Annotated in this window: 51 protein-coding genes (1 of these 51 running past the window's edge); 18 read left to right on the forward strand and 33 right to left on the reverse strand. The window is 52.4% G+C overall.

Annotated elements, in window-relative coordinates:
• The 4 genes from hemG to pepQ all read right to left on the reverse strand — a co-directional run.
• A partial coding sequence (gene hemG / locus WCT94_RS11625; protein WP_336869690.1) for a menaquinone-dependent protoporphyrinogen IX dehydrogenase occupies positions 1-502 on the reverse strand: 502 nt, incomplete at its 3' end.
• A 21-nt stretch (positions 503-523) separates the two neighbouring features.
• Positions 524-1,975, reverse strand: a complete 1,452-nt coding sequence (trkH, locus tag WCT94_RS11630; protein ID WP_225086149.1) for a Trk system potassium transporter TrkH — start codon at positions 1,973-1,975, stop codon at positions 524-526.
• A gap of 43 nt (positions 1,976-2,018) precedes the next feature.
• Entirely contained in the window at positions 2,019-2,630 is a 612-nt protein-coding gene (locus WCT94_RS11635; RefSeq protein ID WP_336869691.1) for an IMPACT family protein, read from the reverse strand.
• Complete coding sequence (pepQ, locus tag WCT94_RS11640; RefSeq protein ID WP_336869692.1) at positions 2,630-3,961, reverse strand: Xaa-Pro dipeptidase; 1,332 nt, start codon at positions 3,959-3,961, stop codon at positions 2,630-2,632. The genes WCT94_RS11635 and pepQ overlap by 1 nt, the downstream gene beginning before the upstream one ends.
• Before the next feature lie 185 nt (positions 3,962-4,146).
• Between pepQ and fadB the strand changes: the two genes are divergently transcribed.
• From fadB to WCT94_RS11675, 7 genes are all read left to right on the forward strand, one after another.
• Positions 4,147-6,336, forward strand: coding sequence for a fatty acid oxidation complex subunit alpha FadB (fadB, locus tag WCT94_RS11645; RefSeq protein ID WP_336869693.1), 2,190 nt, complete (start codon positions 4,147-4,149; stop codon positions 6,334-6,336).
• A gap of 11 nt (positions 6,337-6,347) precedes the next feature.
• Positions 6,348-7,511 carry an acetyl-CoA C-acyltransferase FadA gene (gene fadA / locus WCT94_RS11650; RefSeq protein WP_336869694.1) on the forward strand — a complete coding sequence of 388 codons (1,164 nt, stop codon included), beginning with the start codon at positions 6,348-6,350 and terminating at the stop codon, positions 7,509-7,511.
• A 300-nt stretch (positions 7,512-7,811) separates the two neighbouring features.
• Positions 7,812-8,774, forward strand: coding sequence for a glutathione S-transferase family protein (locus WCT94_RS11655; protein WP_336869695.1), 963 nt, complete (start codon positions 7,812-7,814; stop codon positions 8,772-8,774).
• Between the two features lie 151 nt (positions 8,775-8,925).
• Positions 8,926-9,756 (forward strand): transporter substrate-binding domain-containing protein, encoded by an 831-nt coding sequence (locus tag WCT94_RS11660; RefSeq protein ID WP_336869696.1) that lies wholly within the window; start codon positions 8,926-8,928, stop codon positions 9,754-9,756.
• Positions 9,757-9,773: 17 nt separating this feature from the next.
• The gene (locus WCT94_RS11665; protein ID WP_336869697.1) at positions 9,774-10,517 is read left to right on the forward strand and encodes an amino acid ABC transporter permease; all 744 of its coding nucleotides are present in this window, start codon (positions 9,774-9,776) and stop codon (positions 10,515-10,517) included.
• Entirely contained in the window at positions 10,504-11,262 is a 759-nt protein-coding gene (locus WCT94_RS11670) for an amino acid ABC transporter ATP-binding protein (RefSeq protein WP_336869698.1), read from the forward strand. The genes WCT94_RS11665 and WCT94_RS11670 overlap by 14 nt, the downstream gene beginning before the upstream one ends.
• A 14-nt stretch (positions 11,263-11,276) precedes the next feature.
• Positions 11,277-11,702 (forward strand): GNAT family N-acetyltransferase, encoded by a 426-nt coding sequence (locus tag WCT94_RS11675; protein ID WP_336869699.1) that lies wholly within the window; start codon positions 11,277-11,279, stop codon positions 11,700-11,702.
• A 52-nt stretch (positions 11,703-11,754) separates the two neighbouring features.
• On the opposite strand, the gene fre is transcribed toward WCT94_RS11675, so the two are convergent.
• Together fre and ubiD are read right to left on the reverse strand one after the other, a co-directional pair.
• Positions 11,755-12,456: an NAD(P)H-flavin reductase gene (gene fre, locus WCT94_RS11680; RefSeq protein ID WP_336869700.1), complete on the reverse strand. Its 702-nt coding sequence runs from the start codon at positions 12,454-12,456 to the stop codon at positions 11,755-11,757.
• Between the two features lie 49 nt (positions 12,457-12,505).
• Positions 12,506-14,002, reverse strand: coding sequence for a 4-hydroxy-3-polyprenylbenzoate decarboxylase (ubiD, locus tag WCT94_RS11685; protein WP_336869701.1), 1,497 nt, complete (start codon positions 14,000-14,002; stop codon positions 12,506-12,508).
• A gap of 200 nt (positions 14,003-14,202) precedes the next feature.
• Here ubiD and rfaH point away from each other — a divergent pair, with 200 nt between their 5' ends.
• Entirely contained in the window at positions 14,203-14,691 is a 489-nt protein-coding gene (gene rfaH / locus WCT94_RS11690; RefSeq protein WP_039364226.1) for a transcription/translation regulatory transformer protein RfaH, read from the forward strand.
• A 108-nt stretch (positions 14,692-14,799) separates the two neighbouring features.
• On the opposite strand, the gene hemB is transcribed toward rfaH, so the two are convergent.
• The 12 genes from hemB to argC all read right to left on the reverse strand — a co-directional run bounded on the left by hemB (position 14,800) and on the right by argC (position 26,615).
• Entirely contained in the window at positions 14,800-15,822 is a 1,023-nt protein-coding gene (gene hemB, locus WCT94_RS11695) for a porphobilinogen synthase (RefSeq protein ID WP_336869702.1), read from the reverse strand.
• Positions 15,823-15,839: 17 nt separating this feature from the next.
• On the reverse strand, positions 15,840-16,622 hold the full coding sequence (gene tatD / locus WCT94_RS11700; RefSeq protein WP_336869703.1) for a 3'-5' ssDNA/RNA exonuclease TatD: 783 nt from the start codon (positions 16,620-16,622) through the stop codon (positions 15,840-15,842).
• Positions 16,623-16,728: 106 nt separating this feature from the next.
• Positions 16,729-17,481, reverse strand: a complete 753-nt coding sequence (gene tatC, locus WCT94_RS11705) for a Sec-independent protein translocase subunit TatC (protein ID WP_319850182.1) — start codon at positions 17,479-17,481, stop codon at positions 16,729-16,731.
• Between the two features lie 3 nt (positions 17,482-17,484).
• A complete protein-coding gene (gene tatB / locus WCT94_RS11710; RefSeq protein WP_336869704.1) occupies positions 17,485-18,078 on the reverse strand; it encodes a Sec-independent protein translocase protein TatB in 594 nt (197 codons plus the stop codon).
• Positions 18,079-18,081: 3 nt separating this feature from the next.
• Positions 18,082-18,342 carry a Sec-independent protein translocase subunit TatA gene (gene tatA, locus WCT94_RS11715; RefSeq protein WP_319850180.1) on the reverse strand — a complete coding sequence of 87 codons (261 nt, stop codon included), beginning with the start codon at positions 18,340-18,342 and terminating at the stop codon, positions 18,082-18,084.
• An 81-nt stretch (positions 18,343-18,423) separates the two neighbouring features.
• The gene (ubiB, locus tag WCT94_RS11720; RefSeq protein WP_336869705.1) at positions 18,424-20,064 is read right to left on the reverse strand and encodes a ubiquinone biosynthesis regulatory protein kinase UbiB; all 1,641 of its coding nucleotides are present in this window, start codon (positions 20,062-20,064) and stop codon (positions 18,424-18,426) included.
• On the reverse strand, positions 20,061-20,684 hold the full coding sequence (ubiJ, locus tag WCT94_RS11725; protein WP_336869706.1) for a ubiquinone biosynthesis protein UbiJ: 624 nt from the start codon (positions 20,682-20,684) through the stop codon (positions 20,061-20,063). Before ubiJ ends, ubiB begins: the two co-directional genes overlap by 4 nt.
• A 12-nt stretch (positions 20,685-20,696) precedes the next feature.
• Positions 20,697-21,452 (reverse strand): bifunctional demethylmenaquinone methyltransferase/2-methoxy-6-polyprenyl-1,4-benzoquinol methylase UbiE, encoded by a 756-nt coding sequence (ubiE, locus tag WCT94_RS11730; RefSeq protein ID WP_102116977.1) that lies wholly within the window; start codon positions 21,450-21,452, stop codon positions 20,697-20,699.
• Positions 21,453-21,587: 135 nt separating this feature from the next.
• Positions 21,588-23,150 (reverse strand): DNA recombination protein RmuC, encoded by a 1,563-nt coding sequence (gene rmuC, locus WCT94_RS11735; RefSeq protein ID WP_336869707.1) that lies wholly within the window; start codon positions 23,148-23,150, stop codon positions 21,588-21,590.
• A gap of 214 nt (positions 23,151-23,364) precedes the next feature.
• Complete coding sequence (gene argH, locus WCT94_RS11740; RefSeq protein ID WP_039278778.1) at positions 23,365-24,738, reverse strand: argininosuccinate lyase; 1,374 nt, start codon at positions 24,736-24,738, stop codon at positions 23,365-23,367.
• A gap of 61 nt (positions 24,739-24,799) precedes the next feature.
• Complete coding sequence (gene argB, locus WCT94_RS11745; protein WP_015842151.1) at positions 24,800-25,573, reverse strand: acetylglutamate kinase; 774 nt, start codon at positions 25,571-25,573, stop codon at positions 24,800-24,802.
• A gap of 37 nt (positions 25,574-25,610) precedes the next feature.
• Positions 25,611-26,615, reverse strand: a complete 1,005-nt coding sequence (gene argC / locus WCT94_RS11750; RefSeq protein ID WP_015842152.1) for an N-acetyl-gamma-glutamyl-phosphate reductase — start codon at positions 26,613-26,615, stop codon at positions 25,611-25,613.
• 202 nt (positions 26,616-26,817) lie between these two features.
• Here argC and argE point away from each other — a divergent pair, with 202 nt between their 5' ends.
• Together argE and WCT94_RS11760 are read left to right on the forward strand one after the other, a co-directional pair.
• Positions 26,818-27,969 (forward strand): acetylornithine deacetylase, encoded by a 1,152-nt coding sequence (argE, locus tag WCT94_RS11755; RefSeq protein ID WP_336869708.1) that lies wholly within the window; start codon positions 26,818-26,820, stop codon positions 27,967-27,969.
• A gap of 54 nt (positions 27,970-28,023) precedes the next feature.
• Positions 28,024-28,737 carry a GntR family transcriptional regulator gene (locus tag WCT94_RS11760; RefSeq protein ID WP_015842154.1) on the forward strand — a complete coding sequence of 238 codons (714 nt, stop codon included), beginning with the start codon at positions 28,024-28,026 and terminating at the stop codon, positions 28,735-28,737.
• 7 nt (positions 28,738-28,744) lie between these two features.
• On the opposite strand, the gene WCT94_RS11765 is transcribed toward WCT94_RS11760, so the two are convergent.
• Positions 28,745-29,944, reverse strand: coding sequence for a starvation-sensing protein RspA (locus WCT94_RS11765; protein ID WP_336869709.1), 1,200 nt, complete (start codon positions 29,942-29,944; stop codon positions 28,745-28,747).
• A 322-nt stretch (positions 29,945-30,266) separates the two neighbouring features.
• Between WCT94_RS11765 and WCT94_RS11770 the strand changes: the two genes are divergently transcribed.
• Both WCT94_RS11770 and ppc read left to right on the forward strand, forming a co-directional pair.
• Positions 30,267-31,640 carry a PTS transporter subunit EIIC gene (locus WCT94_RS11770; protein WP_336869710.1) on the forward strand — a complete coding sequence of 458 codons (1,374 nt, stop codon included), beginning with the start codon at positions 30,267-30,269 and terminating at the stop codon, positions 31,638-31,640.
• A 585-nt stretch (positions 31,641-32,225) separates the two neighbouring features.
• Positions 32,226-34,865, forward strand: a complete 2,640-nt coding sequence (gene ppc / locus WCT94_RS11775; protein ID WP_336869711.1) for a phosphoenolpyruvate carboxylase — start codon at positions 32,226-32,228, stop codon at positions 34,863-34,865.
• Between the two features lie 83 nt (positions 34,866-34,948).
• Here ppc and WCT94_RS11780 read toward each other — a convergent pair whose 3' ends face one another.
• The 3 genes from WCT94_RS11780 to WCT94_RS11790 form a co-directional block, all read right to left on the reverse strand.
• Positions 34,949-35,731 carry a tyrosine-protein phosphatase gene (locus WCT94_RS11780; RefSeq protein ID WP_039285206.1) on the reverse strand — a complete coding sequence of 261 codons (783 nt, stop codon included), beginning with the start codon at positions 35,729-35,731 and terminating at the stop codon, positions 34,949-34,951.
• Positions 35,732-35,880: 149 nt separating this feature from the next.
• Entirely contained in the window at positions 35,881-36,651 is a 771-nt protein-coding gene (gene udp, locus WCT94_RS11785; RefSeq protein ID WP_015842159.1) for a uridine phosphorylase, read from the reverse strand.
• A 254-nt stretch (positions 36,652-36,905) separates the two neighbouring features.
• Positions 36,906-37,502, reverse strand: a complete 597-nt coding sequence (locus WCT94_RS11790; protein WP_336869712.1) for a hypothetical protein — start codon at positions 37,500-37,502, stop codon at positions 36,906-36,908.
• Positions 37,503-37,589: 87 nt separating this feature from the next.
• On the opposite strand from WCT94_RS11790, the gene WCT94_RS11795 reads away from it, so the two are divergent.
• Positions 37,590-38,267: a helix-turn-helix transcriptional regulator gene (locus tag WCT94_RS11795; RefSeq protein WP_336869713.1), complete on the forward strand. Its 678-nt coding sequence runs from the start codon at positions 37,590-37,592 to the stop codon at positions 38,265-38,267.
• A 46-nt stretch (positions 38,268-38,313) separates the two neighbouring features.
• Positions 38,314-39,141 carry a dienelactone hydrolase family protein gene (locus WCT94_RS11800; protein WP_336869714.1) on the forward strand — a complete coding sequence of 276 codons (828 nt, stop codon included), beginning with the start codon at positions 38,314-38,316 and terminating at the stop codon, positions 39,139-39,141.
• A gap of 94 nt (positions 39,142-39,235) precedes the next feature.
• Here WCT94_RS11800 and WCT94_RS11805 read toward each other — a convergent pair whose 3' ends face one another.
• The 3 genes from WCT94_RS11805 to metE all read right to left on the reverse strand — a co-directional run bounded on the left by WCT94_RS11805 (position 39,236) and on the right by metE (position 45,997).
• On the reverse strand, positions 39,236-40,897 hold the full coding sequence (locus WCT94_RS11805) for a methyl-accepting chemotaxis protein (protein WP_336869715.1): 1,662 nt from the start codon (positions 40,895-40,897) through the stop codon (positions 39,236-39,238).
• A gap of 673 nt (positions 40,898-41,570) precedes the next feature.
• A complete protein-coding gene (locus tag WCT94_RS11810) occupies positions 41,571-43,193 on the reverse strand; it encodes a methyl-accepting chemotaxis protein (RefSeq protein ID WP_336869716.1) in 1,623 nt (540 codons plus the stop codon).
• A gap of 539 nt (positions 43,194-43,732) precedes the next feature.
• Positions 43,733-45,997, reverse strand: coding sequence for a 5-methyltetrahydropteroyltriglutamate--homocysteine S-methyltransferase (metE, locus tag WCT94_RS11815; protein WP_336869717.1), 2,265 nt, complete (start codon positions 45,995-45,997; stop codon positions 43,733-43,735).
• Positions 45,998-46,101: 104 nt separating this feature from the next.
• Here metE and metR point away from each other — a divergent pair, with 104 nt between their 5' ends.
• Positions 46,102-47,037: an HTH-type transcriptional regulator MetR gene (gene metR, locus WCT94_RS11820; RefSeq protein ID WP_180740777.1), complete on the forward strand. Its 936-nt coding sequence runs from the start codon at positions 46,102-46,104 to the stop codon at positions 47,035-47,037.
• Here metR and WCT94_RS11825 read toward each other — a convergent pair.
• From WCT94_RS11825 to WCT94_RS11850, 6 genes are all read right to left on the reverse strand, one after another.
• Positions 46,943-47,842 (reverse strand): carboxylate/amino acid/amine transporter, encoded by a 900-nt coding sequence (locus WCT94_RS11825; RefSeq protein WP_336869718.1) that lies wholly within the window; start codon positions 47,840-47,842, stop codon positions 46,943-46,945. The two genes, metR and WCT94_RS11825, sit on opposite strands and share 95 nt — an antisense overlap.
• A 249-nt stretch (positions 47,843-48,091) precedes the next feature.
• Entirely contained in the window at positions 48,092-48,745 is a 654-nt protein-coding gene (pagP, locus tag WCT94_RS11830) for a lipid IV(A) palmitoyltransferase PagP (RefSeq protein ID WP_431888155.1), read from the reverse strand.
• Between the two features lie 309 nt (positions 48,746-49,054).
• Positions 49,055-49,876 carry a serine O-acetyltransferase gene (gene cysE / locus WCT94_RS11835; protein WP_271875080.1) on the reverse strand — a complete coding sequence of 274 codons (822 nt, stop codon included), beginning with the start codon at positions 49,874-49,876 and terminating at the stop codon, positions 49,055-49,057.
• A 147-nt stretch (positions 49,877-50,023) separates the two neighbouring features.
• Complete coding sequence (gpsA, locus tag WCT94_RS11840) at positions 50,024-51,043, reverse strand: NAD(P)H-dependent glycerol-3-phosphate dehydrogenase (protein WP_336869719.1); 1,020 nt, start codon at positions 51,041-51,043, stop codon at positions 50,024-50,026.
• On the reverse strand, positions 51,043-51,513 hold the full coding sequence (gene secB, locus WCT94_RS11845; protein WP_014913761.1) for a protein-export chaperone SecB: 471 nt from the start codon (positions 51,511-51,513) through the stop codon (positions 51,043-51,045). The genes gpsA and secB overlap by 1 nt, the downstream gene beginning before the upstream one ends.
• A gap of 201 nt (positions 51,514-51,714) precedes the next feature.
• Complete coding sequence (locus WCT94_RS11850) at positions 51,715-52,146, reverse strand: rhodanese-like domain-containing protein (protein ID WP_336869720.1); 432 nt, start codon at positions 52,144-52,146, stop codon at positions 51,715-51,717.
• 371 nt (positions 52,147-52,517) lie between these two features.
• On the opposite strand from WCT94_RS11850, the gene envC reads away from it, so the two are divergent.
• Positions 52,518-53,819 (forward strand): murein hydrolase activator EnvC, encoded by a 1,302-nt coding sequence (gene envC / locus WCT94_RS11855; protein ID WP_336869721.1) that lies wholly within the window; start codon positions 52,518-52,520, stop codon positions 53,817-53,819.
• A gap of 2 nt (positions 53,820-53,821) precedes the next feature.
• Positions 53,822-54,769, forward strand: a complete 948-nt coding sequence (locus tag WCT94_RS11860; RefSeq protein ID WP_336869722.1) for a divergent polysaccharide deacetylase family protein — start codon at positions 53,822-53,824, stop codon at positions 54,767-54,769.
• Positions 54,770-54,795: 26 nt separating this feature from the next.
• On the opposite strand, the gene tdh is transcribed toward WCT94_RS11860, so the two are convergent.
• Together tdh and WCT94_RS11870 are read right to left on the reverse strand one after the other, a co-directional pair.
• Positions 54,796-55,827, reverse strand: coding sequence for an L-threonine 3-dehydrogenase (tdh, locus tag WCT94_RS11865; RefSeq protein WP_336869723.1), 1,032 nt, complete (start codon positions 55,825-55,827; stop codon positions 54,796-54,798).
• A gap of 10 nt (positions 55,828-55,837) precedes the next feature.
• The gene (locus WCT94_RS11870) at positions 55,838-57,034 is read right to left on the reverse strand and encodes a glycine C-acetyltransferase (RefSeq protein WP_336869724.1); all 1,197 of its coding nucleotides are present in this window, start codon (positions 57,032-57,034) and stop codon (positions 55,838-55,840) included.
• Positions 57,035-57,276: 242 nt separating this feature from the next.
• On the opposite strand from WCT94_RS11870, the gene rfaD reads away from it, so the two are divergent.
• Positions 57,277-57,671: the start of an ADP-glyceromanno-heptose 6-epimerase gene (gene rfaD / locus WCT94_RS11875; RefSeq protein WP_225086193.1), read on the forward strand. Its footprint extends 538 nt past the window's final position; only the first 395 of its 933 coding nucleotides appear in the window; the start codon lies at positions 57,277-57,279; its stop codon lies off the right edge, out of view.

A 57,671-nucleotide genomic window follows, 5' to 3' on the forward strand; every position in this document is an offset into this window, starting at 1 on the left:
GAGCGAAACGGGCAACCTGCTGCCAGTCCGTATATTCAACCTCTTTTGTGCTATCCGTTTCCCCCCCCGTGATACGCATAATCAGTTGAATCATTACCCGATCGAACCAGCGGTAACGTGGATAACGCAAGGCTCCGGCAAACACACAGCACAAATCCGGCTGCCAGGGAGAGCTCAGCAGGAATTTACGCGTATAAGCATTGGTTTGTATTGTGCACTTTTCTGGCTTACGCGCAGTGAGGTTCACGGAGAAGAATGCGCTGGGTAGCTGCTGTAGAGAAGTCAGATGCTTATGGATAAATTGATTTACCGCAGGATGAAAGCGCCCGTATCGAATCGATGCCCCAATCACAACCCGATCGTATTGGCTCAGATCGATATCATTCGCATTGAGTACATTAACAACATCACACTCCAGAGTTCCTTTCAGCGTATTCGCAATAGAGGAGGCAATGGCTCTTGTTTGCCCATCCCGACTCGAAAACACGATCAAAGCTTTCATTGTTCTTTATCCTTATGGGGACTATTCCCGCCAGAAGGTTGGCGTAAATAGTACTAAAAGCGTGAACACTTCCAAACGACCAAACAGCATTGTCATTATCAGAATCCATTTCGCCGTATCATTCATCGACGTAAAATTCTCGGCGACGACGCCTAGCCCCGGTCCCAAGTTATTCAATGTGGCAGCAACCGCGGCAAATGCGGAGAAATCATCAACGCCTGTCGCAATAACGGCCAGCATGCTGACAATAAAAACCAGCGCATACGCGGAAAAGAATCCCCACACCGCTTCAAGGATACGTTCTGGCAATGCCCGGTGACCCAGCTTAATGGTGTAAACCGCATTCGGATGCACTAAACGCTTAAGCTCACGCGATCCTTGTAAGAAAAGCAGCAGGATACGAATCACTTTCAGGCCGCCCCCGGTTGAGCCCGCACACCCGCCAATGAATGCAGAGCACAGAAGCAAAACCGGCAGGAAAAGCGGCCACGATGCAATGCTATCCGTGGTAAACCCTGCCGTTGTCGCCATAGAGACAACCTGGAAGAACGCTTGATTGATCGTCTGCATCCCGCTGTCATAAACGTGGTGGAACCACAGGACAATCGTACACACCGCCACCAGCGACAGTTGAACAAAAATGAACATGCGAAATTCTGGATCGCGCCAGTATACCTTCAGGCTGCGGCCACTCAGCAGAGCAAAGTGCAAACCAAAGTTACAGCCGGAAATCAGTAGGAATATCGCGATGATGGTATTGATCGTTGGACTGTTGAAGTAACCGATACTGGCATCGTGAGTGGAGAACCCGCCGACAGACACCGTAGAGAAGCTGTGCCCAATCGCATCAAATACCGGCATCCCAGCCAGCCAAAGCGCGACAGCGCAGGCGATGGTGAGTAAGAGATAAATCAGCCACAGCGTTTTTGCCGTATCGGCAATACGCGGGCGCATTTTGTTTTCCTTCAACGGCCCCGGCATCTCCGCACGATAAAGCTGCATCCCACCAACACCAAGAATTGGCAGGATGGCAACGGCGAGTACGATGATCCCCATCCCACCAAACCATTGCAGCATCTGTCGATAAAACAGGATAGCTTTAGGCAGTGAATCCAGTCCGACCAACGTGGTTGCCCCCGTTGTCGTTAACCCAGAGAACGATTCGAAAAAAGCATCCGTCACACCCAAATTAGGATGTTCAGCAAACAGGAAAGGCAGCGCACCGACGCTTCCCAGCACCGTCCAGAAGAGAACAACGATGAGGAACCCTTCACGAGATTTCAGTTCATGCTTCTGTTTGCGGTTTGGTAACCACAGCATGATGCCAATCGCCAGCGCGACAATAAAGGTCTGCGTAAACGCTCGGCCTGCGCCATCGCGGTAAATTAACGCCACCAGTCCGGGAATAACCATCGTCCCGGAAAACAGGATAACCAACTGGCCAACAATACGGGTTATGGCGCGCAAGTGCATCGCAGGGAATTCCTTAATGATTCATAAAAAAGCGCTGGGATTATTATGGAATCGGCAATAAATGCAACGCACCGCGGCTTAAATCACGCAATTTCATTGCCGCTTCCTCGGTTCCCCTAACGGGGATAGAGAACCGCAATACGACGTCCACGCCATACTCACTGTGCAGAACCTTTCCACCAAGCTGGAAAATCAGGGATTCTACCTGGGGCAACAGTGCATAGTCACATTGTAAGCCATACTCTTGTTGCAATACTTTCTCTTGCAGCGATAGCAGCTTCAGCGCTTGCTGAACGCCACCGCCATAGGCCTTCACCAACCCACCGGTGCCCAGCGGGATTCCACCATAGTAGCGCACCACCACGGCCGTAATTTCACCGATGCCACTTCCCATCAGTTGCGATAACATCGGCTTACCTGCCGTGCCGGAAGGCTCACCATCGTCAGAAAAACCCAGTTGCTGCGAGTCATCAGGCGCGCCCGCAACAAATGCCCAGCAGTGGTGACCCGCCGAGGCGTGTTCTTCCCTGACCTGCTGAATAAACGCTTTCGCCGCGTCGATTCCCGGCGTTGCCGCCAGGATCGTCGTAAAGCGGCTTTTCTTGATTTCCTCACTGAAACTCACTGACTCAGCAGGGATTGGATACGCTTGCATCAGGCCAGATTCAGGTCGCGCGTCATGTTCTCCACGCGCCCGTCATGAATAACAATATTATCCTCAATACGGATACCGCCAAACGGTTTCAGCGCATCGATTTTTTGCCAGTCAAAGTGCTGACGCAATTCGCCCTCGCGCCACGGAGCAAGCAAGGATTCGATGAAGTAAATGCCCGGTTCGATCGTCATGACCATTCCAGGTTCAAGTACGCGGGTACAACGCAGGTAAGGATGCTGCGACGGTGCCGCCAGATGCGTGCCGCGATCGTCTTGCATAAACCCAGCGACATCATGCACCTGCAACCCCAGCGGATGGCCAAGACCGTGCGGCAGGAAAGGTGACGTAAGTCCCTGCTCCACCATCGCCTCTTCACTGATGTCTCGCACCAGTTGGTGTGATTTCAGCAGCTTCGCAATCCGCTGATGCATCTGAATATGGTAATCGGTATAGCGCACGCCCGCCTGAACGGTATCAATCAATGCGAGCATTTCCTGATTGAGATCTTTAATCAGCAGGGCAAATGCGCTGTCGCTCTGCGCAGAATAGGTACGCGTCAGATCGGCGGCATATCCGTTATACTCGGCACCTGCATCGATCAGGAAGCTGCGGACATCGGAAGGCACCTGATGATCGAGCTGGGTATAGTGCAACACCGCGGCGTGCTCATTTAACGCAATGATATTGCCGTAAGGGACATCGATATCCCGATGTCCGGTGGCCGTTAGATACGCCAGATTAATATCAAATTCGCTCATACCAGACAGGAACGCTTCATGCGCCGCCCGATGACCGATAACGGCCGTCTTCTGCGCTTCACGCATGCAGGCCAGCTCGTAATCGGTTTTATAAGCGCGATGGTAGTGCAGATAATCCAGCACGCCCTGAGGATTAATATTGTCTGCACGAATCCCTAAATCCTGCGCCCGTTGCGGTGCGTAGCCGATATAGGCAACACGCTCACGCTGCGACGGAAGCAACTGCCCAATATCATCGGCATTCCGCAGCACGGTAATATCAATTTCTTCAGTCCAGAAACTCTCCGGCACCGGCGCGACGTTATGCCAGTAATCCACCGGTGAGTAGAACCACAGCTTCGGTGGATTAACGCCATCAACCCATAGCCAGCAATTCGGCACCTGCGTGACGGGCACCCAGGCTTTAAACTGTGGGTTAACCTTGAAAGGATAGTAGTGATCGTCCAGAAAAACGGTCAACAGCTCACCAGAATGAATCAGTAATGCGTCAAACTGATGGCGCGCTAAAACCGTCTGAGCACGCGCTTGCAGCGTCGTCAGATGGTGATGATATAAAGAAGCCAGCTTTTCCATGAGTATCCTTGTACGTCACGACATGATCTCTCCATTTTAACACAGGCATCCCCCAAGGGCAGCGTCCGGTGCTTTGTGATCGATTCGGCAAAAAATTAATCTCTCGTTTGCAAAAAATTAACATTAAAACCACAATTCGATTATCTGGTCATACCAGATCACTCACACAAACAGCGGAGATAAACATGCTTTATCAAGGTGAATCCCTCTACCTTAACTGGCTTGAGGACGGCATTGCCGAGCTGGTATTTTCTGCCCCTGGCTCCGTAAACAAGCTAGATACCCGCACGGTTGCCAGCCTGGGTAAGGCGCTGGACGTTCTGGCGGAACAGCCGAATCTGAAGGGCTTACTGCTACGTTCTGACAAACCGGCATTTATTGTCGGTGCCGATATCACGGAATTTCTTTCTCTTTTTGCCGCACCGGCCGAAAAGCTGCATGAATGGCTTGTCTTCGCCAACCGCATTTTTAGCCGCCTTGAGGATTTACCCGTTCCCACGCTGTCCGCGATTAATAGCTATGCGCTGGGAGGCGGTTGTGAATGTGTACTGGCAACCGACTTTCGTTTAGCGACGCCGGATGCGCGTATCGGCCTACCAGAAACGAAGCTAGGGATCATGCCGGGTTTTGGCGGCACGGTCAGGCTGCCGCGCCTGCTGGGGACAGATAGCGCCTTGGAAATTATCGCCGCCGGTAAAGACGTCAGCGCAGCCGATGCCTTAAAAGTGGGACTGGTTCAGGCCGTGGTGACCAATGACAAACTGGTTCCCGCTGCCATCAAGATGTTGAAACAGGCGATTAACGGCTCACTGGACTGGCAGGCTTATCGGCGCCCGAAACTTGAAGCGCTGAAACTCAATAAGATTGAAGCCATGATGAGCTTTACCACCGCCAAAGCGATGGTGCTACAAACCGCCGGGAAACACTATCCGGCACCGATGTTAGCGGTCAAAACTATCGAAGCCGCCGCGACCATGACGCGCGATGACGCATTGCAACTCGAAACGCAGCACTTCGTTCAGTTGGCGCGTTCCAATGAAGCTCGGGCACTCGTCGGCATTTTCCTCAACGATCAATATGTTAAAGGTAAAGCGAAGAAGTTGATTGGCGAGACACCGGTGCCGCAGCAAGCGGCCGTTCTGGGTGCAGGCATTATGGGCGGCGGGATTGCCTATCAATCCGCGTTCAAAGGTGTGCCGATTCGGATGAAAGATATCAATGAGAAGCCGCTTACGCTGGGGATGAATGAAGTCGCCAAACTCCTGAATAAACAAATGGAACGAGGCAAGCTGGATGGAATGAAAATGGCGACGATTCTGGCCAGCATTCAGCCAACGCTGGATTATGCCGGCTTTGAGCGCACCAACATCGTAGTTGAGGCCGTGGTTGAGAACCCGAAAATCAAAGCCAGTGTACTCGCCGAAACTGAATCGCACGTTAGCGAGAATACGATTCTGGCTTCGAATACCTCCACCATCCCGATTGCTTCGCTGGCCGCATCGCTAAAACGGCCGCAAAATTTCTGCGGGATGCACTTCTTCAACCCAGTACACCGCATGCCGCTGGTTGAAATTATTCGTGGCCCTAAAACCAGCGACAGCACCATTGCCAGCGTAGTGGCTTACGCCAGCAAGATGGGCAAAACGCCGATTGTCGTGAACGACTGCCCTGGGTTCTTCGTGAATCGCGTACTGTTCCCCTACTTTGCTGCGTTCAGCCTGCTGCTCAGAGACGGTGCCGATTTCCGCGATATTGATAACGTCATGGAGAAAAAATTCGGTTGGCCGATGGGCCCGGCCTATCTGCTGGATGTTGTCGGCATCGACACTGCTCACCATGCTCAGGCCGTCATGGCCGCAGGATTTCCACAGCGCATGGCGAAAGATTACCGTGACGCAATTGACGTGCTATTTGAACATCAGCGTTTCGGGCAGAAAAACGGTCTGGGCTTCTACCGCTATCAAACCGATAGCAAAGGCAAGCCGCGTAAAGAGCAGGATGAAGCCGTAGGTACGCTCCTTAAAGACATCAGCCAACCGACAAAAGCGTTCAGTGCAGAAGAGATTATCGCTCGCATGATGATCCCAATGATTAACGAAGTCGCACGTTGTCTGGAAGAAGGCATCGTCGCCAGCCCGGCCGAAGCGGACATGGCGCTGGTATACGGGCTAGGTTTCCCTCCCTTCCACGGCGGCGCCTGCCGCTATCTGGATACCTTGGGTAGCGAACGTTATGTCGAGACGGCGCAGCAGTTGGCGCACCTCGGCGCAATCTATCAGGTGCCAGACGGCTTGCAGCAAAAAGCCAGAAACAATGAAGGCTATTACCCATCGGTCGCGCCACACGCGGACGTTTCTTACGGTCAACCGGCATGAGGGCAGGAAATATGGAAAAGGTAGTGATTGTTGATGCCGTACGCACGCCGATGGGACGCTCCAAAGGTGGAGCCTTCCGTCAGGTGAGAGCCGAAGATCTGTCCGCGCATCTGATGCGCAGCCTATTAAGCCGTAACGCGGCGCTGGACGCCCGTGAGATCGACGATATCTATTGGGGATGTGTGCAGCAGACGCTGGAACAAGGCTTCAACGTCGCCCGCAATGCTGCTTTGCTGGCAGAAATTCCGATGAATGTCCCCGCGACCACGGTTAACCGGCTGTGCGGTTCCTCCATGCAAGCACTCCACGATGCCGCCCGTATGATTATGGTTGGCGATGCGGACGTTTGCTTAATCGGTGGCGTTGAGCATATGGGACATGTGCCGATGAATCATGGCGTCGATTTTCATCCGGGACTAAGCCGCACCATAGCTAAGGCGGCAGGTATGATGGGGCTCACGGCCGAGATGCTGGGGCGTATGCACAATATTAGCCGTGAGATGCAGGATCAGTTCGCCGCACGTTCGCACCAACGGGCCCATCACGCCACCCAGTCAGGGGCCTTTCGCCATGAAATCATCCCCACGGCAGGGCATGATGCAGACGGCGCGCTGCAACGCTTCGATTATGATGAAGTCATTCGCCCAGACACCACCGTCGAGAGCCTTGCGGCGCTCAAACCGGCGTTCGATCCGGTTAACGGTACGGTGACGGCCGCCTCATCCTCGGCGTTGTCCGATGGTGCGGCAGCCATGTTGATCATGAGCGAATCCCGCGCAGCGTCATTAGGTTTACCCGTACGGGCTCGCATCCGGGCGATGGCTGTAGTTGGCTGCGACCCTTCGATCATGGGTTACGGCCCGGTTCCGGCCACCAAGCTGGCACTGAAGCGGGCAGGATTGAGCCTGTCCGATATCGGTCTCTTTGAGCTCAATGAGGCCTTCGCTGCTCAGACGCTACCCTGCATTAAAGATTTGGGGTTGCTGGAACAGCTCGATGAAAAGGTCAATCTCAATGGTGGCGCGATTGCGCTGGGTCACCCGCTCGGTTGCTCGGGCGCGCGCATCTCTACCACATTGATTAATCTGATGGAAAGCCGCGATGTTCAGTTTGGCGTGGCGACAATGTGCATTGGGCTGGGACAGGGTATTGCAACGGTATTTGAACGAGCCTGAGTTTATTCATGTCCCTCGTGATGGCAGCGAGGGACATTCTCAATGCACAAGTCGTATAAGCCGTATGAAGACGGTACAACTTCTCAAATATTATCTATCTTATTATCACAACAATCTATTAATAACCCCTTTCCATTATCAAAAAAATAACACGCTATAATTTCCTAATAAGAATATCTATTTTATGAATTTAACTTCATTTTTTATAACGCGCATAATTCAAAACACTAAAAATCAACTTTTAAATTCACGCTGAATAATAGTGAATGCTTTCTCTCATTTTTTATTAAGGAAAATATTATGAGTACCACTGTGGCGGAAGTCAGGCGCATCGCTACCTCTGAAGAGGCCCACGAGATTGCCCAGAATGGCGCATTTGTCCGGCAAAAAAACCGCTTTACGACGCCATTCGGCGAGCAGTCAGGCGATTTGCCCGTCGAAAAGGATCGCTATCGTCTATTGTGGTCCCCCATCTGCCCGTGGGCACATCGTGCGGTGATCGTCCGTACTTTGCTAGGTCTCGAAGACGTCATCAGCCTTGGTACCGCCAATCCCGTAAGGACCGAAAAGGGGTGGGAGTTTTCTCTGGATGAAGGCGGCGTAGATCCTGTACTAGGAATCCGCTATTTACCAGAAATCTATGCCAAAAGTGACGCGAATTACACTGGCCGAGCGACCGTTCCGACCGTCGTCGACGTTAAGCAAGGCATTGTGGTCAATAACGATTATTTTAAGTTAACTAACTATCTTGAAACCGCCTTTAAACCTTTTCACCACCCAGACGCGCCCGATTTATACCCTGAAGCGCTGCGTGCCGAAATTGATGCGCTGAATGATGTGATTTTTAATGACATTAATAACGGCGTTTACAAAGCAGGTTTCGCCCATTCACAAGCTGCTTATGAAAACGCGTGGGATAGGCTTTTCCTGCGTTTGGATGAACTGGAAACACGTTTGGGTTCGCAGCGTTACCTGTTCGGTAACCAAATTACAGATTCCGACATTCGACTATACGTTACGCTCGCTCGTTTTGACGTTGCCTATTACAGCGTTTTCCGCGCAAACCGCAATCGTCTGATCGACTTCCCTAACCTGTGGGCTTACGCCCGCGACCTTTACCAAACACCAGGATTCGGCGATACCACCGACTTTGAGGCGATTAAACGCGGCTACCATCTGGGCGATACCAGCTTTAACCCATATCAGATTCTGGCAAAAGGACCTGACGTGTCGATTTGGCATACGCCCCATCACCGCGCTTGATTCCTTTTCTCTTGCTACACCTCGCTCCACATTGGTCGCCGATGTGAAATTCCACCGGTGTGTCCATAACTGCCTGCGGATATACACAACCGCGGCAGGTGGAATCTGGGGTTAGTCATTTTTCTTATCATTCCACACAGGATTATCAATAATGAAAAAACGCCTCACCATAAGTACCTTGCCTGCATTATTTTTAGGCTTAAGCGCGATAATCACCGGATATTTAAATCCCCATGATGCCCAGGCGGCTACAGCAAAATCTATTACCATCGCAACCAGTGCCGACCCACGACCCTTTACCTATGTTGATAAAGATAACCAACTCACCGGATACGATATTGACGTTGCAAAAGCCATTTTTAACAATTTACCCCAATATAAGGTGTCTTTCGTCACAACCGAATTTACCTCAATTTTGGCAGGTCTGGATGCTGACCGTTTTCAACTCGGTGCCAATAATTTCGCCGACAATCCCGAACGAAAAGAAAAATATTTCTTCTCTCACCCCATATTTGAAAATCAATTTGTGATTGCAACGCCAGAAAAAAATAACACGATCCATACTTTCAACGATTTATTGGGCAAATCGACGGAAGTCAATCCCGGAATCAACTTCACGACCGCATTGGAAAAATTCAATCAGCAACATAAAGATAATCCCGTCAAGTTGCGCTACACAGACGCTGACTTACTCGTCTCATTGCAAAATCTGGAAAATGGAAAAACAGATTTCGCTCTGATTGATAAATCGATGCTGGAGCAATATATCCAGGAGCACAAGTTAAAGCTTAACGTCATTCCTCTTAGTCAGGAAGACAGCCAACGAATCGGTTCCCCCTACAGCTACTTTCTGATTGCGAAAGGCAAAGCAGGAGAACAGCTGTTGAATGATATTAATACACAAATAAAACAGTTAAGCGCTGACGGTACGTTATCGAAAATCAGCGAAAAGTATTTCAACGGGGATTATGCACCTAAATGACACAGGATTCGTTTTGAATGCCCAATATTTTCGATATAAAACTGGTTTTTACTCAGATTCCAGCACTGCTTGAGTATTTGCCGGTTACCTTAGCGATCACGGCAATATCCATGATTATTGGTGTAATACTGGGATTTATTATTGCATCCATCCGTATCAGAAAGATCGTGTTCCTCAACCAGGCGGTTGGCGTATTTGTCTCATTCATGCGCGGAACACCGCTCATTGTACAACTGTATCTTTCTTATTACGGTATTCCCGTTTTATTGAAATATTATAATTACTACAACCAAACGGATTACAACGTTAATGACATTCCATCCATACTCTTTGTGTTACTGGCATTTTCCCTGAATGAAGCCGCGTACAATTCCGAGAGTATTCGCGCGGCCATGCTGTCGGTGGATAAAAAACAGATCGAAGCCGCACAATCGCTCGGCATGACACCAATTCAGGTATTGCATCGTATCACGCTACCCAATGCGTTTATTGTCGCGTTACCCACGCTTGGCAACACGCTGATTAGTTTGCTCAAAGGAACCTCACTGGCATTTGTTTGCTCGGTGATCGATCTGACCGCCAAGGGGAAAATCCTCGCCAGCAGCAGCTACCGCTATTTTGAAGTCTATATCTCTCTGGCACTCATCTATTGGGTGTTAACGATTATTATTGAGCAAATAATCAAACGGGTTGAAACCACGATCTCTATCCCAGATACCCCACCGATTACGTCAGGAAAAAAACGTTATGCTCGACATTAAGCATTTATCGAAAACGTTTCACAACAACGTCATTCTGGACGACATTTCCCTAACCATACAAAAAGGCGATGTCGTGGCGATTATCGGTTCATCAGGTTCGGGAAAATCGACGCTACTTCGCTGTATTAACGTACTAGAGCAGCCGGAGTCAGGGGAAATGACACTCAACGGCCACCTTTTTAATCTGGCCAAAATGAATCGACGAGAACGTATCACGCTCCGCCAAAACACGGCGATGGTTTTTCAGCAATTTAGCCTGTTCCAACAAAAAACAGCGCTGGAAAATGTCATGGAGGGATTACTGATCGTCAAAAAGTATCCTAAAGAAAAAGCACAGCAAATCGCGCGACAGCAACTCAAGAATGTCGGCCTTCCTGACCGGGAAGCCTATTATCCAAAGCAGTTGTCGGGCGGACAGCAGCAACGTGTCGGGATCGCCAGAGCGCTGGCGATGGAACCACAGCTTTTATTGCTGGATGAACCTACTTCCGCGCTGGATCCAGAATGGGTTGATGAGGTGTTGGATGTCATTAAACAAGCCGCATTAGAAGGCAACACCATGATCATCGTGTCTCATGAAATGGAGTTTGTTCGTCAGGTCGCCAGCCGCGTACTGTTTTTAGAAAAAGGAAAAATCATTGAGGATGGTACTGCACAGCAGGTTTTTGAGCGCCCGCAAATGGAGCGAACCAAGGCGTTTCTTTCTCGCTACTACAAACGCTACGAACCGGAATATATCATCTGACATGAGAAGACTAGATGTCTATTAGAATAGAGACAAGCACCAATAATATTCCCTGGCAGCAGGTTGCCGACTTGCTGGCTTTCTACGAGTTAAGTGATGATAACGCAGCGACACAGGAGACGATTTTTAAGAACAGCTTTTCCGTTATCTTTCTGTTCGATGGGGGCCAATTGATCGGCGTGGGGCGTACTCTCTCGGACGGCGTCTGCCAGGCGGCCATTTATAATATCGCGCTTGATGAGCGCTATCACGGCCAGGGGTTGGGGAAACAGATTATTCAGGCGTTGGTTGAAACAGTCGCGCAGTGCAATATCATTCTCTATACCCATCCCCAGACGGTTAGCCTGTATGAACACGTAGGTTTCAGGCGGATGAAAACCGGCATGGCGAAATACCGTGAAGATAGCCTGGAAGAATTAACGAAGCTGGATTTTATTTAGTCTCAACGTTAACCCCGTTCGAATACGGGGTTAACGATACCTTATAGGCAGGTCAAATAAACGAAAATGCATCGCTGAACATATGGGCCGTCAGCGCACCGCGCTCATTACAAAAACGCTCACGCGCAATTTTCGCCATTTCAAAGCGACCGGCAATGTAGATATCCTGTTCTGCCAGCGAACCGTAATCCTGCAATACTGCACTCAGAACGGTTCCCGTTCTGCCATTCCATCCAGCTTCCGGCTGTTCGACTACCGGCACCACCCGCAGGTTGGGGTGTTTGGCCGCAAAGCCTTCAAGCTCTGCTAAATCATACAGGTGCTGGGATTCACGTCCGCCCCAGTAAACGGAGATATCGCGATCGGGCTGCTGCGCCAGTGCAGTCAGCAGGATAGAACGCACGTATGAAAATCCGGTTCCGCCCGCAATCAGCACCAGCGGACGCGTACTTTCTTCGCGCAGCCAGGCTTCGCCATGGGGAATATCGACCGTCAGGGATTTTTCCTTGTGAATACGTTCCATCACTGCCATCGCGTAAAGATTCAGTTCGGACGCCCCAATGTGCAATTCGATGAAATTTTTATCCATCGGGGTCGATGCCAGTGAGAAAGGACGTTTATCCCGATCGCCCATCACCACCATCAAATACTGGCCAGCCCGAAAGGAAAACGGCGCTTCAGGTAATAAACGAACGCGATAGACCGTATCGGTTATGGCTTCGACCGAGGTCACTTTACAGCTCAATGTTGTCATGCATTCCCTCTATAGGGTCATAAAAGCAAAACTGAGAACAGGGCAGCCGTTAACGCTGGGGCTCTCTGTCACTAAAAATGGCCAACTCGTCCCATATTTCATCAATGCGGGCACAAACCTGTGGGTCCTTCTTGATGGGGTGTCCCCACTCGCGCTGTGTCTCGCCCGGCCATTTATTGGTGGCATCCAGACCCATTTTGGAACCCAGACCAGAAACCGGCGAGGCGAAATCAAGATAGTCGATCGGCGTATTTTCCACTAATACCGTATCACGTGCCGGATCCATACGCGTCGTGATCGCCCATATCACGTCGTTCCAGTCACGGGCGTTAACGTCATCATCGCAAACAATGACAAATTTCGTATACATGAACTGGCGTAGAAAAGACCAGACGCCCATCATGACGCGTTTGGCATGGCCTGCGTACTGTTTCTTCATGGTAACGACCGCCAGACGGTAAGAGCAACCCTCCGGTGGCAAATAAAAATCAACAATCTCAGGAAACTGCTTTTGCAGGATCGGCACGAAAACTTCGTTCAACGCCACGCCCAGTACCGCAGGTTCATCCGGCGGCCGTCCCGTGTAAGTCGAGTGATAAATGGCATTCTGACGCTGAGTGATATGCGTGACGGTAAAGACCGGAAAGTGGTCAACCTCATTGTAATAGCCGGTGTGGTCGCCATAAGGCCCTTCCGCCGCCATTTCTCCAGGTTCAATATAGCCTTCCAGTACAATTTCCGCACTGGCAGGCACTTCCAGATCGTTTGACAGGCACTTCACCACTTCGGTCTTATGCCCACGCAGCAAACCGGCAAACGCATATTCAGATAGCGTATCAGGGACGGGCGTCACCGCACCGAGGATCGTCGCAGGGTCAGCGCCCAATGCGACGGACACAGGAAAACGCTGCCCCGGATTTTCCTGACACCACTCCTGAAAATCCAGCGCGCCACCGCGATGAGATAGCCAGCGCATGATCAGTTTGTTTTTACCCAGCACCTGCTGGCGATAGATCCCCAGATTCTGCCGTTCTTTATGCGGCCCGCGCGTCACAGTAAGCCCCCAGGTAATGAGCGGCGCGGCATCTTCCGGCCAGCACTGCATCACCGGAATCCGGCGCAGATCAACGTCATCACCTTGCCAAACCTGTTCCTGACACGGTGCCGAAGACAGCCGTTTCGTCGGCATATTCAGTACCTGACGGAACTTCGGTATTTTATCCACCAGATCGCGGAACCCTTTGGGCGGCTCCGGCTCTTTCAGAAACGCCAGCAGTTTACCCACCTCGCGCAGTGCGCTGACCTCTTCTTGCCCCATTCCCAATGCAACACGTTTCGGCGTGCCGAATAAATTGCACAGCACCGGCATGTCATAGCCTTTTGGGTTTTCAAACAGGAGAGCCGGGCCTTCCGCACGCAGCGTCCGGTCAGCAATTTCCGTCATTTCAAGGTAGGGATCGATGGGCTGGGTAATGCGTTTCAACTCCCCTCTCTCTTCCAGCAGCGAGAGGAATTCGCGTAAGTCACGGTATTTCATGCTATTCATCGGGGGCAGTCTATCGTTGTGGCTATTATAAAGTCTCTTCACCCACCTGTCGCTTCCCGCAGCGCCTATTTATGGTAAGAATCCAATCACCATCAAGAATCCGATTACCATAATGTGGTAACAAAAATATCTGCCGAAAATTTTTTATCCGTGCTCGCTTTTGTTATGCTTGCTCGTCGGAATCATAAGTCTGCGAAATTATGGAAGCCTGGTACTTACTGTATTGTAAACGTGGTCAACTGCTGCGCGCGAAAGAGCATCTGGAACGTCAGGATGTGACCTGCGTGAGCCCGATGATCACGCTGGATAAAATCGTTCGTGGTAAACGAACGGAAGTGTGTGAGCCGCTATTCCCGAACTACCTGTTTGTGGAATTCGACCCCGAACGCATCCACACCACCACCATCAGCGCGACGCGTGGGGTGAGCAACTTTGTGCGATTCGGCGCACTGCCCGCGACCATTCCTCAGCAGGTTATCGATGAGTTATCGCTTCGCCCTATTCAGGGAATCATTGACCCACTGACGCCGCAGCCCGGTGATAGCGTGGTCATTACCGACGGGATTTTCTCTGGCCTTCAGGCGATTTACACTGAGCCTGACGGCGAAGCCCGTTCGATGCTGTTGCTGAATATGTTGAACAAGCAGGTCAGGCAGAGCATCGATAACCGCGAATTTCGCAAAGCTTAGCCCTTTGAAAAATAGTCTTTTGAAAAAATAGCGCGTCGAAAAACGTAGCCCGACGTCTTTGCGTTTTGCCTTACCCGGCGCGTTTATACCGCGCCGGATGAAACAAACTTAGCGCTGCATGTGCTGATCGTGCAGCCACTGTGCGACACGTTTGGCAAAATAGGTTAGCACCCCATCCGCACCCGCGCGTTTAAAGCACAGCAGAGACTCCATCACCACCGGTTGCTCCTGCAACCAACCGTTCTGAATCGCCGCCATGTGCATCGCATATTCACCAGAGACCTGATAGGCGAACGTCGGCACACCGAACGTATCCTTGACGCGGCGCACCACGTCCAGATAAGGCATCCCCGGTTTCACCATCACCATATCCGCGCCTTCCTGCAAATCCTGCGCGATTTCCTGTAAGGCTTCATCGCTATTGGCCGGATCCATCTGGTAGGTTTTCTTGTTGCCTCCTTTCAGATTGCTGGCTGAACCCACGGCATCGCGGAAAGGTCCGTAATAGCACGATGCATACTTAGCCGAGTACGCCATAATCTGGGTATTAATCAGGTTCTGCGCTTCCAGCATGTCGCGGATAGCACCGATACGGCCATCCATCATATCGCTGGGCGCAATAATTTCGGCTCCAGCTTCAGCGTGGGACAGCGCCTGACGCACCAAAATCTCCTTGGTGACGTCGTTAATCACATAACCGTCTTCATCAATAATCCCGTCCTGCCCGTGCGTCGTGTAGGGATCGAGCGCCACATCCGTCAGCAAACCCAACTCAGGAACGGCATCTTTCAGCGCGCGGATCGTGCGGGGAACCAAGCCATCCGGGTTATAGGCTTCTTCGGCATAGAGTGATTTCTTATCCGCTTCAACAACGGGGAACAACGACAGCACCGGCACGCCGAGCTTAGCAATCTCTTCGGCTTCTTTCAGAAGCACATCGATAGTCATCCGGTATACCCCCGGCATTGAGGGAACTTCCTGACGATAATTTGTCCCTTCCATCACGAAAACGGGATAAATCAAATCGTTCACCGTCAGTTGATTCTCAGCAACAAGGCGACGGCTGAAATCATGGCGACGAATGCGACGCATACGTCGGCCGGGAAAAGTGCCGGGAAAAGCAGTGCTCATGTCATTATTCTCCTGAATCAGGCCAGCCGGAAAACCCGACGGGCATTTTCATCTGTTGTCTGTCCCAACCATGTGGCATCTTCTCCACGCCACTCCGCAATCTGGCGAATAATATGAGGCAGATAACAGGGTTCGTTACGGCGGGATGCCGGTTTAGGGCGTAAATCCCGGGGTAACAGATAAGGTGCATCGGTTTCCACCAACAGCCGATCGGCAGGAATATGCGGCAGTAAGGCTCGTAGCTCCAGTCCGCGACGCTCATCGCAAACCCAGCCGGTAATGCCAACCATCAACCCCGCAGCCAGACATTCATCCAATTCATGACGATTGCCGGTAAAGCAGTGGACCACAGCGGCAGGCAACTGATTCAGCCAGGGTGTTAGCAACGAGATAAAACGGGAATGCGCGTCACGGCAGTGAAGGAAAACTGGCATAGATCGTTCAGCCGCAATCGCCAGCTGCGCGCTGAATGCCCGCTCTTGTTCTTCTGGCGTCGAAAAGTTACGGTTGAAATCCAATCCACATTCGCCGATGGCAACCACACCGTCGTCGCTTGCCATGTGATGAACCTGTTCGGCGATAGCGTCATTCCATTGGCTAGCATCATGTGGATGAACACCCGCCGTTGACCAGCAGTAATCGGGGTAGGCTTGCGCCAGTAACATGGCCTGCAGGCTTTCCTGAGCATTTGTTCCCGTGATCAAGATGCCACTGACACCCGCTTGCTTCGCCCGAATGACGACCTGCTCTCTGTCTTTCTCAAACTGAGAACTGGTTAGGTTAACGCCAATATCAAACATGACTCTCACCTGCTCGTGACCGTTCGCCAATGTCACTCTGGCGAATAAAAAAATAAGACCTCTCAAAGAGAGGTCATTTTACCGTCCTACCGCAGGAAACCGTTTGTTACTGCGATGGCTCTTCGGTTTCAGTCCGTCGGCCTTTGCCAACGTAAAACCGCGAGAAGAAGACGCCGATTTCAAACAGCAGATACATGGGGATTGCCAGCAGCGTCTGTGAGAAAACATCCGGCGGCGTTAGCAACATGCCGACAACGAACGCGCCGACCAGAATATAAGGGCGCTTTCTTTTCAGATCTTCCGGCGTCACCACACCACTCCAGCAGAGCAGCACAATGGCAACCGGCACTTCAAACGATACCCCGAACGCCATGAACAGTGCCATAACAAAATCGAGGTAGTTATTAATATCGGTCGCAATCAGCACGCCAACGGGCGCCGTTTTGGCAAAAAAGCCAAACGCCAGCGGGAACACCACAAAGTACGCAAACGCCATTCCCGCATAAAACAGCAGGCTGCTGGAGACCAACAGCGGCATCATTAAACGACGCTCGTGTTTATACAGGGCTGGGGCCACAAACGCCCACACTTGATACAGCACCAGCGGTGCAGCAACAAACACTGAGACAATCATCGTCAGCTTTATCGGCGTAAAGAAAGGCGAGGCAACATCGGTCGCGATCATACTGGCACCCGCCGGTAATTGCTCGATGAGCGGAGCAGAAACCAGCTGGTAGATGTCGTTGGCAAAGTACACCAGTGCAATAAATACCGCCAGCACACAGATAATGCTGTTCAGTAGCCGCTTGCGTAGCTCAATCAGGTGGCTAATTAGCGGTTGAGTATCTTCATCGGCCATAAACTAACGACTATCACTCGGTTGGCGGGCAGAAACAGCAGAAGGCTGGGACTGCTCAGGTTTGACATTATCGCTGCCGACAGCTTCAGCACCGGTGGCGCTGCCGCTCTCATGGTGATGTTCAGCAGCAGCCCCCTTTTCAGGCTTAGGCTGGCTGTCTGCCGGACGTACTGCGGTTTCCGTTTCAATGACCCCGTCATAGGCCGCTTCAGGATCGTTTAGCGGGGTGCTGCGAGGCGGTTCCACCGTCGCGTTCGGATCATCTGACTTTTGATGCCCCTCAGACTTTTGCGGCGACGATGTTTCGGTATAGCCACGTTTCATCGCTTCTGCCGCTTCTTTAAGTTCATCCATTGAGGCTTTCAACTCAGGCGACAGATTCTGCAAACTGGCTTTTTCGACTTTTTTCAGGCTTTCCTGAAACTCCTGAAGTTTCAGTTCCTGCGACAGCTCATTCTGAACGGTAGACGCCAGCGCACGCAGCGTCCTGATCCAGCTTGCAACCGTCTTGACTGCCACAGGCAAACGTTCCGGCCCGAGGACAATCAGGCCAAGAACCATCACCAATAGCAATTCACCAAAACCGATATCGAACACAGATTACACCTGCTCTTTATGCTGGCTCTTCGTGTCACCCTGCTTGACGTCTGTCTGGTTGTCAGCAATAGACTTGGTAGAGAAATCAGCATCTGGCTGCGTTTTGTCTGCGCTAGTGGACGGCTGATCGTCACCCATTGCTTTCTTAAAGCCTTTGATGGACGCGCCCAGATCCGAACCCAGCGTTCTCAGTTTGTTAGTGCCGAACAGCAAGATGACAATGACTGCGATAATCAACAGATTCCAGAGACTAATACCACCCATAACATTTACCTCTTTCAAAAAGGGGAACGACAGAATTCCCGTAATTATATCGGGTAATTCTGGCGTGCATCATGATCTGCTTCAACGAGTTCGACGCCAGCCGATAATCCAGGCAACAATTCCTGCTGCCATCAGCCCTGCGGGAACCATATCGGCTTCAACACGACTGATCAGTAACAACGTACCACTGATTAGCAACGTTGCGCCAATACCCAAAAGATATCGTGACTGCCCTTGACGCGCTTGCTGCGTTTTCAACTCATAGGCCAGTTGATCGACGCTGTGCTTTAACATCTTATGCTGACGCAGCCCGTCATAAAACAATTCAGGCACTTCCGGCAGTTTCTCAGCCCAGAACGGCGCCTTTTCTTTGAGCGCACGGAAAACCGCAGGCAAACCGACCTGTTGCTTCAGCCAGGTTTCCAGAAACGGCTTAGCGGTTTTCCACAGATCGAGCTGCGGATAAAGCTGCCGGCCAACGCCTTCAATATACAGCAGCGTTTTTTGCAGCAACACCAGCTGGGGCTGTACTTCCATGTTGAAGCGACGCGCCGTATTAAACAAATTCAATAATACATGGCCGAACGAAATTTCCGCCAACGGCTTCTCGAAGATCGGCTCACAGACCGTACGAATAGCAAATTCAAAATCGGCAACATTGGTATCCGCAGGCACCCAGCCCGAATCCACATGCAGTTCGGCGACTTTACGATAATCACGGTTGAAGAAGGCGATGAAATTCTCGGCCAGATAGCGCTTATCTTCTTTATTCAACGAGCCGACGATACCACAGTCAATGCCGATATATTGTGGATCTTCCGGGTGCTCGTAGCTGATAAAGATATTGCCGGGATGCATATCCGCATGGAAGAAACTGTCGCGGAATACCTGCGTGAAGAAAACCTGAACGCCGCGTTCTGCCAGCAGCTTCATATCCGTTCCATTGGCTTTCAGCGCGTCGACATCAGAAACAGGAATACCGTAGATACGCTCCATCACCAACATGCCTTCGCTGCAATAATCCGAATAAATTTCCGGTACATACAGCATCGGGCTGTTCTCAAAATTCCGTCGCAATTGGATGGCATTGGCTGCTTCCCGCAGCAAGTTCAGCTCATCAAGCAACGTTTTTTCGTATTCCAGCACTACTTCGCGTGGCCGCAGGCGGCGACCATCCGGTAACAGGCGAGGCAACCAGCCAGCCAGCCGTTTCATCAGGCGCATATCCGCTTTGATGACCGGCAAGATATCTGGGCGGATCACCTTGATAACGATCTCTTTTCCCGTACTTTTCAGACAGGCGGTATGCACCTGTGCAATTGAGGCAGAAGCCAGCGGTTTAATGTCAAAATCATCAAACCACTCTTCAAGAGGAATCCCCCCCATCGACAGCTCAATTTGCTCACGTGCCAGCTTGCCATCAAACGGCTCAACCTTATCCTGCAACATCGCCAATTGATCGGCGATGGCCGGTGGGAAGAGATCGCGGCGCGTAGACATCATTTGCCCGAACTTAATCCACACGGGCCCCAGTTCCTGAAGCGCCAAACGCAGACGTTCCCCTAAAGGCATGTTGCGGTGACGATTGGGTAACCAGAACAGCAGACGACGGCCCGCACGCAGCGGAAACGTCAGGCGCATTTTAGGAATGAGTTCGTCCAGACCATAGCTCAACAGCACACGCACAATGCTGTAAAGGCGGCGTAATTCACTGGGCGTCATCGTAAAGCCTCCAGCTTCGCCAGCCGTTCGGACAACGTATCGGCGGATTTATCCAGCGCAACAATTTCCTCATGGAACCAGGCATTTTCCAGTTTTCCTGGAGCCAGTCGCCACTCTTCCGTTAACGTTTCGGACAGGAAATGTTGCTGCTGATGTAATGACCGTCTCAGGAAACTCAGGGTTTTCTGTGCCGTCTGGCTAAGACCTTGAGCAACAATATCGCCCAGATAGGGAGACAGCCATTCCGCGGGATCGAACTCCGCTAAATCAACCAGCACAATCAACTGTTGAACAACTTGAATATCGCCTTCAATCACCAGTTCGCCGCTGCGCATCAGCGACGATAGCTGTTGGCGATCGCGTAATTTCATCAGAACCGGAACGCGTGTTTTCAGGCTGCAATCTGCTGGCTCTTCCCATTGGCTGATCACGTCCAGACGCTGTTCGTTAAACACCAGCACCAAGGGCACATCCAGTTCAGCCAGCTCGATCTGAAGTGTTTTCCCCTGTAAGCGCTGGCGGGCAGACTTCATGCTTCGATCGCAAGAAACCGTATCGTGAAAAAGCAGCTGATTCAGCGCGGTTTCCAGCGTAGCAGTCAGAAAAGACGTTATCAGCATTGGCGTTTCCAATCAGAATTTAAACCCACGATGCAGTGCAACGATTCCACCGGTGAGGTTGAAATAGTTAACACTGTCAAAACCGGCGTCGCTCATCATCCCTTTCAGCGTTTCCTGATCGGGATGCATGCGGATGGATTCCGCCAAATAGCGGTAGCTCCCGGCATCACTCGCCACGGCTTCGCCAATCCTCGGCAGGATATGAAATGAATACGCATCGTAAACGGTGCTCAGCTGCTTAATTATCGGCTTGGAAAATTCCAGCACCAGCAACCGACCACCCGGTTTCAGAACACGGTACATTGAACGCAACGCTTTGTTTTTGTCCGTCACGTTGCGCAGACCAAAGGAGATAGTAATGCAGTCAAAGAAGTCATCAGGGAACGGCAGCGCTTCTGCATTGGCCTGCACGTAGTTGATGTTGTCGATAATGCCTTTGTTACGCAGTTTCTCACGGCCTACTTTCAGCATTGAGGCGTTGATGTCAGCCAGAATGACTTCACCGCCTTCGCCAACCATACGGGAGAATTTGGCAGTTAAATCCCCTGTTCCTCCGGCCAGATCCAGAACACGCTGGTTACGTCTTACGCCACTGCATTCGATGGTGAAACGCTTCCAGATACGGTGAATGCCAAAGGACATCAGGTCATTCATCAAGTCATACTTTGCTGCTACAGAATGAAAAACTTCAGCCACCATGACTTCTTTTTCATCCCTGGCGACAGTCCGAAAACCAAAGTCGGCCGTATTCTCCTGCTCACTTGCCATCTTATCCGCCTACTATTTCAGTCAAATTTCGGGTCTACCCATTTATGGTGAGAGTGTACCAGACCCGGATAAAAACCCCACTGCACTAATTTCTTTCGCATAGCATGGTGCCAAGCCCGCGAAATCCATACCGATTTAGTACGAGTTAGTACGGGTAGCGGAGGGGGTTTCTGCTGCGTCACCCTCCGCTTTCACAGGTGGTGAAACACTGTCGGGTGCGACAGAACCCGGTAATTCATCGCGTTCAGCGTGCTCATGGGCCGTCGCTTTTTCGGCCAATGACGGGCTGATGGTGCGTTTAATTTCGACCCCCAGCGCGCGGAACCCCTCAGCCTGGCCAATAAGGTTACCACGCCCAGAGGAAAGTTTATTCATTGCCTGGCGATAAGTGCCCTGCGCTTTATCCAGACTCTGCCCCATCGCTTCCATATCATCGACGAACAGCCGCAGTTTATCGTACAGCCGTGATGCTTTCTCAGCGATGTGCTGTGCGTTGCGGCTCTGTTGTTCATAGCGCCATAGGTTGTTGATGGTACGCAGCGCCACCAGCAGCGTGGTCGGGCTGACCAGCATAATATTGTGCTTTAGCGCCTCGTTGATCAATTCGGGCTGGCGATCGATAGCAACCAGAAAAGCGGGCTCGACTGGGATAAACATCAGCACGTAATCTAGCGAACGCAGCCCCGGAAGCTGCTGGTAATCTTTGCTGCTCAGTTGCCGAATATGGCTACGTACCGAGAGCAAATGTTCGTTCAGCGCCGCATTACGTTCGATGTCATCATCACTATTGAAATAGCGTTCATAGGCCACCAGCGACATCTTGGCATCGATCACAACATCTTTGCCCTGCGGTAAACGAACAATGACATCCGGCTGCAGGCGGCTATTTGCCCCCGTTTGCACGCTGACCTGCGTTTGATACTCATACCCCTCACGCAGGCCGGAGGCTTCCAGCACGCGGCTTAGTACCACTTCGCCCCAGTTCCCCTGCGTTTTATTATCGCCCTTCAGCGCTTTCGTCAGGTTGATGGCTTCGTGTGCCATCTGCGCGTTCAGCTGTTGCAGATTGCGGATTTCATGCGCCAGCGTGTGACGCTCACGCGCTTCCGCCCCAAAGCTGTCCTGAACCTGACGGCGAAAACCATCAAGCTGCTCACGCAGCGGCATCAGCAGCTTATCCAAACTCTGTTTATTTTGTTCATCCACTTTGCGGCCGCTGTGTTCAAAAATCCGGTTCGCCAGATTCTCAAACTGCGTCGTCAACCGCTGTTCGCTATTTGCTAACAACCGCTGCTTTTCTTCCGCCGCCATACGGGTTTCTTCCAGCCGAATGGTGACTTCCCGTAGTTCTGCTTCCTGTGCGCTGTTTATTTCACGCAGCGTTCGCAGCTCCTGATTTAGCTGCACGCACTCTGCGCGAAGCTCACCCAACTGTTGCAGCTTTTCGTGGCTGGCAGAGAGCTGAGCATGAACCGTGCGCAGTTCCAACTCGTTTTGCCGCAGCCGCTGTTCATCCTGCTGCTTGACCTGCTGCTGTTCGCTGAGCGACTGCTGAGTCTGCTGTAACGTCTGTGCCAGCAACCGCTGTTCGGTGTCATGCTGCGACAGCTTCTGCTGATGAATCAGGCTGGCAATCAACCACCCGATCAGTAGCCCTACCGCGCCGCCGCCCAGACCATAAAATATGCTGATATCCACTTTGCCTCCGCAGGCCTTTCACGCTGTCGGTCAAGGTAAAATGATACTGTATGGATGTCCAGAAACAATTCTGATGGGGAGTAGGTTGAGCAGAAAAATGCGAGCCGCATTCCATATGAAAATGGATAGATGATAATTTGCAGAAGAATCAGAGGGGTAACCCTGAAATTCCCCCAACGTGAAACATTAACGTTGGGGGAAAGAGAGGCACAACTTAGGCTAAGCGCTGTTTCGCATCACTAATCGCTTTAGCGACCTGCTGCGGTGACACGCCACCTTGTGCTGCACGCTTATCCAGACAGGATTGCAACGCCAGAATCGGGTAGACATCCTCGCCAATCACGGCGCTGAATTTTTGCAGATCGGCCAGCGGCAACGCTTCCAGCGCTTTACCCTGACGAATGGCTTCAACTACCGCTTCACCCACGATATGGTGCGCTTCACGGAACGGAACGCCTTTCGCGACCAGATAGTCTGCCAGCTCTGTCGAGTTCGCGTAGCCTTGCTCAGCCGCTTCTTTACAGCGCGGACGTTTAACCTGAATGCCTTCCAGCACCAGACCCGCCATCATCAGGCAGTCGTGCCAGGTATCCAGCGCGTCAAACAGCCCTTCTTTGTCTTCCTGCATGTCTTTGTTATACGCCAGCGGCAAGCCTTTAAGCGTCATCATCATGCCGGTCAACGCACCCTGTACGCGGCCACATTTACCGCGAATCAGCTCCAGCGCATCCGGGTTTTTCTTCTGCGGCATCAGGGAAGAACCGGATGTCACACGGTCAGACAGCTCAACGAACGCGGCTTCACCACTGTTGAAGAAGATCAGATCTTCGGCAAAACGCGACAGGTGGATCATGCCGATCGAAGCATCAGACAGCAGTTCCAGCACATGATCGCGATCGGAAACCGTATCCAGACTGTTACGCGTGGCCGAGGCAAATCCCAGCCAGCCCGCCAGTTGCTCACGGTCGATCGGATAAGCCGTTCCCGCCAGCGCGCCACAGCCCAGCGGACTGACATCCAGACGCTTCAGCGTATCTTCCAGACGACTTTCATCACGTGCCAGCATTTCATGGTAGGCCAGACACCAGTGTGCAAACGTCACCGGCTGTGCGCGCTGCAAATGGGTGTAGCCCGGCATCACCGCATCCTGATTCGCTTCCGCCGTCGTGACCAGCGCCTGACGCAGCTGGCGTACCGATAGCAGCAGCTCTGCAATCTGCGCTTTGCACCACAGTTTCAGGTCGGTCGCGACCTGATCGTTACGGCTACGACCGGTATGCAGTTTTTTACCTAAATCGCCGACTTTCTCAATCAGGCGCTGTTCAACCCAGCTGTGAATGTCTTCTGCATCGCTTTGCAGGATCATCTCAGGGTCAGCCTGTACCTCAACCAGCAACGCATTCAGCGCCTGTTCCAGTTGCTGCTGCTCCTGCTCGCTGAGCACATTGACCGTCACCAGCGCTTTCGACCAGCCGATCGAGCCAACGATGTCCTGTTCCGCCAGACGGTAATCAAACCGCAGTGAGTCATTAAATTGTTTAAAACGCTGATCTGCTGCCTGACTAAACCGACCGCCCCACAAAGCCATAACGATTACTCCCAGAATTTAATTCATGTTGGTATCGCATCATGCCATACCCAGAAACGACTTACGCCAGAATACGTGTACCAATCGCCACGCCGTTGAACAGCGCAGGTAGCTGCTCGGCATGACGCCAGCTGGCGATATCAACCGGACGCCCCAGCGCACGCGCGGCATCCAGCGCGGCGTTGACCTTAACAATCATGCCGTCGGTAATAATGCCCTGAGCAATCAGCTGTTCGGCTTTTTCCGCCGTCATTTCGGCAATACGCTGACCTTTACCGTCCAGAATGCCGCTCACATCAGACAGCAGGATTAAATCCGCGCCCAGCGTTTGTGCCAGCGCCGTCGCCGCCTGATCGGCGTTGACGTTCATCAGGTCGCCCTGCGCCGTAATCCCGATAGAGCTGACAACAGGCAGATAACCCGCAGACAGCAGCGTGTTCAGCAGCGCAGGCGATCCCGCTTCCGCTTTACCTACAAAGCCTAGCGCTTCGTCTAACTGCGTGACCGTCGTGCTGCCGCCATCGCCCAGACACAGGCCAACCGCGTTGATGTCATGCTTCTTCGCCCATGACAGCAGCGTTTTGTTAGCAGACCCCGCCAGCGCACCGGTGATGATATCGATCTGATCGGCTGGCGTGACGCGCAGGCCATTTTTCTTCACAACAGGCAGAGACAGCTTTTTCATCAGGTCATCCACCAGACAGCCGCCGCCGTGCACAATCACCAGCGGACGCTGATGTTCCTGACGGTAAGCCACCAGCGCGGTGAACAGACGCTCCAGCGCTTCTTCGCTATCCAGTAAAACGCCACCTAACTTGATAATTAACGGATTCATTATGCTTCACGCCTCGAAATGTCGGGACCAGTAGTCATTAAATTAACGATTGGGTTTCAGGGAAACCAAAACGAATGTTCATGCATTGCACAGCCTGTGCCGCAGCACCTTTCAGCAGGTTATCTTCGGTCGCCACGACGATCAGGTGCTCACCGTCAACGGAGAAACCGATATCGCAGAACGGCAGGCCGACAACGGATTTCAGCGCCGGAACGCCCTTATCATACAGACGTACCAGTGGCTTATCGTGATAGGCATTGTGGTAGGCTTCGGCGACATCCTGCTGCGTAACGCCCGGTTGCAGACGGCAGGTGATGGTTTCCAGAATACCGCGAGCGAAGTTGCCCAAATGCGGCGTGAAGATCACTGGCGTGCCGAGGTGCGTTGAAATTTCAGGCTCATGGCGGTGGTTGAAAATACCGTACGGTTGAAAGCTGACTTCGCAGAAGCTGTTGGTCATCGACGCTTTACGTCCCGCCCCGCTCACGCCGCTCACCGCGTTAATCACCGGCCACTGCGCCGGGTTCAGCAGTTGTGCGTCCAGCAACGGCTTCAGCGCCAGCTGCGCGGCCGTTGGATAACAGCCCGGCACGGCAATCAGCTGTGCCTGTTTGACGCTTTCAGCACGCCATTCAGCCAGCCCATAAACCGCTTTTGCCAGCCAGTCAGGGTGCTGATGCTCAAAGCCATAGTAGCGACGATAAAATTCGGCATCCTGTACGCGAAACGCGCCGGACAAATCAAAAACGGTGCAGCCTGCCGCCAGAAAAACCGGGGCCAGATCGTGGCTGACTTTGTGGTCGGTCGCCAGAAAAACGACATCCACGCCTTTCGCTGCTTCTTCAGCATCGGTCAGCGGTTTTACCGGCACATCAATGATACCTTTGAGCTGCGGATGTAAATCAGAAATCAATTTTCCTGCATCGACACTTTGCGCAGAAACCATCAAAGCGGTTATGTTCATCTGTGGGTGACGGTTCAGGTAGAGCGCAAGCTCAGCGCCGGTATAACCACTTGCACCAACAATCAGCGTATTCAGCATGGGATCCGTATACCTTCTTATTTATCTATGGAACAGGTAACAGGGCTCACCAGCGTCTGTACGCAGTTCACCCGCGAAGCTCAGTGAAAGTGACGAATCGCCATCGCCGTACCTTTGGGTTTCCTTTCACCGCGCGTTATTGTATTTTTATTCACAATAAATGCATGAATATTGATACTATCCTAACCAGAGGCTGTCAACAGTGAAGATGAATTTACCCCCTTTTATTGAGCTATATCGGGCACTAATCGCTACACCGTCCATCAGTGCCACCGACAGCGCGCTCGATCAAAGTAATCAGACGTTAATCAACCTGCTGGCAGGCTGGTTCGGCGATCTCGGCTTCCATGTTGAAGTCCAACCGGTTCCCGGCACTCTCAATAAATTTAATATGCTCGCGCGGATTGGTGAAGGAAAAGGCGGTTTATTGTTGGCGGGACATACCGATACCGTCCCGTTCGACGACGGCCGCTGGACGCGCGACCCTTTCACGCTGACCGAACACGACAATAAGCTGTACGGTCTGGGTACGGCGGATATGAAAGGGTTCTTTGCCTTTATTCTGGATGCGTTACGCGATATCGATCCAACCAAGCTGACAAAGCCACTCTATATTTTGGCGACAGCGGATGAAGAAACGACGATGGCCGGCGCCAAATATTTCTCCGAATCTACGCAGATTCGCCCGGACTGCGCCATCATCGGCGAACCGACCTCGTTGCAGCCAGTGCGGGCGCACAAAGGCCATATGTCCAACGCGATCCGTATTCAGGGACAGTCCGGCCATTCCAGCGATCCTTCACGCGGCGTGAACGCGATTGAGCTGATGCATGAGGCAATTTCCCACCTGCTGGTGCTGCGCAACACCCTACAGGAACGCTATCACAACCCGATTTTCCACATTCCTCACCCCACCATGAATCTCGGCCACATTCACGGCGGCGATGCTGCTAACCGCATCTGCGGCTGCTGTGAACTGCATATGGATATCCGTCCGCTGCCTGGCATCACGCTTAACGACCTGGACGGACTGCTGTCAGAAGCACTTGAGCCCGTCAGCCAGCGCTGGCCGGGTCGGTTGACCATTAGCGAACTGCACCCGCCGATTCCCGGCTATGAATGCCCGCCCGATCACCGTCTGGTATCGGTCGTGGAGAACCTGCTGGGAACGAAAACGGAAATCGTGAACTACTGCACCGAAGCGCCGTTTATTCAGACGCTGTGCCCGACGCTGGTTCTGGGGCCGGGATCGATCGAACAGGCGCACCAGCCGGATGAATACATTGATACCAAGTTTATCAAACCAACGCGGGAGCTGATTTCGCAGGTGATTCATCACTTCTGCCACCATTGATCCGACGCAAACGGCCTTGTCAGCTACGCTGGCAGGGCTATTTTGAGACAATCCATGAAAAAGAAAGATTTCATCGCGCAGGATTTACTGAGCAAAATCTATCAGCATACCGACCCACTGCCGGAAAAGCTGCCGCCGGAACGTCAGTTGGCGGAGGAATACGGTGTGTCACGCTTCACTATCCGCCAGGCGCTGGAAAAGCTCGCCAGTATTGGTGCGATCCATATGGTGCAAGGCTCAGGTAACTTCATTAATCAGGGCGTACGCAGCAACCCGTTGGTGTACAACTCGATTACCGAAAAGAAATTTAATCAGATTTCATCCCGCTTGCTTAGTCTACATAAGCGCCTGCCGAACCGAGAGGAGCAGCAGGTATTTGCTATCAGTGATAAAGAGTTTATCTGGGAATTCAGTCGATTACGTTATGTCGATAACCGTAAGGTGCAGATCGAAATATCGAAAATGCCAGCCGCAGATTTCCCAGAGATGAATCAGAAGATTATTGAAGGTTCTATTCAGCAGTATGTGCTCAGCAAGGGCTATGCGATTTCACACTACCTGACACATTATCAGGCAGTGAACGTCACCAAAGCTCAGGCTGAGCTGCTGGACTGCAAGAAAGGCACGGCCGCGATGCATATTCTCAATCGCGGCATTTTACAGGGCGGTCGCGTGTACGAATCGAGCGATATCATCGACATCAACTACACCTGTACCTACGTTATCCCCTTAAACCTCGATAACCTCACCTTCCGCCAGTCGCCGTAACGCTGACTTAGGGCGTATGCATCGTGCCATCAGGCAGGCGGCTCTGTGTCCATTCGTGCGGACGATAGACGACGGGGAACTGCCGCGCCGCGTCCAGATCGATCCCAACGCCGATACCGGGGCGCTCAATCGGATACAGATAGCCATTCTCCGGTTCTACCGCCTGCGGGAAGACCTTACGGGTATTTTCCGGGTAAGCGACAAACTCCTGAATGGCGGCATTGTGCAGGTGGATATTGAGGTGAATGTTGACCGCCGCGCCGATAGGCGTCATATCCGGTGGGCAATGCCACGCCAGCCGAACGCCAAAGTTCTGACAGAACGCGCCCAGCTTCAGCGCAGGTGTAATCCCGCCAATCTGTGAGACATGGCAGCGAATGAAATCAATCTGCCGGTTAATTACCAGATTCTGCCACTCGGCAGGATTATTAAATAGCTCCCCAGTCGCCAGCGGCACCGCGCTCTGGCTGCGGATCTGCGCCAGCCACTCGTTTTGCGCAGGCGGCAAAATATCTTCGATGAAATAGGGACGATAGGCTTCTACTGCTTTGGCGAACTGCACGGCCTGATTCGGGAACAGACGCTCATGGACATCATGCAGAATGTGGAAGCGATCGCCATATTTCTCGCGCAGCGCACGGAACATGGCGATCGTGTTAGCCATGTACTGATCCTGATCGTAATAGGCTCCCTCCGTTGGCTGGCGCGTACTGTGCAGCGCGTCAGGATTGCCACCATAGAACCCCAACTGGCAGCGAATATGACGGTAACCCTGCGCATACAGCCGTTCCACGTCCTGATACAGCCCATCCAGCGTATCGCTGGCAGCATGACTGTAGGCCGCGATCGCATCGCGGGATTTCCCACCAAACAGGTGATAGAGCGGCATATCCGCCAGCTTGCCCTTGATGTCCCACAGCGCCATATCGACGCCCGCCACCGCATTGTTGATCACCGGCCCGTTACGCCAGTAGGCGTTAACCATCATCATGTGCCACAGATCTTCGATATGGTTAGCATCTCGTCCGAGCAGAAGCGGTTTGAGGTACTCGTCGACCATCGCTTTTACGGCCAGCGGTCGCTGCTGGAAGGTCGCACAGCCATAACCCGTGACGCCTTTATCTGTACGAACCACCACCGTCACTAAATTATGGCGGTCAGGGCGGGTAACAAGACATTCAATGTCAGTAATGATTGTCGGTAACAAAAAAATATCCTCCGACGCATTTTCCGGAATAGCGCTAGCCGGCAAAAATGCAGTCTAAAAATCAGTTTCTTTTTTGTTTTCTACTTATTTTTTCTTTTATTGTAAACCTCTTCTTTAAAAGAATTATTTTGGTTTGAAAAAGCCATCTAATTGATAAAAAAACCAGACCAATTATTGAATAATTGCAATAAATACCCCCTTATAGACTAATCATGTGATGAATCTCATGTTTTATTGGTTTGTTTTTTATTTTTTAAGATTTTACTATCTGAGGAAATAATTCGGCCAAAAATAACATAAGGTCATGTTGGGGGTTTATTCCATGGGAAAAAATGATGTTATTCAGTCAATCATTAAACTGGTTGGCGGAAACGAAAACATTAATAAAGCCTGGCACTGTATGACACGGCTTCGGTTTGATTTAATTGATGAAAGTAAAGTGCAAACCGAGGCGATCAAAAATCTGCCCGGCATATTAGGTGCGCAACACCAAAGCGAGCAATTTCAAATTATTATCGGGCCACAGGTCAACGAGTATTACGAACTGCTGAGCGCACAGCTTTCGCCTACAACGACATCGCAGTCAGACGTGCAGAAGCAGAAGAAGGGGCTGATTTCGCTGTTCATGGATACGGTTTCCGGTGTGTTCGGCCCAATCGTTCCCGCCATCGCTGGCGCAGGGATGATCAAAGGGCTGCTGGCAGGGCTGATTGCCTTGAAAGTGGTCTCTGCCAAAACCGATACCGTGATCGTCCTCGATCTGATCGCCAGCGGTGTGTTCTATTTCTTACCTTTCTTCCTCGCCATCTCCGCAGCCAGGATATTTAAAACAAGCGAATATCTGGCAGCGGCCGTTGCAGCCTGCCTGATGTACCCGTCGTTGATAGAAGCGGCGAAGGCACTAGCCAGCAATAGCCCTAATGCGGTCAGCGCCTTTTACTTCATCGGTGTGCTGCCTATTCCGGTGTTCAACTATGCCGCCAGCGTCATCCCGGTGATCTTCTCCGTGCTGGCACTGAGCTATATCCATCGTTGGGTCGACCGAATCATGCCTTCGGTGCTGAAAACCGTGTTTACCCCAACGCTGACGCTGTTTATCGCCGCACTGGTGTCGCTCACGGTGATCGGGCCATTCGGGATCTACCTCGGTAAACTGCTGGCACTGTTTATTCAGAGCCTGTTCGATGTGTCGTCTATTTTTGCTGGTTTCGTGGTCGGTGCGATTCGGCCTGTCGCGATTCTGACTGGCATGCATCACGCGATGACGCCCATTGCGCTGCAAAATTTCAGCAATCAGGGCTTTGATATGCTGATGCCAATGATGTGTATGGCTAACATGGCGATTGCAGGTTCCACCTTTGCCATCTACTTCCATGCCAAAACCCGTCAGGACAAATCTGTCGTGCTGTCTGCTGGGGTGTCTGCGCTGCTCGGTATTACCGAACCTGCACTCTTCGGCGTCCTGACCAAGTATAAAAAAGCATTTATCTCCGCGACTATTGCCAGCTCCATCGCCTCGGCCTTTATCGCGTACTTCGGTGTCCGGCTGTATGGCTACATCTTGTCGAGTATTTTCAGCCTGCCAGCCTACATCGGCCCGTACTTTAGCTACGCCGTTTCCGGCATGGCCATCGCCATCGTGCTTTCCTTCACGCTGACCTACATCTTGGTTGTCAGAGCTTCCAAACAGTCGTAACCGCACTCGCGGGGCCGTTGCGCCCCGCCATCCCCCCTCCGCGATACTCTAAATAATTCGAGTTTCAGGACAAAACGTTAGCGTTTTGAACAACGCAAAGCGTTGGCCCGCAGGGTGAGGCTCATTTATGCGCCTCGTAACGCGGCAAGCGAAGGACAAATTCGTCGGGAACGAATTTGACCAGCCAACGGCTGGCCTTCGGTGAGAGACCGGATGTCTCTCATTTCATCCCGATGAGCTTACTCAGGTAAGTGATTCGGGTGACTGACAAATCTGCCAGAGGCAGATTTGAACGCTGCTTGCAGCGGCCCCAACGGGGTGAGACACACGCTAGTGGGCCGAGTATCGTCGCCAACGCACATGCAACTTGAAGTATGACGAGTATATTAGTTAGCCTAATATCCGCGCCCCTGTAATTAAATTTCACAAATTGCCAAGCCCGCCTCAATGCAAGTACAAAGAATAAGGAGAAGAAAGAATCGTCAATTGACGAACCCGCCTTATCGTGGCTAGATGGAGGCAGTGCGTCAAAATATGTCAAGTGAAATAAACTTACAAAAATGGTAGGGGTGGGTCAGGGTAACTATGAACGAACAATATTCCGCAATGCGCAGTAACGTCAGTATGCTCGGCAAACTGCTCGGCGACACCATCAAGGAAGCGCTGGGTGAAAATATCCTTGATAAAGTCGAAACAATCCGCAAGTTGTCAAAGTCTTCTCGTGCAGGTAATGAAAAACATCGTCAGGAGTTGCTGACCACGCTGCAAAACCTGTCTAACGATGAACTGTTGCCCGTTGCCCGCGCATTCAGCCAGTTCCTTAACCTGACCAATACCGCTGAGCAATATCATACGATTTCACCGCACGGTGAGGCAGCGAGCAACCCGGCACAGCTTTCCAGCGCCTTTGAACGCCTGAAGGAAAGCAAAGATCTGACCGAACGCGATATCCGCGATGCCGTGGAGTCACTGTCAATCGAACTGGTGCTGACCGCACACCCGACCGAAATTACCCGCCGGACGCTGATCCACAAGCTGGTGGAAGTGAATACCTGCCTCAAGCAGCTCGACCATAACGACCTGGCTGATTATGAACGTAATCAGATCATGCGTCGTCTGCGCCAGCTGATCGCGCAGTCCTGGCACACCGATGAAATCCGTAAAATTCGTCCTACCCCGGTAGATGAAGCCAAATGGGGCTTCGCCGTGGTGGAAAACAGCCTGTGGGAAGGCGTGCCCGCGTTTTTACGCGAGCTGGATGAGCAGTTGGAGCAGGCTTTCGGCTACCGTCTGCCTGTTGATGCCGTTCCGGTGCGCTTTACCTCCTGGATGGGCGGCGACCGCGACGGTAACCCGAACGTGACGGCAGAAGTGACTCGCCATGTGCTGCTACTCAGCCGCTGGAAAGCCGCCGATCTGTTCCTGCGTGATATTCAGGTGCTGGTTTCCGAGCTGTCGATGTCCGAATGTACGCCGGAGCTGTTGGAACTGGCCGGTGGTAGCGAAGTGCAGGAACCGTACCGCGCCATCATGAAATCACTGCGTTCGCAGTTGAGCAGTACGCTGAGCTACCTGGAAGCGCGCTTAACGGGTGAAGAACGTCTGCCCCCTAAAGATCTGCTGATTACCAACGAACAGCTTTGGGAGCCGCTCCACGCCTGCTACCAATCACTGAAAACCTGCGGCATGGGTATCATCGCCGACGGTCGCCTGCTGGATACGCTGCGCCGCGTACGCTGCTTCGGCGTGCCTTTGGTCCGCATCGATGTCCGTCAGGAAAGCACCCGCCACACCGAAGCGCTGGCTGAGATTACCCGTTATCTGGGTCTGGGCGACTACGAAAGCTGGTCAGAGTCCGACAAGCAAGCCTTCCTGATCCGTGAACTGAGCTCCAAGCGCCCGCTTCTGCCACGTTACTGGGAACCCAGTGCGGATACCAAAGAAGTGCTGGATACCTGTCGGGTCATCGCCAAAGCGCCGCAGGGCTCTATCGCCGCTTACGTTATTTCAATGGCGCGCACGCCTTCCGACGTGCTGGCCGTTCACCTGCTGCTCAAAGAGGCGGGCTGCCCGTTTGCCCTGCCAGTCGCGCCGCTGTTTGAAACGCTGGACGACCTGAACAACGCCGATGATGTCATGACGCAATTGCTGAGCATCGACTGGTATCGCGGCTTTATTCAGGGCAAGCAGATGGTCATGATCGGCTATTCCGACTCCGCGAAAGACGCGGGCGTGATGGCTGCCTCCTGGGCGCAGTACCGTGCACAGGACGCGCTGATCAAAACCTGTGAGAAAGCGGGTATCGCACTGACGCTGTTCCACGGACGCGGCGGTTCCATCGGTCGCGGTGGCGCACCAGCTCATGCTGCGCTGCTGTCACAACCGCCGGGTAGCCTGAAAGGCGGCCTGCGTGTGACCGAACAGGGCGAGATGATCCGCTTTAAATACGGCCTGCCGGAAGTCACCATCAGCAGTCTGGCGCTGTATACCGGTGCGATTCTGGAAGCGAACCTGCTGCCACCGCCGGAACCAAAACAGGAATGGCACGAGGTGATGGATGAGCTGTCCCGCGTGTCCTGTGATATGTACCGTGGATACGTGCGTGAGAACCCGGATTTCGTTCCTTACTTCCGCGCCGCAACGCCGGAGCTGGAACTGGGCAAACTGCCGCTGGGTTCACGTCCGGCCAAACGTCGTCCGAACGGCGGCGTAGAAAGCCTGCGTGCTATCCCATGGATTTTCGCCTGGACGCAGAACCGTCTGATGCTGCCAGCCTGGCTCGGCGCGGGTGCCGCGTTGCAGAAAGTGGTGGATGACGGTAAACAGGAACAGCTGGAAGAGATGTGCCGCGACTGGCCGTTCTTCTCAACGCGTATCGGTATGCTGGAGATGGTATTCGCCAAAGCCGACCTGTGGCTGGCAGAGTATTACGATCAGCGTCTGGTCGAAGAGAAGCTGTGGCCGTTAGGGCAACAGCTGCGCGATCAGTTGGCCGCCGATATCAACATCGTGCTGGCGATCTCTAACGACGATCACCTGATGGCGGATCTGCCGTGGATCGCCGAGTCGATCGCCTTGCGTAACGTCTACACCGATCCCCTGAACGTGTTGCAGGCCGAGTTGCTGCACCGTTCACGTCAGCAGGAAAAACCGGATGCCGATCTGGAACTGGCGCTGATGGTCACCATCGCCGGTGTTGCAGCGGGTATGCGTAATACGGGTTAATCACCCAAACAGCAAAGCTACACACAGCAAAACTATACACAACAAAACAAAGGCCGGTCAGTTGACCGGCCTAAAACAAAACCTTACGCCAGATATTTATCCTGCAAATAGTTCCGCGCACGATTATCCAGCCCGTATTCCACCTCAAGCCAGCTATCGATCGAACCGTGTCGTTCGTAGATAGCCTGCAACGCCGTCACGATGAACTCTTCCTGCACCGACAGCACATAAGAGAACTGTCCCAGCGCTTTCTCATTCAGCGTTGCCGACAAATGCGTCAACAGTTGCTGGCGAAATGGCGTCAGCGTTGTTTCCGTAAGCAGGTAATCTTCCATTACCGTCTGTTCATCCGCACCCAGCGCAAACATCACCAATGCCGAACCGATACCCGTGCGATCTTTACCCACGGCGCAGTGCTGTACCAACCCGCCCTCATCTGGCCGTAATAGCAGCGACACCAGCTGTTTATAAGCTGAATTATTGAAAGGCAAACGGCGATAAAGCTCCAACATAAACGCCCGGGAATCAAACGCCGCCAGCACATCAGAGCCCAGCGAGTCCAGATTGGCCGTCACTTCGTGGCGCAATGGGTTGGCTGGGTAAGCGTGATAATTAGCCCCCGTCCACAATACATCGGGCTTCTGCGCAATTTCATCAGCATCCCGATAATCCACCACGTGAGAAATCGGCACGCCAGCAAGGTGTTCGCAGTCAGCCTGACTCAGCAGATCCAGCGAGCCGGAGCGAAAAAGTTTACCGTGTCGGATAAGCCGCCCATCAGCAGCACGGTTACCGCCTAAATCACGGAAGTTGATTCCGCCGTCCAGCGGTAATAAAGAGGGATGAAGCAACGTTGGTTCGGTCATACATCTCCTTGCGAGGTTGAAAGGCGAGCAAGGCAACCGTATTACACACGCAGAGCGCGTCGCAGGTTAACCCAATAAACCAGAACAAGTGATTAGGATAAAGGCTGGTCTCTGCGATGACCAGCCCAAAATAACATCAACTTTTGTGCTTATTCAGCCGCTAACAAACGGCGTGTGGCATCCAGCAACACCTTGATCACGGTGGTTTCAGCCAGCTTCATGGTCGCCGCATCCGGGATTTCCTGCTGGGTACGGTTCACGATTACGCCCGCAATCATGCCCGCTTTTAACCCCTGACTGGCGCACATGGTCAGTAGCGTGGCAGATTCCATTTCGTAGTTCAGCACGCCCATGCTCTGCCACTCTTCCATCGAGCCGCGGAAGCGACGCACAACGCGTCCAGAGAAAGTGTCATAGCGCTCCTGACCCGGGTAGAACGTATCGGAAGACGCCGTGATGCCCACGTGCAACGCCGCCCCCGACGCCTTCGCCGCGTCCACCAGCGCAGTGGTACAGCCGAAATCAGCCACGGCCGGGAATTCCATCGGCGCGAAGTGCAGGCTTGCACCGTCAAGACGGACAGCGGCGGTGGTCACCAACACATCACCCACATTGATACCAGACTGAATCGCCCCTGTTGTACCAACGCGCAGGAAAGTACGAATGCCGAGCTGTGCCAACTCTTCTACCGCGATGGACGTTGATGGGCCGCCAATACCGGTCGAGCAAACAATAACCGCCTTGCCGTCCAGTTCCGCACGCCAGGACGTAAATTCACGGTGTGATGCCAGATGTACCGGGTTATCCATCAGGCGAGCAATTTTTTCGACACGCTCAGGATCGCCGGGCACGATCGCCAGCGTCGCGCCCTGTAAATCGTTCTTGACCAGACCAAGATGGAACACATCAGATGTAGACATAACTGCCTCCCGGGCAATCAATTGGGTATTCAGAGAAATCGCGCTGGACGTCCCATAAACGCAGCCTGTAGGCGTCCGTTCAATAAAAAGACTCTAGCGCATCACTACATTTTTTTAAGTGACGAGAATCACCGATAAAAAAGAAACAAACATCAACATACATAAAATATGTGATGTGAATCACAATTTATCAGGTGAGAAATTCGCTTTTGCCGATTAATTGTCTTCTAGTGTAGATTCTTTAGCCTTACCGGTTACCACAACGAACCAAACTCGATACTTTCCGGTTCAATCATTTCCAAGAAGGCATTACATACCGCTTGCCCCTGCCACGATGCACAAATCGCTTCTGCACACGGTTGACTGTCGGCAAAGGCAAGATCAATAAAGACGCCATTATCCAAACTGACTAAATGCTGGCTTTTCCAGCCCGGCTGAAGTGAAAGGTGACGTTCTACCATCTGATTATAGGCCTGGCGCATGTCACTCTCCTGAACCCCCTGCTTGAGACGAAATCGCCCTATTTCGATACCGCCTCTGCTTGTTACCGACGGTGCGTCCGCCATGTGGACGGTGTAGTGCCCCATGCTGTGCAACGCACTGACCGAAGATCTGAAACAGGAAAATTCCGGTTGGCTTTCAACCGCTTTTGCCGCAGCCTGTGCTGCGTCAAGACTATTCCACACCACAAGATCGACACGCTCGGTGGAAATATCGATGCCTGAAAATGCGATCCAGTCGATAAACCCAGGGAAATGCTTTAACAGACGTTGTGCCGATGCGCGCGCTGCATCGGCCCCTTGCTGGGTTTTTACCGTGTAAGTGACTATTTCGTAACATGGGGTAGCCATGATGAACTCCGTTATCAGGATGATATGAAGTCTGAATCGTATTACACCACCCTGACAGAACTTGTCAGGGTGGTGTAATCTCTTCTCATGAAAACGATTCGGCTACTCTCTTTACTTGACCATCTTCGCGGCCGCGTACACCCGGTATCAGCGGAAATATTAGCTCAAGCGTTGAATGTATCGGTCAGAACGATCTACAGGGACATGGCGGCACTACAAACCATCGGCGCCCCTATTCGCGGTGAATCGGGACTCGGTTACCTACTTGAAAAAGACTACTTCCTGCCCCCGCTGAATTTTGACCCTGATGAACTGGACGCCATTATGCTGGGAATGCGGCTGATAAGTGCCCGAGGCGATAACATGCTTTCCGCAGCGGCCAGCCGGGTTTCAGCAAAAATCAGCGCGGCGATTGGTGCCAAAAAAGCAGATACCTATAAGTCGCTTCCTCTCAGAGCGGTTTCTCGGCATACCGAGGAAAATGAGAGGGCCATCAACCATCTGGCTTTTCTTCGTCTGGCCATTCGTAACAGGCTCCAACTGCATATTACCTATGTTGATCTGCAAGGAAGAGAGAGTGATAGAGTCGCCCGTCCCCTTGGTTTAACCCTGTTTGATGCCGTATGGTTGCTCACGATATGGTGTGAAACTCGTTCAGACTTTCGTAATCTAAGGGTAGATAACATCACTTCATTGGCGGAGACCGGCCTATACTTCAGGCCAGAGAAAGGAAAACGCTTCGAAGACTATCTCAACACGCTGTAGGCACAATACTGCCAGCTACGATTCATCGATAACAGGAGAGCGCGTAATGAAGACTGATGAACAGACGACCTTCAAACATCTTCCTCAGGGGCTGTCCCCGGCGGTGGAACCGCAGACCTCCTCCATCATTACCACGGATTCTGTCGGTATCATTGCCAGTGAGACCACCATTTCTTCTCAGGGTGAGCAGCTACCCGCGTATATCGCCAGACCGGCGAACCATGACAAGCCGCTCCCTATCGTTCTGGTGGTGCAGGAGATTTTCGGCGTTCATCAACACATTCAGGACGTTTGCCGCAGGCTCGCCAAACAGGGCTATATGGCGATTGCGCCAGAGCTGTATTTCCGTCAAGGCAACCCCAGCCACTATAACGACATTCAGCGGCTCCTGACCGAGCTGGTGTATAAGGTGCCTGATACGCAGGTACTGTCCGATCTTGATCGCACGGCCAACTGGGCGATTAAACAGGGCGGTGATGCCAGTAAGCTGGCGATCACAGGCTTCTGTTGGGGTGGCCGCATCACCTGGCTCTACGCCGCACACAACCCGCAGCTCAAGGCAGGCGTTGCCTGGTACGGTAAGTTTACGGGTGAGAAAACGCTGAATAGCCCCAAACATCCGGTCGATATTGCCACGGAATTGGAGGCACCTGTGCTGGGGTTATATGGCGCGAAGGACGAAGGGATTCCGTTGACACAGGTTGATACGATGCGGCAGGCGCTACGCGCTGCCAATGCAGCGGCAGATATCATCGTCTACCCTGATGCTGGTCATGCTTTCCATGCCGATTACCGCCCTAGCTACCATGAAGAATCTGCACAAGACGGCTGGCAGCGTATGCTGGCGTGGTTCCAGAAAAACGGCGTGGCGTAACGTCACCACACCGTTTTCATACTTAGCTATTCGCTAAAACGCCACCGGTCACCGGTGGCGTTTGTGTTTTACCGCGTGACAAAGACAAACAGCGTTAGAACGATGTCCAATCGCCGTTATTGCCCTGATCTTTCGCCGTAGCAGGTGCTAAAGACAGCGTTGGGGTACGCACGGGCGCTGAGGCGTACGAGGCGGTTTTGCCACTGCCATAAGACAGAAGCTTAAACGCACTCACTGCTTCCGCCAGAACGGAGGCCTGCGCTTGCAGAGACAGAGCCGCAGAGGCAGATTCTTCAACCAGCGCCGCGTTCTGCTGAGTCGTGGTATCAATCTGTCCAACGGCCAGATTCATCTGGTTAATCCCGTCGCTCTGCTCACGGCTGGCCTGCGAGATTTCACTGATAATCTCATTCACATCCCGCACATAGCCCGTTAACCCGCCCATCGTTTCTTCAGCAGTATCCACCAGCGACATACCTTCCTGAATCTTGCTCACGGAGTCGTCGATCAAATCCTTGATCTCCCGCGCGGCGGTCGCACTGCGCTGTGCCAGAGAACGTACTTCCCCTGCTACCACTGCAAAGCCGCGGCCCTGTTCACCTGCACGCGCGGCTTCAACCGCGGCGTTCAGCGCCAGAATATTGGTCTGGAATGCAATGCCATCAATCACACCGATGATCTCCGCCATACGCTGGGACGAATCGCGAATGCCGCGCATTTTCTGCGTCACGGAAACCATAACGTCGCCGCTTTGCTTCGCCGCACCAGAAGCTTTATTTGCGATATCCGTCGCCTGCTGGGTGTTTTCCGCCGTGTTTTTAATGGTAGACGTCAGCTGTTCCATCGACGCTGCCGTCTCTTCCAGCGAGCTGGCCTGTTCTTCCGTACGCGCTGACAGATCCTGATTACCTGCGGCAATTTGCGAGGCCGCCGTCGAGATCGTTTCTGCCCCATCACGCACCTGCCCGACAATCGTGCTCAGGCTGGTATTCATGTGATCCAACGATTGCAGCAGCAATCCGGTTTCATCTTTGCTGGTAACAGTGATGCGCGAGGTCAGGTCTCCCTGTGCCACTCTGTCTGCCACTTGCAAAGCCTGCTGAATCGGTCGGGTTACGCTGCGCGTAATCGACCAGGCAATCAGCGCCCCAAATACGGCACCCAGTGCCAAAATAAGCAGCAGAATAATGCGGGTCTCGCTGTATACCTCAGCCATGGCTTCAACAGAGGTATCCATCGCATCATCCTGATAGTTAACCAGCTGCCTTACCGCATCACGGTACTGACGCTGGATAACATTCAAGTTGTTGTTGAATTCCTCAATCGCGGCCTCTCGATTACCCGCCACCACTTCACTGATAATTTTGTCACCGGATTTCAAAAATTCGGTACGGATCGCGCGGATAGCACGCAGTTGAGAGATTGAACGCTCTTCAACCGTCTGGCTTTCCAGCTTATCCAGCAGGCGGCCAATTTCCTGACGGAATCCGTTCACACGATCGACGTTTTCCTTGATTTTATCCTCACCCGAAACCAGCATCAGCCGCTGATACGCGACCAGAATGCTGTTCACATTATCGATAAGACTATTAGAATCAACAGTTTGTGGATAAACCTCTTTCACAATATCTCGCGCACCATCTTGGAAACCGGATAGCTTAGACAGGGAAAAAATGCTCACGACAAACAACATCAAAATCAGGATGGCAAATCCGGCTCCCAGTCGATAGCCAATACGCCAATTCGCTAAATTCATGTCTCACTCCTTTTAGGTAATGCATAGCAATGTCAATTGCGCACATGTCGCAGCTTGATGGAACCACAGGGCGGAGAATGATTGGCGATCTGAAGGGGAAAAACCTTCTGACACGCCAGAGATACCTTGAGGCAGGCATTTTTACGCACGCTCTCAGCATAAGAGGCGCTATCAAAAATCAAATAGTTTCCCTCGGGTGTTGAGGTGCAAAAGTGGAAATAAATCTAACAATGCTACAAATACAACTGATAAGACCGCAGAGGCGTGATTGAAGTGATAATAGTGGTCTTCCCTCTCCGGACTCATGCAGCCATGGCCGCTCCTGTGTTATCCATTTTTATCGGCAATGTGTTTCTGAACTTTACGAATTGATCGTTTAAATCATTCAAAAACATATAATAAATAGATATTAACTATCGAAAGTTGAGTTTCGATCGGAAAAATCACAAGTTAATCAACCAATAATTAACATAAATAACGCCTCAATTACATAAAAGGATAGTCAGACATATTTGATATTAAAAATAAAGAGATGAGAATATTTCTTAGTAAAGAATAACAAGCTGAATAAGAAGAGAAAAAACTGCATTTGCTCTAGCAAATCAGGGGAGCGGTTGCTCCCCCTACAGAGATAGGCGTTGCACTGCAACGCGCTCAAATAATAGCCGTGAATTTACTCTTTATTTGCCAGCGCCAGAGACAGCGTTGGCGTATTTATCGGCGCATAAGACCCATAGCTACCGTTGTTATACGACGGTATTTTAAACGCGCTCACCGCTTCCGCCAGAACGGAGGCCTGTGCTTGCAGAGACAGAGCCGCAGAAGCCGATTCCTCAACCAGCGCCGCGTTCTGCTGGGTCGTGGTGTCAATCTGTCCAATCGCCAGATTCATCTGGTTAATCCCGTCGCTCTGTTCACGACTGGCCTGCGAAATCTCGCTGATAATGCCGTGTACGTCCTTCACGTGGGCCGTCAATCCGCCCATGGTTTCTTCAGCGGTATCGACAAGATCCATTCCCTCGCGAATTTTGCTCACCGAGTCGTCAATCAAATCCTTGATCTCTCGTGCGGCGGTCGCGCTGCGCTGCGCCAGTGAACGGACTTCTCCTGCCACCACGGCAAAGCCACGCCCTTGTTCACCCGCCCGCGCCGCTTCAACCGCGGCGTTCAGCGCCAGAATATTGGTCTGGAATGCAATGCCGTCAATCACACCGATGATCTCTGCCATACGCTGAGACGAATCGCGAATACCGCGCATTTTCTGCGTCACGGAAAGCATGACATCGCCACTTTGTTTTGCCGCACCGGTCGCTTTATTAGCAATCTCCGTCGCCTGCTGGGTGTTCTCCGCCGTGTTTTTAATGGTGGATGCCAGTTGCTCCATGGAGGCTGCCGTTTCTTCCAGTGAACTCGCCTGTTCTTCCGTGCGCGATGACAAATCCTGATTACCCGCCGTAATTTGTGACGCCGCCGTCGAGATAGTTTCCGCCCCATCGCGTACCTGGCCGACAATCGTGCTCAGGCTGGTGTTCATGCGATCCAACGATTGCAGCAGTAGTCCGGTTTCATCCTTGCTGGTCACCGTGATGCGTGAGGTCAAATCGCCCTGTGCCACTCTGTCTGCCACTTGCAACGCCTGCGCTATTGGGCGGGTTACACTACGTGTGATCGCCCAGGCAATCAGCGCCCCAAATACGGCCCCCAGCGCCAAAATCAGCAGCAAAATCATGCGAGTGCTGCTGTACACCTCAGCCATGGTCTCGACAGAGTTATCCATCGCATCATTTTGGTAATTCACCAACTGCTTCACCGAGTCACGGTAATTACGCTGAATCACGTTCAGGGTGTTATTGAATTCCGCTACGGCGACATCGTTGTTACCCGCCATCGCATCACTAATAATTTTATCGCCGGATTTGATGAACTCGGCACGAAACCCGCGGACAACCCCCACCTGCTTGCGGGCCAGCTCTCCTGAGGCATTCCTTTCCAGATTATCAAGCAGGCGACTAATCTCCTTGCGGTACGCCATAATCCGATCGACATATCCCTGACGCTGCTCCTGGCCGGATACCAGCATCATCTGTAAATAAGCGACAAAGTGCCCATTCACATTATCGATGAGGTCATTCGCATCCACCGTTTGTGGATAAACGTCTTTGACGATATCTCTGGCACCATCCTGAAAGCCGGACAGTTTAGACAGAGAAAAAATACTCACGGTAAACAGCATCAGAATTAAGATGGCAAACCCGCTTCCTAATCGATAACCAATACGCCAATTCGCTAAATTCACATCTCACTCCTTTTAGGTAATACATAATAATAACTACTGCGCACGGTTATCGTCTAATAACCTCGCAGAGTGGGGGAAATAATCGTTTTCGGGAAAATAAATATGCTTTATGGGCATATTAAATATACCCATAAGGGAGTAATTGCAGGTGCACTTTCAACATCAGAAAAACGTTAGAAAATACAAACAACCTCACTCTATTCGTACGCCCTGAGCTGCCTCCATGCCGTTTACCTTATCGGCACAAGACTTAGGAGCTTTATGACAGTGTCGTTTAAATCCTTTGCAGAATAGATATATCGATGGCAGATGAATATTCATTCTCGGCAAATAACCGACCAGTTGATGCAGAAAAACAAGCGGGATAGCGCGGCAATTTTATTCAAGGAAAGACAATATCGTTAATTTTCGGGAAGGAAGAAAACACGATGGAGAAATAATAAAAACTTGAGATGGGAAAATAATGCGAGTTTTATCTATTCGTAAGATATAAAAATCAGGGAGGCCATCGCCTCCCTGATTGCATTAGCCACTAATTATTACTGGGTTTCACGCAGACGCTGTGCTGCCTGAACCATATTCGCCAGAGCCTGACGCGTTTCCGGCCAGCCACGGGTTTTCAGACCGCAATCCGGGTTCACCCACAGGCGTTCAGCGGGAATACGCTGTGCCGCTTTCTTCAGCAGGTCTTCCATCCATTCCACGCTCGGTACGTTCGGGGAGTGAATATCATAAACGCCGGGACCGATTTCATTCGGGTATTCGAATTCTTCAAACGACTCCAGCAATTCCATATCGGAACGAGAGGTTTCAATCGTAATCACGTCTGCATCCAGCGCGGCGATAGAATCCATGATGTCGTTGAACTCGCAATAACACATATGGGTGTGGATCTGCGTGTCATCTTTCGCCACGGCGGCATTCAGACGGAAGGCATCCACTGCCCAGGTCAGATAAGCGTCCCAGTCCGAGCGGTGCAGCGGCAGACCTTCACGCAGCGCCGGTTCGTCAATCTGGATGATGCCAATACCTGCGGCTTCCAAATCTGCCACTTCATCACGCAGCGCCAGTGCAATCTGTTTAGCGATGGTTTCACGCGTGACGTCCTCACGCGGGAACGACCAGCACAGGATGGTTACCGGACCAGTCAGCATGCCTTTCATCGGCTTGTCGGTCAGGGACTGCGCGTATTTCGCCCACTCAACGGTGATCGCTTCTGGGCGGCTCACATCACCAATGATGACTGGCGGTTTCACACAGCGAGAACCGTAGCTCTGCACCCAACCGTTCTGGGTAAAGATAAACCCATCCAGATGCTCACCGAAGTACTCCACCATGTCATTACGCTCAGCTTCACCGTGCACCAGCACATCCAGACCCAGACGCTCTTGCTCAACCACAGCTTGCTTAATGTGCTCGGCAATGCCGGTGCGGTAGTTATTGCTATCCAGACGACCCTGTTTGAAATCCAGACGCAGGCCGCGAATTTCAGTGGTCTGCGGGAAAGAACCGATCGTGGTCGTCGGCCATGCCGGCAGATTAAAGCGCTCGCGCTGAGCATCCGCACGCACCGAATACACATTCTGACGCTGGCTGTCCTGTGCGGTAATAGCTGCCAGACGCTGCGCAACGGCGGCGTTATTCACACGCGTTGAGGTACGACGGGCGCGAATCGGCGCACTGTAGGTTTCCAGTGCCTGACCGTTGCCGCTGTTCAGTGCCTGAGACAGCAGTGACAGCTCCGCACATTTCTGAATCGCAAAGGCAAACCAGCTCTTCACTTCATCGTCCAGACGCACTTCCACACTCAGATCGATAGGGCTATGCAGCAGCGAGCATGAACTGCCCAGCCACAGATCGCGTGTTCCCACCAGCGGCTGCAGGCGCTCGAACCAGCTGCTCAGATCGGCACGCCATACGTTACGGCCATTAATCACTCCCAGAGACAGCACCCAGTTAGCAGGCAGTTGGGCGCTCAGCGTCGCGGCGTCATCTTTACCGTGAACCAGATCGACATGCAGCCCCTGAACCGGCAGCGCTTTGATCGTTTCCAGATTCTGGCTAACGCTATCGAAATAGGTTGTCAGCAGCAGTTTCACCTGACCCTGCAACGCATCGTAAGCGGGTTTAAACGCGGCCAGCCACGCTTGCGGCAGTTCCAGCGCCAGCGCAGGTTCATCAATCTGCACCCACTCGATACCGCGTTTCGCCAGTTCAGCCAGCACCTGCTGATAAACCGGCAAAATATCCTGCAGCAGCGACAGACGATCGAACGGCTCACCTTTCACTTTACCCAGCCATAGATAGGTAACCGGGCCTAACAGAACAGGCTTCACGTTATGGCCCAGTGCCAGTGCTTCATCAACGTCATCCAGCAGCTGTGTCCAGGTCAGCTTGAACTGCTGCCCTTTAGTGAACTCCGGCACCATGTAGTGATAGTTAGTGTTGAACCACTTGGTCATTTCAGCCGCCGCGGCAGGCTGACCGGTTGGTGCACGCCCACGGCCAATACGGAACAGCGTGTCCAAATCGACCGAGCCGTCTTCATTCTGATGACGAGCAGGTACGTTACCCAGCAGCAAACTGGTGGTCAGTACATGGTCGTACCAGGCGAAATCACCCACTGGCAGCAGATCAACGCCAGCATCCTTCTGTTGTTGCCAATGACGCGCACGCAGCTCACGTCCAACGGTTAGCAACTCTTCCTGTGTCGCGTTACCTGCCCAGTAGCTTTCCTGCGCTTTTTTCAGTTCACGGCGTAATCCAACGCGCGGAAAACCCAGTGTGTGATTCACAATCGCCATCGTTAATTCCTCATTTAGCCGTCCAGATGTTTACACATCCATAATCCGCAGGTAGTGTAGTAACCACAAGCGCAATTTATTCACTGTCACTGTGAAGGACTCTCATGATCGAATTTAAACACCTGCGAACGCTGCAAGCACTGCGCAATACCGGATCGTTAGCCGCCGCTGCCGCTGCACTTCACCAAACTCAATCGGCGTTATCCCACCAGTTCAGCGATCTGGAACAGCGCCTTGGGTTCAGGCTATTCGTGCGTAAAAGCCAGCCGCTGCGTTTTACGCCTCAGGGAGAAATTCTGTTGCAGTTGGCAGAGCAGGTGTTACCGCAAATCCAGCAGGCGTTGCAGGCCTGCCATGAGCCGCACCAGACCATGCTGCGTCTGGCCATCGAGTGCCATAGCTGTATTCAGTGGCTGACGCCTGCACTAGACGAGTTCCATCAGCACTGGCCGCAGGTAGTGATGGACTTTAAATCGGGCGTGACGTTCGATCCTCAGCCAGCGCTCCAGCAAGGCGAACTTGATCTGGTCATGACGTCCGACATCATGCCGCGCAGTGGCCTGCACTATTCGCCTCTGTTTGATTTTGAAGTCAGGTTGGTGCTGGCTCCCGATCATCCGCTGGCCAAAAAGGAAAAAATCGAACCGGAGGATTTCACCGCCGAGACCCTGATGATCTACCCGGTACAGCGGCAGCGGCTGGATGTCTGGCGTCACTTTTTGCAGCCGGCAGGCGTCAGCCCTACGCTGAAAAGCGTGGATAATACGCTGCTGTTGATTCAGATGGTCGCCGCTCGTATGGGCATCGCCGCGCTACCGCACTGGGTAGTGGAAAGCTTCGAGCGTCAGGGACTGATTGTCACCAAATCGCTGGGTGATGGGCTTTGGAGCCGGTTGTACGCCGCCGTCCGCGACGGAGAGCAGCGCCAACCGGTGATTGATGCGTTTATTCGTTCGGCGCGTCAGCACGCTTGTGAGCACTTACCGTTTGTGAAGGACGCTTCACGACCCAACGCTGGTGTACCCACAGCGAGGACGTGATAATTATCGTCCCCACGATAAAGCTCAGCCAGTCTGGCGTTTTATGCCAGATAGCGAAGTTAACCAAGAGCCCAGCAGGTACGTGAAAGTTGTTCATTATGCTGAGCGTTCCGGCATCCACCTGAGTGGCGCCGTAGTTCCACATAAAATAACCCAGGCCGGAAGCGCCAACCCCCAACCAGACCAGCACGCCCCACTGCAAGGTTGTGGTGGGTAATTTATCCAGATTGCCGAAGAGCAACCACGCGGTTATCGTCACGATCGCCGCCCCCAGATAAAACCAGGAAAACGCACAGTGCTGCGGCACCGGATAGAGCTCCATCAGGCGTTTATAGCCAACCTGACCTGCGGCAAAACACACGTTAGCCGCCTGCACCAGCAGGAATCCCCACCAGAAATGCTCACTCACGCCGTGATAGTGGATCACGGCTGCGCCGAATACCGCCAGCAAAGCGCTCATAGCATAGCCCCAGCGCAAGCGCTGTCGGGCGAGCAGATCGTAAATCAGCGTGACGTAAAGCGGCGTCATCACCGTGAAGAGTAAAAACTCAGGTACGGTCAGATACAGGTAAGCCTGGAACACGAACAGGTACATGATACCCAGTTGGCAAGCACCCACTAACAAATACAAGAAAATGACGCGTGGCGCGTAGCCGCGCAGACGTAAGAACGGCAAAAACACCACTGCCGCCGCCGTCAGGCGGAACATCGCAGAAAACCAGCTATCAACCTGACCCGCAAGATATTCGCCAATCAGACTGAATGAAAATGCCCACAAGATAGTGGTGATAGTAAGTAATGGCACAACAGCATCCGCTTAGAAAAAAGTAACGCCATTGTAACGGAGATGACTGAATGAATTTCAGTCAATGTGGTTTACATTAGGGTGAATAATGGACAAATGAAAGGATGAATTCCACAACGAGAGACATGATATTAAATAACGTTCATCCAGATAACATTTACATCACCGAATATATTCAGCCAACGGAATGCTTTATCAAATAATTAGAGCCTCTCTTTATGAAATAAAAGAGGCCCGGTAACCTAAAAATTAAATCTGCCATCTTAACCAGGCGAAGAAAACATTACCGTTATTGTATGTACCGGGAATGTAAGTCGCCTGGAAAGAGAGCTTACTGTAACTTATTGATGCCATAGGTAACAAAACCGGAATCGGAATATAGTTCCAGTTATCACGCATCGTTACGCCAGCCGTAAAACCCAGTCCCAGTTGAAAATCCTGATCGCTGGTTGGCCGCCAACGTTTTTCATAACCATAGCCACCAATAGGTTCCCATTTATTAAAGGAATCTTTAAAAGCCATAATATAAAGCCCGTGCCAATCCCCGTCCTTATCCAAACGGGAGACGCCATAACCCGCACCCCACGGCCTTTCATTATATCTATCTGTTTTTTCTTTATCGTACGTCCAGCGGTTATGCCAGGTAATTGCCGGGATATAAATGTCGTGGCTCTGCGGTGAACTCCAGGTCGTAGACAGGTTATTTTTACTTCTCTGCCACCAGCTTTCACTCTGCTTATCCGATGCCGAACCATTGGAATCAGCTGCGGCAGGGGCAAGATTTACCGTGCTGTTCGTATTATTTGTCCCTACATTATTTACACTTTCTGCTGCATAGCTCAAAAAAGGCACAACGGGTAGTGTAATCACACTCAGCGTGATTAAAATTCGCTTCAAGTACATATAAAGTTCTCTGTAACAGCGTCACGATTCCATTCAAACAAAGGTAATCCAGGCAAAACTATTCTTGGGTTGTTACCAAAATATATAGTTCAGTTTACTCAATCTGCCTATATAAACGGGAAACTAAAGCAGCCTATTATGAGGGGATAAAGAGCAACTTTGCCTAAATAGATAGTGAATTCAGCGCTGATTTCAGACGTTTCTTAGTCGAAATAACAAAAAACCACCTTATTTATCGGTGGTTTATGCTCTGATGGGGAACCCCGTTCCGGATAGAGAGTAAAACGGTGAATCGCCTACACAGCGAGGTTAGATGCCATCGCCGTATTCGAAGCCACGATTGATGCCGTTGAAATACTGATCCATGTCCATAGCAGGTTTATCGCTTTCTGGTCGACCGACGATACGAGCAGGGACACCTGCCGCCGTCGTGTGTGGAGGAACAGATTGCAGCACGACCGAGCCGGCGCCAATTTTCGCGCCACATCCCACTTCAATGTTCCCCAGTATTTTCGCACCTGCACCAATCATCACGCCTTCGCGAATTTTAGGGTGACGATCGCCGCTCGTTTTACCCGTCCCGCCCAGCGTCACGGATTGCAGAATGGAGACATCATTTTCAACCACGGCGGTTTCGCCGATCACAATACCCGTTGCATGATCGAGCATGATCCCGCAACCGATTCTCGCCGCTGGGTGGATATCGACACCGAAAGAAACCGAGATCTGGTTCTGGAAATAGACCGCCAGCGCTTTACGATCCTGCGACCACAGCCAGTGGCCAATACGATACGCCTGCAATGCATGAAACCCTTTCAGGTAGAGCAGCGGCGTCGAGTATTTATCCACCGCTGGGTCGCGCAGGCAGACGGCCTGAATATCGCGCGCGGCAGAAACGATCATCTGCGGATCGGCGTGGTAGGCTTCTTCCACCACTTCACGAATGGCGATGGCGGGCATGATCGCATTTGCCAGCTTGTTCGCCAGCATATAGCTCAGTGCGCTACCCAGATTCTCGTGCTTCAGCAACGTGGCATGAAAAAAGCTGGCCAGCATCGGTTCACAGTCTGCAAGACTGCGCGCTTCTGCCTTGATATTGGTCCAGACCAGTTCCAGTTCTTCTGTCGACATTGCCTTACTCTCCGAGATACCACACACCACAACGTATATCTGTTCTCAAACGGCAGGCTTAGTAGCACCGCCGCTCGCATACAAGAAAATGAAGATACTATGAGCCTCCCAGATTAGGAAGCCCAGCTAAGCATCGAACGACGTGTTTTATAATTTGGCGGTTTCGTCTTTACGCGTGCGTCCCAACAGGCTCAGTGCCGCCTCTCGGGCGTCTTTTCCGCAATACAGAACTTGCCAGAGTTGTTCGGTAATCGGCATTTCAACGCCGTAGCGCTGCGCTAACGCCAGCACCTCTTTCGTATTGCGATACCCTTCAACAACCTGACCAATACTATCCTGCGCGCTCTGTACATCCATTCCCTGCCCCAGCATCATACCGAAGCGCCGGTTACGGGACTGATTATCAGTACAGGTCAGCACCAGATCGCCCAGCCCAGCCATCCCCATGAAGGTCGAGGGATCTGCACCCAGCGCCGTGCCAAGCCGGGTCATTTCCGCCAGTCCGCGAGTGATCAATGCGGTACGAGCATTAGCGCCAAACCCAATGCCATCAGACATTCCAGCACCGATAGCGATGACGTTTTTAACCGCCCCGCCCAACTGCACGCCGATAAAATCCGGGTTGCTGTATACGCGGAAGCTCTTCCCACAGTGCAGCAGCCGCTGTAAGTCGTCGGCAAATTCACTGTCCGTTGATGCCAGAGCAATAGCCGTCGGCATGCCAGCTGCTAATTCTTTGGCAAATGTCGGGCCGGATACCACCGCAAGCGGAATAGTGTCACCCAACGCTTCGCGGGCGACATCCTGCAACAGGCGTCCCGTTTCCGCTTCCAGCCCTTTTGTCGCCCACACGATACGCGCATCGGCCCGCAAATGCGGTTTCAACTGACGCAGAACATCACCAAACACATGGCTCGGCACCACAACCAACACGTTTCTGCTGGCAGCGAGCGCCTGCGCCAGATTGGTTTCCAGCTGTAGCGAATCGGGGAAAGGCACATCCGGCAGAAACGCCTGATTACAGCGAGCGGCCTGTAACGCCTGAATGTGTGCAGGGTTGTGGCCCCACAGCACAACTCGATGGCCATTACGCGCCAGCGTAATGGCCAATGCGGTGCCGTACGAACCGGCACCGATGACGGTCATGGAAGCGTCAGACGCGTTCATCAGGCATCCTGATGCTGCGCAGCGCCTTCACCTTCGGTCTGCTGCTGCAGGTAGTTCATGAACAGCGCATCAAAGTTAACCGGTGCCAGATTCAGCTGCGGGAAGGTACCGCGAGAAACCAGGCTGGTGATGCACTCACGCGCGTAAGGGAACAGAATGTTCGGGCAGTATGCGCCCAGGCAGTGCGCCAGTTGAGTTCCTTCAATGCCGCCAACGGTAAAGATACCACCTTGCTGAACTTCACACAGAAACGCAGTTTCTTCACCCAGAGAAGCTGTTACGGTCACGCGCAGAACAACTTCATAGATGTCATCAGCCAGTTGGCTGGACGCCGTATCCAGATCCAGTTTTACTTCCGGCTGCCATTCCTGCTGGAACACCTGAGGCGCATTCGGCGCTTCAAAAGAGATATCTTTGGTGTAGATACGCTGGATTTGGAAAGCCATTTCTGTGTTGTTTTGTTCAGACATGTTAAGTAATACCCTTTTGTTAGATTTTCTTGACGTCTTCCGTCGTCATAAGTAGGCGGACGTCAGCACAGTTCTGTCATTATCGTACTGCAATCAGCCTGTCGGTTATCCTGCCAAATCGTTGCCATTTTTGCGTATGACTTATCACAACTATGACTGATCACACACGGCACGACGAGGATAGTTTTACCACAAACCGTTTTACTTGCCGCGGACTAAAGGCAGATTCTCACCACTCCAGCCAGCCAGGCCGTCTTTCAGCACCTGCACACGCTCAAAACCCGCTTTATACAAATTTTCGGCCGCTTCGCGTGAAGAGAGGCCATTGGCGCAGACTACAATAATCGGCTGCGACTTATGTTTTTCAAGTTCACCTACGCTGCCGTTTTTAATGTCATTCGGCAACAGGTTAAATGCGCTGGCAATATGGCCACGGCGATAGTCGTCACGGTTACGGATATCAACGACGACAGCATCTTCTTTATTAATCAGTCGGATCGCTTCACCGCGAACCACTTCTTTCACGTTCGACAGTTTACTCTTCACAGTAAGTACAATTACCGCAACCAACAGCGCAACCCAGGCGATGCTCAAAATAGGGTTCTTGCTAACAAATGGCATAATCTCTTGCATGGGGTGTAACGGCTCCCGGATCAGTTAAGCAACAAAAATAAAGGTTCCTGAGTATACCTGCGCGATACGGCAATTACAGCCAGTAAGCCAACATAGCGTATCGAATCTGCGGCGCGATACCCAAAAATTACCAGGATAGAGGTTTGACGCTATCCCAGCGCAAGCCCGCAAGCGCCAGCCAGAGATAGCCAGCCACAGAAACTGGCGTACCAAATAATGCCATTCCCCCATTTTATGCGCAGAGCTTTCCATTTATCCATTATTGATGCGCATAGATGCCCGTCTTTGTGCCATGCTTGTCACGTCTGGAAATAGAAATCAGACAAGAGACAACTGGTAAGCCGCTGTTCATCGTGGAATAATTCACCGCTATGAGTAAAAACGCGTTATTTGTACAGAGTCGAGTGGCATGTAGCGCCGATCGCCAGTTATCCGCATTACAAAGGCTGCTCACCCGCTGCGTCAGCGCACTCTGCGTTGGCGTTTTGCTGTTGCCCGCGCTCGGCCAGGCGGAAGATAATCAGGCACAGCTCAAGACCCTGCAACAAGATATCGCCGCGAAAGAAAAAAGCGTTCAGGAACAACAAAAGCAGCGCAGTGCGTTAGTCCAGCAGTTGAAAAAGCAAGAGCAGTCTATCTCTCAGGCCAGCCGCCAACTGCATGAAACGCGCAATACGCTGTCCACGCTAAATAAAGAACTAACCAGCCTCAGCGCTTCTATCGCAAAGCTGCAGTCTCAGCAGAATAAGCAACAAACGCTGCTCTCCCGCCAGCTCGACGCCGCCTTCCGACAAGGTCAGCACAGCGCGCTGCAATTAATGCTGAGCGGAGAGGAAAGCCAGCGCAACGAGCGCATCCTCGCCTACTTCGGCTACCTGAATGAAGCCCGCCAGAAATCTATCCACGACTTGCAGCAAACCCGCGTGGAACTGGCTGACCAAAAACGTCAGTTGGAACAAAAACAGACGCAGCAAAAAACGCTGCTGAGTGACCAGCAGCAGCAACAGCAGACGCTGGAGCAGGCGCAGTCCGATCGGAAAAAAACGCTGTCGACGCTGGAAAGTTCGCTGGAAAAAGATCAGCAGCAGTTGACGGAGCTGCGCCAGAATGAAACCCGGTTGCGCGACCAGATCGCTCGCGCCGAGCGAGAAGCGAAAGCCCGCGCCGAGCGGGAAGCGCGTGAGGCCGCCAAAGTTCGCGCGAAGGAAGAACAAGCCAAACGCAGCGGCAGCAGCTACAAACCCACTGAAGGTGAACGCTCACTCATGGCCCGAACTGGCGGTTTAGGTCGACCTTCAGGTCAAGCTATCTGGCCGGTTAACGGCCGCATCGAACACCGCTTCGGCGAACCGCTACAGGGCGAACTGCGCTGGAAAGGTCTGGTGATTGCCGCGCCGGAAGGAACGGAAGTGAAAGCCATCGCCGACGGCACCGTACTGATGGCCGACTGGCTACAGGGCTATGGGCTGGTCGTTGTTGTGCAACATGGTAAAGGCGATATGAGCCTGTACGGCTATAACCAAAGCGCGCTGGTCTCTGTTGGCGCTCAGGTCAAAGCCGGTCAACCTATTGCGCTGGTTGGCACCAGCGGCGGGCAGAGCCAGCCCGGGCTGTATTTTGAAATCCGTCGTCAGGGTCAGGCGGTCAATCCACAACCTTGGCTGGGAAGATAGCCTTGTCATATTTAACCAAAACACCGTTATTGGCATTGAGTCTGCTCGCGTTGTCTCCTTTGGCACTGGCCGGGAAACTTTCCATCGTCATCGATGATTTCGGCTATCGTCCGCATAATGAGAACCAGATTCTGGCAATGCCAACGGCGATTTCCGTCGCGGTATTACCCAACGCGCCATACGCCCGCGAAATGGCGACCAAAGCCCACCAGCAAGGGCGAGAGGTATTGATCCATCTGCCAATGGCACCGATGAGCAAACAGCCGCTGGAGCGTGACACGCTACGCCCGGACATGAGCAGCGATGAAATTCAGCGCATCATTCGCCAATCGGTCAATAACGTGCCTTACGCCGTGGGCCTGAACAACCATATGGGCAGCGCGATGACTGCCAGCCTGCCCGGCATGCAAAAAGTCATACAGGCGCTGAGCGCCTATCAGCTCTACTTCCTTGATAGCATGACCATTGGTAGCAGCCAATCGAGTCAGGCGGCAGCAGGAACAGGCGTCAAAGTCATCAAACGCAAAGTCTTTCTGGATGATTCGCAAAACGAAGCCGAGATTCGTAAGCAGTTTACCCGCGCGGTGCAAATTGCCCGTCGCAGCGGTTCCGCTATCGCTATCGGGCATCCCCATCCTTCAACCATCCGCGTTTTGCAGCAGATGCTGCCCACGCTGGATGCCGATATTGTCTTAGTCCGCCCCAGCCAGTTGCTGAACGAGCCGACGCGGCAGTACGAGCCTCAGCCGCAACAGCCGGTTAAACCACGTAATCCGTTCCGCGGCATACCGCAGTGTCGGGTCAAGCAGCTGCCAGAACCAGTGAAGAACGATGTGTTCTTCAAGCTGGTGAGCAGCAGCATTCGGGACAGTGCCCCCGTACTGTTTATCAAGCAGCGCTGGCAAACCTGGGTGGCACCGGCAGAGACCGAAACGCCCGCGCAACCGTAACGTCACATGGACTCGCGACGGCAAGGTTACTCCTCATTCCAATTGAGAATAACCTTGCCCGACTGGCCCGATCGCATCGCATCAAAGCCTTTTTGAAATTCATCAATGTGAAAGCGGTGGGTGATAATCGGTGACAAGTCCAGCCCGGACTGAATGAGCGCCGACATTTTGTACCAGGTTTCGAACATCTCTCGTCCGTAGATCCCTTTGATAAACAGCCCTTTAAAAATCACCTCACCCCAGTCAATCGACATCGGTTCATGCGGGATGCCCAGCATGGCGATGCGTCCACCGTGATTCATCGCTTTCAACATGGCGCGAAAGGCGGATGGCGCACCCGACATCTCTAATCCAATATCAAACCCTTCGGTCATGCCCAGTTCTATCATGACGTCAGCCAGCTTTTCCTCTGCCACATTGACGGCGCGCGTTGCCCCCATTTTTCTGGCGAGATCCAGACGGTACGCATTTACATCGGTAATGACGACATTCCTTGCACCAACGTGACGGCACACCGCCGCCGCCATCATGCCTATCGGCCCTGCGCCAGCAATCAAGACATCTTCCCCCACTAAGTCAAAGGAAAGTGCGGTATGTACCGCGTTACCGAAAGGATCGAAAATGGCGGCCAGCTCGTCAGAAATATTGTCGGGAATGCGAAACGCGTTGTAGGCAGGAATCACCAGATATTCCGCGAATGAACCAGGGCGATTTACCCCGACGCCGATGGCATTGCGACATAAATGACGTCGTCCGGCGCGGCAGTTGCGGCAGTAGCCACAGGTAATATGGCCTTCTCCAGACACCCTGTCACCAATATGAAAACCGTTAACCTCCTGACCGATAGCAACAATTTCGCCCACATACTCATGCCCGACAACCATCGGAACGGGAATGGTCTTCTGCGACCATTCATCCCAGTTGTAGATATGCACATCCGTTCCGCAAATCGCGCTTTTACGGATTTTAATCATGATGTCGTTATGCCCGAGCTCCGGCGTGGGGGAATCCACCATCCAGATGCCCTCTTCCGGCCGCAGTTTTGCCAATGCTTTCATGACGGTTTCCTCAGATGATTACACCCAGACGTTTGCCCACGCGGATAAAAGCCTCGACGGCAAATTGGATTTGCTGCGGCGTATGGGCGGCCGACATTTGCGTGCGGATACGCGCCTGACCGAGGGGAACCACGGGATAGAAAAAGCCGGCGACGTACACGCCTTCCCGCTGTAGCGCCTGCGCAAAATCCTGCGCCAGCTGCGCCTCGCCCAGCATCACGGGAATAATGGCGTGATCGGCCCCCACCAGCGTGAACCCTGCGGCAGCCATCTTTTCACGGAACAAACGGGCGTTTGCCCACAGACGCTCACGCCGTTCACCACTCTGTTCCAGCAGATCCAGCACGCTGAGCGATGCGGTGACAATCGCAGGCGCAAGCGAGTTGGAAAACAGATAGGGGCGCGAACGCTGGCGCAGCCAGTCGATCACCTCATGTCTGCCCGCCGTATATCCCCCCGACGCGCCCCCCAGCGCCTTGCCTAGCGTCCCGGTAATGATGTCGACGCGCTCCATCACCCCACGGTGTTCATGCGTTCCGCGTCCTTGTTCGCCCACAAACCCCACTGCATGGGAATCATCAACCATCACGAGCGCGTCATAACGATCCGCCAGATCGCAAATTCCCTGCAAATCGGCAATCACACCATCCATCGAGAACACACCGTCGGTGGCGATCATGATGTGCCTTGCTCCCTCCGCTCTGGCCAACTGCAACTGCGCTTCCAACTGACTCATATCGTTATTGGCATAGCGGTAGCGCCGCGCCTTCGATAGCCGAATACCATCGATGATTGAGGCATGATTGAGCGCATCGGAAATAATCGCATCTTCCGCTTCCATCAGCGTTTCAAACAGCCCGCCGTTGGCATCAAAACAGGAGGAATAGAGAATCGCGTCATCCATTCCTAAAAAATCCGCCAGCTTACGCTCCAGTTGCTTATGGATATCCTGCGTGCCGCAGATGAAGCGCACCGATGCCATGCCAAAGCCGTGGCTGTCCAATCCGGCTTTGGCGGCAGCAATCAGTTCAGGGCTGTCCGCCAGACCAAGATAATTATTGGCGCAGAAGTTGAGCAGGCGGTTGCTGTCCATCACCTCGATTTCAGCCTGCTGTGCAGAGGTAATGATGCGCTCCTCCTTGAACACACCTTCGGTACGTGCAGCCATAATTTGTGTAGTAAGTTGTTGATAAAACGCGGCAGGCATAGCGTTACTCTCCCATAAAAAGATCGCTTTATGGTTTTTAAGCTAGCGGATGTGGGCAGAAATGCGGGGTAAACAGTCTGAAAATGCTGGCTTCGTCACGGCCTGAATCATCTTAAAAAAGTTGGGGCAACACGGGATAAATTAAGCTCTGGCTGCTTGCGGTAAAATGAAATGCTATTATAGCGGTCATAAACAGTGTGGGGCGCGGTGCCTCACCAGCAAGATTAACAAAGGTCGCGCCCATGATTATCGTTACTGGCGGTGCCGGTTTTATCGGCAGCAATATCGTAAAATCCCTGAATGACATCGGCTATCGGGACATTCTGGTTGTCGATAACCTGAAAGACGGCACCAAATTCGTCAATCTGGTCGATCTGGACATCGCAGATTACATGGATAAGGAAGACTTCATCGCCAGCATCGTTGCAGGCGATGACTTGGGCGATATCGATGCCGTATTCCATGAAGGTGCCTGCTCCTCCACCACCGAGTGGGATGGCAAGTACATGATGGATAATAACTATCAGTATTCCAAAGATGTACTGCACTATTGCCTCGATCGCAACATTCCGTTCCTGTATGCCTCTTCTGCCGCAACCTACGGCGGTCGCAACGATAACTTTATCGAAGAGCGTCA

It is taken from the genome of Pectobacterium sp. 1950-15 (assembly GCF_037136835.1).
Classification (GTDB): Bacteria; Pseudomonadota; Gammaproteobacteria; order Enterobacterales; family Enterobacteriaceae; genus Pectobacterium.

Bases quoted from the DNA above. Each gene is read 5' to 3' on its own strand.
- trkH (WP_225086149.1), bottom strand. From the start codon at position 1,975: ATGCACTTGCGCGCCATAACCCGTATTGTTGGCCAGTTGGTTATCCTG.
- WCT94_RS11635 (WP_336869691.1), bottom strand. From the start codon at position 2,630: ATGCAAGCGTATCCAATCCCTGCTGAGTCAGTGAGTTTCAGTGAGGAA.
- pepQ (WP_336869692.1), bottom strand. From the start codon at position 3,961: ATGGAAAAGCTGGCTTCTTTATATCATCACCATCTGACGACGCTGCAA.
- fadB (WP_336869693.1), top strand. From the start codon at position 4,147: ATGCTTTATCAAGGTGAATCCCTCTACCTTAACTGGCTTGAGGACGGC.
- fadA (WP_336869694.1), top strand. From the start codon at position 6,348: ATGGAAAAGGTAGTGATTGTTGATGCCGTACGCACGCCGATGGGACGC.
- WCT94_RS11655 (WP_336869695.1), top strand. From the start codon at position 7,812: ATGAGTACCACTGTGGCGGAAGTCAGGCGCATCGCTACCTCTGAAGAG.
- WCT94_RS11660 (WP_336869696.1), top strand. From the start codon at position 8,926: ATGAAAAAACGCCTCACCATAAGTACCTTGCCTGCATTATTTTTAGGC.
- WCT94_RS11665 (WP_336869697.1), top strand. From the start codon at position 9,774: ATGCCCAATATTTTCGATATAAAACTGGTTTTTACTCAGATTCCAGCA.
- WCT94_RS11670 (WP_336869698.1), top strand. From the start codon at position 10,504: ATGCTCGACATTAAGCATTTATCGAAAACGTTTCACAACAACGTCATT.
- WCT94_RS11675 (WP_336869699.1), top strand. From the start codon at position 11,277: ATGTCTATTAGAATAGAGACAAGCACCAATAATATTCCCTGGCAGCAG.
- fre (WP_336869700.1), bottom strand. From the start codon at position 12,456: ATGACAACATTGAGCTGTAAAGTGACCTCGGTCGAAGCCATAACCGAT.
- ubiD (WP_336869701.1), bottom strand. From the start codon at position 14,002: ATGAATAGCATGAAATACCGTGACTTACGCGAATTCCTCTCGCTGCTG.
- rfaH (WP_039364226.1), top strand. From the start codon at position 14,203: ATGGAAGCCTGGTACTTACTGTATTGTAAACGTGGTCAACTGCTGCGC.
- hemB (WP_336869702.1), bottom strand. From the start codon at position 15,822: ATGAGCACTGCTTTTCCCGGCACTTTTCCCGGCCGACGTATGCGTCGC.
- tatD (WP_336869703.1), bottom strand. From the start codon at position 16,622: ATGTTTGATATTGGCGTTAACCTAACCAGTTCTCAGTTTGAGAAAGAC.
- tatC (WP_319850182.1), bottom strand. From the start codon at position 17,481: ATGGCCGATGAAGATACTCAACCGCTAATTAGCCACCTGATTGAGCTA.
- tatA (WP_319850180.1), bottom strand. From the start codon at position 18,342: ATGGGTGGTATTAGTCTCTGGAATCTGTTGATTATCGCAGTCATTGTC.
- ubiB (WP_336869705.1), bottom strand. From the start codon at position 20,064: ATGACGCCCAGTGAATTACGCCGCCTTTACAGCATTGTGCGTGTGCTG.
- ubiJ (WP_336869706.1), bottom strand. From the start codon at position 20,684: ATGCTGATAACGTCTTTTCTGACTGCTACGCTGGAAACCGCGCTGAAT.
- ubiE (WP_102116977.1), bottom strand. From the start codon at position 21,452: ATGGCAAGTGAGCAGGAGAATACGGCCGACTTTGGTTTTCGGACTGTC.
- argH (WP_039278778.1), bottom strand. From the start codon at position 24,738: ATGGCTTTGTGGGGCGGTCGGTTTAGTCAGGCAGCAGATCAGCGTTTT.
- argB (WP_015842151.1), bottom strand. From the start codon at position 25,573: ATGAATCCGTTAATTATCAAGTTAGGTGGCGTTTTACTGGATAGCGAA.
- argC (WP_015842152.1), bottom strand. From the start codon at position 26,615: ATGCTGAATACGCTGATTGTTGGTGCAAGTGGTTATACCGGCGCTGAG.
- WCT94_RS11760 (WP_015842154.1), top strand. From the start codon at position 28,024: ATGAAAAAGAAAGATTTCATCGCGCAGGATTTACTGAGCAAAATCTAT.
- WCT94_RS11770 (WP_336869710.1), top strand. From the start codon at position 30,267: ATGGGAAAAAATGATGTTATTCAGTCAATCATTAAACTGGTTGGCGGA.
- ppc (WP_336869711.1), top strand. From the start codon at position 32,226: ATGAACGAACAATATTCCGCAATGCGCAGTAACGTCAGTATGCTCGGC.
- WCT94_RS11780 (WP_039285206.1), bottom strand. From the start codon at position 35,731: ATGACCGAACCAACGTTGCTTCATCCCTCTTTATTACCGCTGGACGGC.
- udp (WP_015842159.1), bottom strand. From the start codon at position 36,651: ATGTCTACATCTGATGTGTTCCATCTTGGTCTGGTCAAGAACGATTTA.
- WCT94_RS11790 (WP_336869712.1), bottom strand. From the start codon at position 37,502: ATGGCTACCCCATGTTACGAAATAGTCACTTACACGGTAAAAACCCAG.
- WCT94_RS11795 (WP_336869713.1), top strand. From the start codon at position 37,590: ATGAAAACGATTCGGCTACTCTCTTTACTTGACCATCTTCGCGGCCGC.
- WCT94_RS11800 (WP_336869714.1), top strand. From the start codon at position 38,314: ATGAAGACTGATGAACAGACGACCTTCAAACATCTTCCTCAGGGGCTG.
- WCT94_RS11805 (WP_336869715.1), bottom strand. From the start codon at position 40,897: ATGAATTTAGCGAATTGGCGTATTGGCTATCGACTGGGAGCCGGATTT.
- metE (WP_336869717.1), bottom strand. From the start codon at position 45,997: ATGGCGATTGTGAATCACACACTGGGTTTTCCGCGCGTTGGATTACGC.
- metR (WP_180740777.1), top strand. From the start codon at position 46,102: ATGATCGAATTTAAACACCTGCGAACGCTGCAAGCACTGCGCAATACC.
- pagP (WP_431888155.1), bottom strand. From the start codon at position 48,745: ATGTACTTGAAGCGAATTTTAATCACGCTGAGTGTGATTACACTACCC.
- cysE (WP_271875080.1), bottom strand. From the start codon at position 49,876: ATGTCGACAGAAGAACTGGAACTGGTCTGGACCAATATCAAGGCAGAA.
- gpsA (WP_336869719.1), bottom strand. From the start codon at position 51,043: ATGAACGCGTCTGACGCTTCCATGACCGTCATCGGTGCCGGTTCGTAC.
- secB (WP_014913761.1), bottom strand. From the start codon at position 51,513: ATGTCTGAACAAAACAACACAGAAATGGCTTTCCAAATCCAGCGTATC.
- WCT94_RS11850 (WP_336869720.1), bottom strand. From the start codon at position 52,146: ATGCAAGAGATTATGCCATTTGTTAGCAAGAACCCTATTTTGAGCATC.
- envC (WP_336869721.1), top strand. From the start codon at position 52,518: ATGAGTAAAAACGCGTTATTTGTACAGAGTCGAGTGGCATGTAGCGCC.
- tdh (WP_336869723.1), bottom strand. From the start codon at position 55,827: ATGAAAGCATTGGCAAAACTGCGGCCGGAAGAGGGCATCTGGATGGTG.
- WCT94_RS11870 (WP_336869724.1), bottom strand. From the start codon at position 57,034: ATGCCTGCCGCGTTTTATCAACAACTTACTACACAAATTATGGCTGCA.